The following is a 55,125-nucleotide window of genomic DNA, read 5'->3' on the forward strand; positions in this document are numbered from 1 at the left end:
GGGTTCGAGTCCCGTCCGTTCCGCCACTTATTAAGAGCCCTGAGCATTTGCTCAGGGCTTTTTTGTTTGATCTGTTCTCTATTATTGCTAATTCAGCAAAAATCCTCTGCATTAATCGCTCTTTTTCCCCTCCACACCATCAGCCATAATTTCATCCGTTAACCGAAATGAAGAAATAACGAGGAAAATCATGGCAATCCCTGCATTTGGTCTTGGCACCTTCCGTCTGAAAGATGATGTTGTTATCGCATCCGTAAAAACCGCGCTGGAGCTGGGCTATCGTGCTATCGACACCGCGCAAATCTATGACAACGAAGCCGCGGTGGGTCAGGCTATCGCCGAAAGCGGCGTGCCGCGTGATGAGCTGTTCATCACTACCAAAATCTGGATCGAGAACCTGAGCAAAGACAAACTCATCGCCAGCCTGCAAGAAAGTCTGCAGAAGCTGCGCACGGACTATGTTGACCTGACGCTCATCCACTGGCCGGCACCGAACGATGCGGTTGCCGTTGAAGAGTTTATGGCAGCCTTGATGGAAGCGAAGAAGCTGGGTCTGACCCGTCAGATTGGTATCTCCAACTTCACTATTCCACTGATGGAGCGCGCGATTGCCGCCGTTGGCGCTGAAAACATTGCGACCAACCAGATTGAACTCTCGCCGTATCTGCAAAACCGTAAAGTCGTCGACTGGGCACGTGAGCACGGCATCCGCATCACCTCTTACATGACGCTGGCTTATGGTAAGGCGCTGAAAGATGAAGTGATTGCCCGTATCGCGGCGAAACATAATGCGACTCCGGCGCAGGTTATCCTGGCATGGGCGATGGGCGAGGGGTACGCGGTGATCCCGTCCTCGACGAAGCGTGATAACCTGGCCAGCAACCTGAAGGCGCTGGATCTGCAGTTGGATGATGAAGATCGACAGGCGATCGCTGCGCTGGATTGCAACGATCGGCTGGTGAGCCCGGAAGGTCTGGCGCCGCAGTGGGATTAATCACTCGCTACCGGTATGCCGTTCACCCTGCCGCCCGAGAAGGTATTACGACAGCTCCTTCGGGAGCTGTTTTACGTGGTCGCTCAGAAAATCAATAAATGCCCTGATGCGAGTGCTGACCGCCCGGTCGCTGTAATAGACGGCACTGAAAGGCATTTCCACCGGTAAGCGCTTATCGGCCAGTAGCTCGACAAACTCTCCGCTGGCAATCTCTTTATCCACCATGTAATCCGACAGGCAGGCAATACCGTTGCCGGTCAGGCACAGCTGCTTGAGCGTTTCGCCGCTATTGGATGACACCGCCGCTTCGATCTCTAACAGCTGGCCATCGCAACAGGAGACCGGCCAGGTATTCAGCGATACCGGCTCGGTGAAGCCGAGGCAGTGATGCTGTTTCAGATCGGATGGATGCTGCGGCATACCGTAGCGCGCGACATAGTCGGGCGAGGCGACGATCTTACGATAGCTGGTAAACAGCGGTCGGGCGCGCAGGCTGGAATCCGTTAAGGTCCCGGCCCGAATGGCCACATCCACTTTCCGTTCAATCAGATTGATAAACGTCTCAGACGAGACGAGCGACAGCGTCATTTCCGGGTAGCGCTCGCGAAATGGCTTCACCAGCGGCATGAGAAAATGCAGCATCACCGGCGTCGCGGCATCTACACGCAGCAGGCCCCGCGGCGTCGTGCGCGTCTCCAGCAGATCGTTCTCTGCCGCCGCCATTTCCTGCAAGACCACCTGCATCCGGCGAAAGTAGCGCTCGCCTTCTTCTGTCAGGCTGAGCTGGCGGGTGGTCCGATTGAGCAGGCTTACGCCTAGCTTTGATTCCAGCTTTTTGACCGCCCGGCTGACGGCGGAGTTGGCCTGTCCGAGCTGCTCGGCCGCCCGGCTGAAACTCCCGCTTTCCACCACCGCCACAAAGATGGCGATCTCCTCTGATGTGGCTCTCATTATTGCACCTATAGCAAAATTCTATTGATACTTTGATAGTTTTTGTTATTTATACAACCCTTCATACTACGTGTCATCTTAATCCTGATGCTACGGAGTAAATTATGCCACTGGCGCTATTTGCCTTAACTATCGGTGCCTTCGCAATTGGCACCACTGAATTTGTGATTGTCGGCCTGGTCCCGACCATCGCCCAGCAACTCTCTATCTCTTTGCCTTCTGCAGGACTGCTGGTTTCTATCTACGCGCTGGGCGTAGCTATCGGCGCTCCGGTGCTGACGGCGTTAACCGGGCGTATGCCGCGTAAACAGCTGCTGCTGGCGTTGATGGTCCTGTTTACGGCGGGTAATGTGCTGGCCTGGCAGGCCCCGGGCTATGAAACGCTGATCCTGGCGCGACTGCTGACCGGCCTGGCACACGGCGTGTTCTTCTCTATTGGCTCGACAATTGCCACCAGCCTGGTGGCAAAAGAGAAAGCGGCCTCGGCCATTGCCATTATGTTCGGCGGCCTGACGGTCGCGCTGGTAACCGGGGTACCGTTCGGGACTTTCATCGGCCAGCATTTTGGCTGGCGGGAAACCTTCCTCGCGGTATCGATTCTGGGCGTCATTGCCCTTATCAGCAGCCTGATTCTGGTACCGAATAATATTCCGGGCCGCGCCAGCGCCAGCCTGCGCGATCAGATGAAAGTATTAACCCATCCTCGCCTGCTGATGATCTACGCCATTACCGCGCTGGGCTACGGCGGCGTGTTTACCGCCTTTACCTTCCTTGCGCCGATGATGCAGGAGCTGGCCGGTTTCAGTCCGTCAGCGGTGAGCTGGATCCTGCTGGGCTATGGTGTCTCGGTCGCTATCGGTAATGTGTGGGGGGGCAAACTGGCCGATAAGCATGGCGCCGTCTCCGCGCTGAAGTTTATCTTCGCCGCGCTGGTGGTGCTGCTGCTGGTCTTCCAGTTGACCGCCAGCGTTCACTATGCCGCGCTGGCAACGGTACTGGTGATGGGCATCTTCGCCTTCGGCAACGTGCCGGGTTTGCAGGTGTATGTGGTGCAAAAAGCAGAGCAGTATACCCCGGGGGCTGTCGACGTCGCTTCCGGCCTGAATATTGCCGCCTTTAACGTCGGCATTGCTCTGGGGTCCATCGTCGGCGGACAGACGGTCGAGCGGTACGGTCTGGCGCAGACGCCGTGGATTGGCGCGATGATTGTGCTGGTCGCTTTGCTGTTGGTGGTCCTGAGCGGACGTTTAGATAAATTGCCACGCCGTTCGGCAGCGCTTTCTCCCGAAGGCTAAGGGTTTCTCGCAATTTGCATTGAAAGTGTATGGGAAAATCCCTATAACAGAATAACCAGTCGTCGTCGGGCTGGTTTCTGTTATCGAGGATTAATGCCCAAATTGCGAAAGAACACCTACGCCATGCGCTATGTCGCCGGACAACCTGCGGAGAGAATATTGCCTCCGGGGGCGTTTGCGGGCGTGAGTCCGGTTTATCCCGCCGGTACGCCATTAAGCAGCGATGAGAAGATCCGCGTGCTGGTATGGAATATCTTCAAGCAGCAGCGCGCAGAGTGGCAGTCGGTCCTCAAAAATTTCGGCAAAGATGCGCATTTGGTCCTGTTGCAGGAGGCGCAAACTACCCCAGAACTGGTCCGGTTCGCGACTTCAAACTATCTGGCCGCCGATCAGGTGCCGGCGCTGGTATTGCCGCAGCATCCTTCCGGCGTAATGACGCTGGCCTCCGCGCACCCCATCTATTGCTGTCCGCTGCGCGAGCGCGAGCCTATTTTGCGATTGCCGAAATCGGCGTTAGTGACCGTTTATCCGCTGCCGGATGCGCGGTTGTTGATGGTAGTCAATATCCATGCCGTCAACTTTAGCCTTGGCGTCGACGTCTACAGCAAACAGCTGCTGCCAATTGGCGATCAGATCGCCCATCACAGCGGGCCGGTGATCATGGCCGGCGACTTCAATGCCTGGAGCCGGCCGCGGATGAATGCGCTGTACCGCTTTGCGCGTGAGATGTCGTTACGCGAAGTTCGTTTCTCAGACGATCAGCGCCGCCGCGCGTTTGGTCGTCCCCTCGATTTTGTGTTCTACCGTGGGTTAAGCGTGCACGATGCTTCCGTGCTGGTGACCCGCGCCTCCGACCACAACCCGCTACTAGTCGAATTCAGTCCCGGCAAGCCTGATTAATTTAAGGTTGGTCAGGCCTGCCATGGGGCAGGCCTGCGCATGCATGGTGCTGCCTTTTATTACTCAAAAAAAACCGTAAGGACAAGACAACATGACAACACGCTCTCACCATGACAACGTCGAAAAGCAGTTCGGCTCCCAGGCCAGCGCCTATCTGACCAGCGCCGTACACGCCTCTGGTCGCGATCTGCAGCGGCTGGCGGAACGGCTGGCTGATTTTCCTCAGGCGAAAGTGCTGGATATGGGCTGCGGGGCAGGGCACGCCAGCTTTACCGCGGCGGGACAGGTTGCCGAGGTGACCGCCTATGATTTATCGAGCCAGATGCTGGAGGTCGTTGCCGCCGCGGCAAAGGAGAAAGGTTTTAGCAATATCGTGACCCAGCAGGGGTACGCCGAAACGCTGCCGTTCGCTGATGCCAGCTTTGATGTGGTGATTAGCCGCTACTCCGCTCACCACTGGCATGACGTTGGCCAGGCGCTGCGTGAGGTGAAACGTGTTCTCAAGCCGGGCGGGGTGATTATCGTGATGGACGTGATGTCGCCGGGTCATCCGGTACGTGATGTCTGGCTGCAGACGGTGGAAGCCCTGCGCGACACCTCGCATGTGCGTAATTATTCCAGCGGCGAGTGGTTGACGCTGGCGACTGAAGCGGGGCTGGTGGTTAACCAGTTGTTGACCGATCGCCTGCCGCTGGAGTTCAGTTCATGGGTGGCGCGGATGCGTACTCCTGAGCCGCTGGTGGAGGCGATTCGCTTATATCAGCAGAGCGCTTCGGCGGAGGTCAAAGCGTACTTCGAGTTACAGGAGGACGGATCGTTTACCAGCGATACCATTCTGTTCGAAGCGCATAAAGCGGTTTAATTTAGGCAACAAAAAAGGCACCGGGGAAGTCGGTGCCTTTTTGTCGAACCAGAGGTATCAGGACTCTGGTCGATCGCTGTTTTTCACAAACAACGTTAGCTGATCGCCTGGGCGCAGGTTGTCGGTATCGCTGTTCCAGCGCATCACGTCGCGAATATTAACGCCGTGACGTTTGGCGATGCTCGACAGCGAATCGCCTTTACGAACGCGATAGGTGATGCTATCGCTGTTGTTCGCCAGACGCTGGGCGCTGCTGCCAGCGCCAATAACCAGATTCTGCCCAACCTTTAATCCAGAGCCGCGCAGGTTATTCCACTGCTGCAGATCGCGGGTCGTCACACCAAGACGGGAAGCTATCCCGGAAATGGTGTCGCCGGAACGCACCTTATAGCTACGGCTGGTCAGCGGCGTATTGTCCGCGAGCTGCGTCGGCTGCACGGCGGCAATGTCGCCAGAGGCCAGCGATTCACGCAGCTGTGCGGCGTGCTTCTGCGGCACCATGACGTACTTTGGCCCGCTCGCGCCCAGCGTTGACCCTTTTACGCCCGCATTGAACGTCTTCAGCTTGCTGACCGGCATACCGGCCATGTCCGCGAGCTGAGAAATATCAACCGGACTGTCGAGGCGAACGCGCGCCAGCGCACGGCTTTCATCAGCCGTAGGCAGCTTTACGCCGTAACGTTTGCTGTTTTTGAGAATGTCGCTCAATGCCAGCATTTTCGGGACGTAGATTTTCGTTTCATGCGGCAGAGACAGCGACCAGAAATCGGTGGGTTTGCCACGCGAACGGTTCGCTTTTACTGCCTTCATGACCCGGCCTTCGCCGCTGTTATAGGCTGCGACCGTTAACAACCAGTCGCCGTCGAACATTTTGTTCAGACGTTGCATCATGTCCAGCGCCGCGGTAGTAGATGCGACGACATCACGACGCGCATCGTAACTGCGGGTCTGTTTTAAACCATAATTGCGCCCTGTGCTCGGAATGATCTGCCAAATGCCTGCGGCATTGGCGCCAGACGTCGCGTGTGGGTCAAAAGCGCTCTCCACTATGGGTAGTAATACCAGTTCCATTGGCATGTTACGTTTCTTAACCTGCCCGGCTATCCAGTACATATACGGCTCTGCCCGTAAAGTTACATCGTGGAGATAGCTCTTATTTCTTAAGTACTTCTGTTTCTGTTCGCGAATCCGGGGATTATCCGGTATTCCCATCTTTAGCTCGTCGCCTATGGAAGTCCACAGATCCTGGTCTTGCGCGTAGAAGGTTCCATCATCTAACCAGCGCGCTTGACTTGTGAACTTGCCTGCTTCCCCTTGACCAGCCGCAGAAAGGCTCTGTGCTCGCTGTTCGACGGTGCCATCGTGCTTAGACGCCTGGCACCCCACCAGCAGGACAGAGGCGAGTAATATCGCTCGTGCCTTCATGTGTGTGTCAATAGTTGCTTAAAAGACGACCAAGGATAACGGCGAAGTTGGCCGATGACAAGAATTAAATATCAGAAGTCATCTTTCTTTGACCTTAACCATGCAAATCGCGCCACAGAGTGTTGCAAATTTGTTTCTTTGTTAATTTTGTCAATTAAATCAATATCATTTACGCGTAAAAATAAATTTATACGCCGCTCATTTTTCAGAGTTACGGGTAGTGTTTTTTGTTTTTTTGCACGTAACTCATTAACTTTATGATAGTAATCGTTTATGTCCCTATCATCTGGCAGGATACTCAATGCAAACTTCATATTCGCTAACGTATATTCATGTGCGCAACATATGAGGGTTTCTTCAGGAAGGGCGTTAATTTTCATAAATGATTGATACATCTGCTCTGCTGTACCTTCGAACAGCCTTCCGCAGCCGCCGGAAAACATCGTATCGCCACAGAACAGATAAGGTTCGCTGTAGTAACAGATATGTCCTAATGTGTGACCTGGCGTAGAGAAAATGGAAAAATCGTGCCCGAGAATTGACAGCCGATCGCCATCGCCTACCACCTGAGTGACGCCTTTATCCTGGGTTTCCGCCGGCCCGTAAACCACTATAGAAGGGAATTTTTCACGTAATTGTTTTACGCCGCCGACGTGATCCTGATGATGATGGGTCAATAAAATAGCCTCGGGCTGCCACTGGTTTTCCTCGATGGCCGCCAGAACCGGCGCGGCTTCGCCTGGATCTACGATGATGCAGCGGCCGTTATTCTCACTGAGAACCCAGATGTAGTTGTCCTGAAACGCGGGAATACTGATAAGATTCATAAATTACCTCTAAAGCGTAGCGGAAGGTGGCAATGAAGCCGGCAAGGATACCTCACACAGTGACAGCGCCTGAGCATTGGTCCAGTATGCCGTGGGGCGAATACTATCGCGAAACGCTGGAGCAGCAGATGAAACCGTGGCTGGCTAAATTATATGGCTTTCATCTGCTTAAGATTGGCAATCTGAGCGCGGAAATCAATACCGAAGCTTGCGCCATCTCGCACCAGGTGAATGTCTCGCTGGCGGGAAATCCAATGCAGGTCCGGGCTGACCCGCTGCATTTACCCTTTGCCGAAAAGTCCGTTGACGCCTGCCTGCTGGCGCACACCCTGCCGTGGTGTAGCGATCCGCATCGTCTGCTGCGGGAAGCCGATCGTGTACTGATCGATGATGGCTGGATGATCCTGACCGGGTTTAATCCGGTCAGCCTGATGGGGTTGCGTAAGCTGGTGCCGGTCCTGCGCAAAGGAACGCCTTATAATAGCCGTATGTTTACGCTGATGCGCCAGCTGGACTGGCTGGCGCTGCTCAACTTTGAAGTGCTGCACTATGGACGTTACCAGGTTTTGCCCTGGTCGCGCCATGGCGGCAAATTGTTGAGCACCCATCTGCCGGCGCTGGGCTGTTTGCAATTGATTGTCGCCCGCAAACGGACCATTCCGCTGACGCTCAATCCGATGAAATCCGGCAAAGCGAAAACTCAGCTGCGGCCGGCGGTGGGCGCCACCCGGCAGTGGCGCAAAGGGCAGAATTAACTCTCAGGCAGGTAGCCGACATCGTCCAGTGTGGGGTGGGAGGCCGCCGCGCGCGCCAGCTCGTCGCAGCGTTCATTTTCAGGATGGCCGGCGTGGCCCTTTACCCATTCCCATTTAATTTTATGCTGGCCAAGCGCGGCGTCCAGCCGCTGCCAGAGGTCGACATTTTTCACCGGCTTTTTCTCTGCCGTTTTCCAGCCGCGCTTTTTCCAGTTGTGGATCCACTGGGTGATCCCCTGACGAACATACTGGCTGTCAGTGCTGAGCACCACTTCGCAATGCTCTTTTAACGCTTCCAGGGCAACAATTGCCGCCATCAGTTCCATGCGGTTATTGGTGGTCAGACGGTAGCCAGCGCTGAAGGTTTTTTCGTGCTGGCGGTAGCGCATGATGGCGCCGTAGCCGCCAGGTCCTGGATTACCCAGGCAAGAGCCGTCGGTGAAAATTTCTACCTGTTTGAGCATCTCTGGTAGACTTCCTGTAATTGAAATCGATTTGTAAACGATAAGTCTGACATAAATGACCGCTATGAGCACTGCAATTACGCGCCAGATTGTTCTCGATACCGAAACCACCGGTATGAACCAGATCGGGGCACACTACGAAGGACACAAGATCATTGAGATCGGCGCCGTGGAGGTGATCAACCGCCGCCTGACCGGTAACAATTTTCACGTCTATCTGAAGCCCGATCGGCTGGTGGATCCTGAAGCATTCGGCGTACACGGGATCGCCGATGAGTTCCTGCTGGATAAACCTACCTTTGCCGACGTGGCTGATGAGTTTATGGATTACATCCGCGGCGCGGAGCTGGTGATCCATAACGCCTCGTTCGATATCGGCTTTATGGATTATGAATTCAGTAAGCTAAACCGCGGCATCGGAAAAACCGAGACCTTTTGTAAAATCACCGACAGTTTGGCGCTGGCGCGGAAAATGTTTCCAGGCAAGCGCAACAGCCTCGATGCGCTATGTTCGCGTTACGAAATAGACAACAGCAAGCGTACGCTGCACGGGGCGTTGCTCGATGCCCAGATCCTTGCCGATGTCTATTTGATGATGACCGGCGGCCAGACTTCGATGGCGTTCTCTATGGAAGGCGAAAGCCAGCAGCAGGCGGGAGAGATGGGAATTCAGCGCGTCGTCCGCGCCGGCAGTCAGTTACGCGTGGTTTATGCCTCAGATGAAGAACTGGCGAACCATGAATCCCGCCTCGACCTGGTACAAAAGAAAGGCGGAAGCTGCCTGTGGCGTGCCTGATAGCCACTAAAATGAATTAAAAGTAGGCGGTTGGGTGATTTTTGCAGCAAACGATTCAAAATGGTAGAAAAAGCGTTGACGGGGTAGAGGGGAATCCGTAATATTCGCCTCGTTCCCAACGGAACAACAACGCGGAGCGGTAGTTCAGTCGGTTAGAATACCTGCCTGTCACGCAGGGGGTCGCGGGTTCGAGTCCCGTCCGTTCCGCCACTATTCAGAAAGCCTGAATCAGCAATGATTCAGGCTTTCGTCGTTTTCGTCGCCGAATTTCAGCGCGCCTCTTGTTCCTCCTGCATGCACTGCATAAATACCCGCATCGCCGGACTGATAGCCTTCCCGGCATGGTGGGCGCAGAGCGCATGGATCGTCAACGGCGTCTCGCTGAATGGCAGCTCAACCAGCGTCCCGCGCTTGAGCTCGTCCTCCACCGCAAAGCGTGGCAGAAAACTCACTCCCAGATTTCCCGCCACGCACTGCTTGATACTCTCAATACTCCACAGCTCAATGGTGTTCTCCAGAGTAATTTCGCGTTGGCGCAGGGTGCTTTCAAAAATCTGCCGGAACACGCACTGGGGTTCGTTGATGATAAAGCTCAGCGGGATATGCTGCCGCGGGCGCATGAAGTCTACCGGCGCCTGCTCGACCGATGCGACCAGCGTCAGCGACTGCTGGCCAAGCTCCATTATCGTGAGCGCGTCATCGTTACCCACCCGGTAAAACACCCCCAAATCGACCTCGTCGGCAAGCAGCGCATCGCGGATGCTGTAGCAGTTGAGCGACTGCAGCGACAGGCGCACTTTCGGAGCGCGTTGCTTAAAACGCTGCAGCACCCGCGGCATTTTATACGCCAGCAGCGTTTCGCCAGTGGCGACGCGAAGTTCGCCGCCGGGCTCATCGTCCTGGCGTGCCGCCTGACGTATCGAGGCCATCACTTTAGTCAGGTCGTAGACATGCGGCAGGAGCTTCTTACCGGCGGCGGTGAGACACATCCGCCGGCCGATTTTCTCAAACAGCGGGATGGCAAGCTCCTGCTCCAGCTGCTGGATATGAAAAGTCACGGTGGACTGAGTGCAGCATAGTTTCTGCGCCGCGCGCAGAAAGGAGCCTTCTTCGACAACAGTTTTGAAGGTGATGAAGCGTCGCAGATCCATATTTCCTCTTTGTATCGATATTATCGAAGCGAGAATGAAAAAATATTCATTTTTTTAAATTATCAGCTTCGGGTAGTGTCTGCCAGACAAGAGGAGAAAACCCGTGACACCTACCCTGATTAGCGCCTTTTTAACTTACACTTTGATCACCGCCCTGACACCCGGGCCCAACAATATCCTGGCGCTGAGCAGCGTCACCTCCCATGGTCTACGCCGCAGCCTGCGGGTGCTGGCCGGGATGAGCGTCGGGTTTATTATCACTATGTTGATTTGCGCGGCTTTAACCTTTTCGCTGGTTGAACTCGACTCACGCTTTACCCTGGTATTGGGATGGATTGGCGCGGCGTACATCCTGTGGCTGGCCTGGCAGATTGCCAAAAGCAAACCGGCGACAGGGACGCCGAGTGTAGAACCGGTAGGCTTTTGGGCGAGTCTGGGGCTACAGTTCGTCAACGTTAAAATTATTCTGTATGGCATCACCGCGCTTTCTACCTTTGTTCTGCCCGTTACTCGCGAGCCTGTTTGGCTTATCAGCGTGAGTCTGCTGCTGGCGGCGATTGGCGCGCTGGGAAATCTGTGCTGGGCGCTGGCGGGGCATCTGTTTCAGCGCCTGTTTTTGCTGTACGGGCGGCAACTGAACTGGATGCTGGCAGCGTTATTGGTCTACTGTGCTGTGCGGATCGTGGTGGAATAAAAAGGGAGCGCAGCGGCTCCCGAAGGGTGATTAGCCGATCGTGAAAGGATCGGCATCGCGCCAGGCGGGGAATTTTTCACGATATTCCTGAAGGGCGCTCAGCGACAGCTCGGCATCAAGACGAGTGGCCTGATGCGGATCGGCGGTGGCGATAATCTCCCCCTGGGGATTGATAATCCGACTATCGCCGCGGTAATGATGGCCGTTGCCGTCAGTGCCAACCCGGTTACAGCCGGCGACATAGGCCTGGTTTTCAATCGCACGGGCGATCAGCAGCGACTGCCAGTGCAGCGAGCGCGGCGCCGGCCAGTTGGCGACATACAGCGCCAAATCATAGTCGTTCTGATTACGCGACCATACCGGAAAGCGCAGGTCGTAACAGACCAGCGGCAGGATCCGCCATCCACGCCATTCAAAGACCACGCGCTGGTTTCCGGCCTCATAGTGATGATGTTCATCGGCCATACGGAACAGGTGCCGTTTATCATAATGGTGCACCGTACCGTCAGGCTCGACCAGCAGGAAGCGGTTAACAGCGCCGTGTTCAGTTTGCAGCGCAGCGCTGCCGGCAATCAGCGCCTGGGATTGCGCAGCCCGGGCATGCATCCACTCCACCACGTCGGCCTCGGGTAAAGACTGTTTTGCCGCTTCCATGGCAAAGCCGGTGGTAAACATCTCTGGTAAAACAATCACATCGCGCCCGGTGATTCCTTCCAGTTGGCGATCAAAATGGCGCAGGTTGGCAGGGCCGTCCATCCAGACCAGCGGTTGTTGCAACAGCGAAATTTTCAGGCCAGGCACAATGGTCAACTCCATTCTCATGAGGGGGTTAGGTTAACTGTAACACCATATCAGCCGCGCGGCGGTCCGCGGAATATTTTGTTAAAAAAATGCTACTGATGGAAACGAAAGGGGAGGAGAGGGCGAAAAAAAGGCGGGGAAAGTTCCCCGCCCGGCGTGTGATGTGGTAGTGGTTTTATTATGCAGCTTCAACTTTACGAACTTTTTCCGGCAGCTTTACCGGCTTTGTCGCCAGCTCCTCTGGCGCAAAGTCGTCGACGTTAATGCTGCGCAGACGGCTATGCTCTGCACGGGTAAGAATGGCGGCCTCATCCTGACTGATTAATCCTTTGGCCAGCGCGTTGTGGGCCAGCTCATCCAGACGGGTGAACGGCAGATTTTTACCCAACTCTTTGCAGATCCGCTGGTGGATAGGATCGGCCGCCATCACTTCCAGCAGGGCCTCTTCCAGCAGGCCTACCGGGTTATGCTCGCTCGGCGTCAGATACTGACCGCGACCGATGCGGGAGCGCGTGGCGCTGGGCACCTGCAGAATTTTGGCGACCTGGTGGTCCAGCCTATCCGACGGCGCATGATGATGACGGCCGGTCGGGAAGATGACCAGGCGCATTACGCCTGCCACCAGACGGTTCGGGAAATTGTCCAACAGATCGTCAATGGCTTGCTCGGCCTGGTGCAGCGCGTCCTGTACCCCCCAGTGAACCAGCGGCAGATCGGCTTCATTGCGTCCTTCATCGTCATAGCGTTTCAGCACCGCCGAGGCCAGGTACAGCTGGCTTAACACATCTCCCAGACGGGCGGAGATACGTTCGCGTCGCTTGAGGCTGCCGCCGAGCACCGCCATTGAGACGTCTGACAGCAGTGCCAGGTTGGCGCTCAGACGATTCATTTGCTGATAGTAGCGACGGGTGGCGTCACGAGTCGGCGCGCTGCTGGTGCGCCCGCCGGTCAGGCCCAGCCAGAAACTCCGCACTTTATTACTGCCGACATGGCCGATGTGTTTGAACAGCAGCTTGTCATAGGCGTTCAGGTCATTATTCTGCGCGGCGGCCATCTCCTCCAGTACGTACGGATGGCAGCGAATCGCCCCCTGACCGAAGATCATCATGCTGCGGGTCAAAATGTTTGCGCCTTCCACGGTGATGGCGATAGGCGCGCCCTGATAGGCCCGGGCGAGGAAGTTGCCTTCGCCCAGCATAATGCCTTTCCCGCCGGTAATATCCATCGCGTCGATAATGGAGCGCTGGCCGCGGTGGGTGCAGTGATATTTCACGATAGCGGACAGCACTGCAGGTTTCTCGCCGAGCATGATGCCGTAGGTGATCAGCGACGCCGCAGCGTCCATCACATAGGCGTTACCGGCGATACGCGCCAGCGCCTCTTCAATCCCTTCCATTTTGCCGATGGAGATTTTGAACTGGCGGCGAATATGGGCGTAAGCGCCAGTCGCCATGGCAACGGATTTCAGACCACCGGTGGCGTTGGACGGCAGAGTAATACCGCGGCCGACCGATAGACATTCAACCAACATGCGCCAGCCCTGACCGGCCATGCTTGGGCCGCCGATGATGTAATCGATAGGCACGAAGATATCTTTGCCGCGGGTTGGACCGTTCTGGAACGGCACGTTCAGCGGGAAGTGGCGACGGCCGATTTCCACGCCCGGGGTGGAGGTGGGGATCAGCGCGCAGGTGATACCCAGCTCTTCTTCTCCGCCCAGCAAACGATCCGGGTCAGAGAGTTTGAAAGCCAGCCCCAGCACGGTGGCGATAGGCGCCAGCGTGATATAACGTTTGTTCCAGGTCAGGCGCATCCCCAGCACCTGTTGACCCTGCCAGTCGCCCATGCACACCACGCCGGTATCCGGGATGGCGCCGGCGTCAGAGCCCGCTTCCGGGCTGGTGAGAGCGAAGCAAGGGATTTCCAGGCCGCGTGCCAGACGCGGCAGATAATGATTCTTCTGTTCTTCGGTACCGTAATGCTGCAGCAGTTCGCCCGGGCCCAGCGAGTTCGGGACGCCGACGGTGATCGCCAGGATGCCGGAGACGCCAGAGAGTTTCTGCAGTACTCGTGCCTGAGCGTAAGCGGAGAACTCAAGTCCGCCATACTCTTTCTTAATGATCATCGCGAAGAAGCGGTGCTCTTTCAGATAGGCCCACAGCTCCGGCGGCAGATCGGCCATTTCGTGGGTGATGGCGAAGTCGTTAGCCATCCGGCAGGCTTCTTCAACTGGGCCGTCGAGGAAAGCTTGCTCTTCGGCGGTCAGCCGCGGCTGCGGATAGTTATGTAACTTTTGCCAGTCAGGATTGCCGCGAAACAGATCGCCTTCCCACCAGGTGGTGCCGGCGTCGATGGCTTCTTTTTCCGTGCGCGACATCGGCGGCATCACCTTGCGGAATGTGCGAAACGCCGGTGCGGAAATCATGGATTTACGCATAGGCGCAAAGTTAAACGGCAACAGTATGATCGCCAGCGGCAGCAGCAGCCAGATATTCCACACTCCGGCCGCGCCGAGCGCCGCGGTCCAGGCGAGCAAAATCACGCTGCTGAGCAGCAGGCTGACCCGGTGATAGAAGAGCGCGCCGAGTAAAACGACGGTTGCAACAATACTCAAAATCATCATAGAGAAATGCTCCCTGAGCTTGTAGGAGGTCTGACCACTTGTGATGTATTGGTTGTAGTGCATGCGTTTTTATTTAGCAATGTGTTTACAAAATAATTACAACCTTGCTCACATTGTTGTATGCAAAAGCGGCACATAAAATCAAAAGAGCGAGGGATAACGCTGCCTGCTGCTTCTCGCTTCGACGGCTATCCGGTACACTGCCGGGGTTATTCCACTCATACTGAAGGATTATCCTCATGTACCAGGATCTTATTCGTAACGAACTGAACGAAGCCGCGGAAACGCTGGCTAACTTTCTGCAGGACGAAGCCAATATCCATGCTATCCAGCGTGCCGCTGTCCTGCTGGCGGATAGCTTTAAGGCGGGTGGGAAAGTGCTGTCCTGCGGTAACGGCGGTTCCCATTGCGATGCGATGCATTTTGCGGAAGAGCTGACCGGACGTTATCGCGAAAACCGCCCGGGTTACCCGGCCATCGCGATCTCCGACGTCAGCCACCTCTCCTGCGTGAGCAATGATTTTGGCTATGAGTATGTGTTCTCCCGCTACGTTGAATCCGTTGGCCGCGCAGGCGATGTGCTGCTCGGTATCTCCACGTCTGGCAACTCCGGCAACGTGATTAAGGCCATTGAGGCCGCGCGGGCGCAGGGGATGAAAGTGATCACCCTGACCGGTAAAGACGGCGGTAAAATGGCCGGTAGCGCTGATGTTGAAATTCGCGTGCCGCACTTTGGCTACGCCGACCGCATCCAGGAGATCCATATTAAAGTGATCCACATCCTGATTATGCTGATCGAAAAAGAGATGGCGAAAGGCTAACAGGCAGGTGAGTGTGTACTGTTGACGGTAGCCTCGCTCCGGCGCCGTCGTGATTTGTGAGGGTGAGGTGATCTATGTGCGAACTGCTCGGGATGAGCGCCAATGTGCCAACCGATATCTGTTTTAGCTTTACCGGGCTGGTGCAGCGCGGCGGCGGGACGGGGCCGCATAAAGACGGCTGGGGCATTACCTTCTATGAAGGTAAAGGCTGTCGCACATTCAAGGATCCCCAGCCGAGCTTTCAGTCGCCGATCGCGAAACTGGTTCAGGATTACCCCATTAAGTCCTGTTCCGTCGTCGCCCATATTCGTCAGGCCAACCGCGGGAGGGTGGCCCTGGAGAACACCCATCCCTTCACCCGCGAACTGTGGGGGCGCAACTGGACCTATGCGCACAATGGGCAGCTAAAAGGCTATAAGTCGCTGAAAACCGGTAATTTTCATCCGGTAGGTGAAACCGACAGTGAAAAAGCGTTTTGCTGGCTGCTGCACCGTTTAACCGAGCGCTATCCGCGCACGCCGGGCAATATGCTGGGCGTTTTCAAGTATATCGCCACCCTCGCGGGTGAACTACGTGAGAAAGGGGTGTTCAACATGCTGCTGTCGGACGGGCGCTACGTAATGGCGTTCTGCTCGACCAATCTGCACTGGATCACCCGGCGAGCGCCGTTCGGCGTGGCAAAACTGCTGGACCAGGATGTGGAGATCGACTTTCAACGCGAGACCACACCCAACGATGTGGTCACGGTTATCGCCACGCAGCCGCTGACGGCCAATGAAACCTGGCATAAGATCATGCCAGGCGAGTGGGCGTTATTTTGTCTCGGGGAGCGTGTAGTTTGAGGCCAGCTGCGGCTGGACAACCTCGTGGCTGAGCGGCTTGCTCACCACATAGCGGCCGTCGGTCACTGATACGACCGGCGGTTTGTGGGTCTGCTGGAAATAGTCATAGCCAGGCTTGAGCTGTTTCCAGAAATCCGCGTAGTAGGAGTATTTGTGGCGTTCCATGTTGGCGTTGGTCATGCGGAACGGATAGATACTCACCTGCACGCTTGGCTGGCCGAAGACTAAAGCGCCGGTCACGAACTGGAAGATCTCATCGATACCGCTGTCGGTCATGGCGTAGCAGCCGACTGAGACGCAGTCGCCGTGGATCATCAGGTATTTCCCTTCATAACCATGGGCGCGATCGTAGGCGTTCGGGAAGCCGATGTTAATCGCTTTATAGAAGCGGCTGTCGGGTTTGAGCTGGCTGCGGGTGACGTTATAGAACCCTTCCGGACTCTTGAAATCGCCCTGGCGCTGTTTCGGACCGAGGCCACCGGAGTAGTTGCAGATCCGGTAGCTGTCGAGGAGCTGGTAGGTCTCACCCATTTTGACGTAAAGGTCGAGCATGCGCTCTTCTTTAAAGATCTCAATGTAAACCGGTGAACCCATTAATTGCTGCTTATATTCTTTGCTTACCGGCGTTGTCGGGCTGTTGCTGCTGAGCAGCCCGGCAAATGACACGCACGGCAACAGAAGCATCGCAATAAATAATGCGATTTTGCGCATACTGCTTGTTCCTTGATAAAACAAAATAGCCACATTGCCAGGACGGCAAGAGAGACCCGAAATCAGAGTTTTCTGGATTTAGAGCGCTCACATTAGCATCACGGCATTTTTTCGCAAGGGCGACGTGGCGGCGTTTACAAATCAGCCTCACTTTATACCCTGCCAGCGACGAAAACACAGTGAGAACTTTGCGCAATAGCTCGCATTTTAGAAGCACTTATCGCCCCTTGCGCTACAGCCGCCGCTCACGAAATGTTACACTTGCGCCGGTTCATCATCAGAGTAAGAAAGGATGCTTCTCTTCCGTCCTGAGCGCTACTGGCGCCGTTTCGCCCTTTCTTCTCTGCCATTCTGTCAATAAGCTGGCCCTGACCTGCGTCGGGGTTGAGGTTACGGATACCTGCTAACGATATGATTAAAATCACGAAAGGGCTGGATTTGCCCATAGCTGGCATGCCATTACAGCAGATTTCTCCCGCGCCAGCGGTGAAGCGCGTCGCGCTACTCGGCGAAGAGTACGTTGGCATGCGCCCCGCGATGGCGGTTAAAGAAGGCGATCGGGTCAAAAAAGGTCAGATCCTGTTCGAAGATAAAAAGATCCCTGGCGTCTGCTTTACCGCCCCGGCGAGCGGGATCGTCAGCGCGATCCACCGCGGCGAACGGCGCGTGTTGCAGTCGGTGGTGATTGATATCGAGGGCAATGACGCGGTGGCGTTTACCCGTTACGCCGCGGACGCGCTGGCCGAACTGCCGCGCGACACCGTACAGCAGCAGCTGCTGGCGTCGGGCCAATGGACGGCGCTGCGTACCCGACCGTTCAGCAAAACGCCGCTCCCGGGGAGCACGCCCGCCGCTATCTTTGTTAACGCCATGGACACCAATCCGCTGGCGGCGGAGCCGCAGCCGATTATTCTGGCCGAACGTGCCGCCTTCGACGCCGGTCTTACCGTGCTCACGCGCTTGACCGACGGGAAAGTGCACGTCTGCCAGCCCAGCGGCGGCAAGCTGGGCGGTCATCCTCTCGGCCAGGTCTGTTTTAATCAGTTCAGCGGGCCGCACCCGGCGGGGCTGCCGGGAACGCATATTCACTTTCTGGAGCCGGTGAGCCTGAATAAGCAGGTCTGGCACCTCAATTATCAGGACGCGATCGCCATTGGTAAGCTTTTCCTCGACGGGGAGCTCTACTGCGAACGGATAATTGCGCTCGGCGGCCCGCAGGTAACATCTCCGCGGCTGGTCAAAACGACGCTCGGCGCCAGCCTGGAGGATCTGCTGGCAGGTGAGTTGCAGGAGGGGGAAAACAGGGTCATTTCCGGCTCGGTGCTTAGCGGCGCCCGCGCCCATGGCCCTCACGCCTTCCTGGGGCGCTTCCATCTGCAGGTGAGCGTGGTCAAAGAAGGGCGGGAAAAAGAGCTCTTCGGCTGGGTGATGCCGGGCAAAGAGAAATTCTCGATTACCCGCACCACGCTGGGCCATTTCTTCAAGCGCAAGCGCTTTCATTTTTCCACCGATACCAACGGCGGCGAGCGGGCGATGGTGCCGATCGGCAACTACGAGCGGGTGATGCCTCTGGATATCCTGCCGACCATACTGCTGCGCGATCTGCTGGCCGGAGACACCGACAGCGCTCAGGCGCTGGGCTGTCTGGAGCTGGATGAAGAAGATCTGGCGCTGTGCACCTATGTTTGCCCTGGAAAGTATGAATATGGCCCGGCGCTGCGCAGCGTGTTAACCCGGATTGAGCAGGAAGGATAAGAGATGGGCTTAAAGCACCTGATTGAGAAACTTGAGCCGCATTTCACGCATGGCGGCAAGCTGGAAAAATATTACCCGCTGTATGAGGCGGCGGCGACCATCTTCTACACGCCGGGCCAGGTAACCCGCGGCGCGGCGCACGTGCGCGACGCCATCGACCTGAAGCGGATGATGATCCTCGTGTGGTTTGCCGTATTCCCGGCGATGTTCTGGGGCATGTACAACGTTGGGCTGCAGACCATTCCGGCGCTGCACAAGCTATACGGCGCCGAACAGCTGCAGCAGGCGATCGCCAACAACTGGCACTACAGCGTCGCCCAGTGGTTAGGGGTGAGCTTCAGTGCCGACGCCGGCTGGCTGAGCATGATGACCCTGGGCGCGGTCTTCTTCCTGCCGATCTATATAACCGTTTTTATCGTCGGCGGCTTCTGGGAGGTGCTGTTCGCGATTGTGCGCAAGCATGAGATTAACGAAGGTTTTTTCGTTACCTCTATTCTCTTCGCGCTGATTGTGCCGCCCACGCTGCCGCTGTGGCAGGCGGCGCTGGGAATCTCCTTCGGCGTGGTGATCGCCAAAGAGATTTTCGGCGGCACCGGGCGCAACTTCCTCAACCCGGCGCTGGCGGGGCGCGCGTTCCTCTTCTTCGCCTATCCGGCGCAGATTTCCGGCGATCTCGTATGGACCGCGGCGGACGGTTTCTCCGGCGCCACGCCGCTCTCCCAGTGGGCCAGCGGCGGCGGTGAAGCGCTGGTGAACGTGGCGACTGGCGTGCCGGTGAGCTGGATGGACGCCTTCCTCGGCAATATTCCCGGCTCAATTGGCGAAGTGTCAACGCTGATGATCTTCATCGGCGGGGCGATCATCCTCTTTGGCCGCGTCGCGTCCTGGCGCATCGTCGCCGGGGTAATGATCGGCATGATCGCCACCGCCACCCTGTTTAACGTTATCGGCTCCGACACCAACCCGATGTTCGCTATGCCATGGTACTGGCATCTGGTGCTCGGCGGTTTCGCCTTCGGGATGATGTTTATGGCGACGGACCCGGTATCCGCCTCGTTTACCGATAAAGGGAAATGGAGTTACGGCGTGCTGATCGGCGTGATGTGCGTGCTGATCCGCGTGGTGAACCCGGCTTATCCGGAAGGGATGATGCTGGCGATCCTCTTCGCCAACCTCTTCGCACCGCTGTTCGATTATCTGGTGGTGCAGGCCAATATTAAGCGGAGGAAGTCGCGTGGCTGAGAAGAAAAGTAACGATAGCATCGGCAAAACGCTGCTGGTGGTGCTGGTGCTTTGTCTGGTCTGCTCCATCGTGGTGGCGGGCTCGGCCGTGGGGCTGAAATCCCGCCAGCAGGCGCAGCGGGCGTTGGATAAGCAGCGCAATATCCTGGCAGTGTCAGGGCTGATGCACCCCGGTATGGATGCGGATGCGGTAGCGGACACCTTCGCGGCGCGCATTACCCCGCGACTGGTGAATCTGGCCACCGGCGAACTGCTGGAGAAAGACCCGGGTAAATTTAATCAGGCTCAGGCGCTGAAGGATCCGCAGCAGAGTATGGCCCTGGATGCCAGTCAGGATCCGGCTGGTATAAAGCGACGCAGTAATCTGGCGGAAATTTACCTGGTGCGCGACGCGCAGCAGAAGATTGAGCAGGTGGTGCTGCCCATTTATGGCAACGGCCTGTGGTCGATGATGTATGCCTTCGTGGCGCTGGACGTCGATGGCCGCACGGTAAAAGGCATTACTTACTACGATCAGGGCGAAACGCCGGGGCTGGGCGGCGAGGTGGAAAACCCCAACTGGCGCCAGCAGTTTGTCGGCAAGCAGGTGCTGGATGACAACGGCATGCCGGCGCTGAAGGTGGTGAAAGGCGGCGCGCGCGCAGGCGATCTCCACGCGGTTGACGGTTTATCCGGCGCCACGCTGACGTCCAATGGCGTGCAGCATAGCTTTGATTTCTGGATGGGCGAACTGGGCTTTGGTCCGTTCCTGAAAAAGGTTCGTGAGGGAGAGCTGAATAATGGCTGAACAGAGCGATATGAAAGAGGTGAAGCGCGTGCTGGTGGGGCCGCTCATCGCCAATAACCCCATCGCCCTGCAGGTGCTGGGCGTCTGCTCCGCACTGGCGGTAACCACCAAACTGGAAACCGCCTTCGTGATGACCATTGCGGTGACCCTGGTGACGGCGTTCTCCAGCATGTTTATCTCGATGATCCGCCACCATATTCCCAATAGCGTGCGCATCATCGTGCAGATGGCGATCATCGCCTCGCTGGTCATCGTAGTGGATCAGCTGCTGCGGGCTTTCGCCTATGAGACCTCCAAACAGCTGTCGGTATTCGTCGGGCTTATCATCACCAACTGCATCGTGATGGGCCGCGCCGAAGCCTACGCCATGAAGTCGCCGCCGCTGGCGAGCTTTATGGATGGTATTGGCAACGGTCTCGGCTATGGCGCGATCCTGATTATCGTCGGCTTCCTGCGCGAGCTTATCGGTAGCGGCAAGCTGTTCGGTATCACGGTGCTGGAAACGGTGCAGAACGGCGGCTGGTATCAGCCGAACGGCCTGTTCCTGCTGGCGCCGAGCGCGTTCTTCATTATCGGTTTGCTGATCTGGGCCCTGCGTAGCTGGAAGCCTGAGCAGCAGGAAAAGGAGTAATCGGTGATGGCTCATTACATCAGCCTGTTTGTCCGCGCGGTGTTCGTTGAGAACATGGCGCTGGCCTTCTTCCTCGGGATGTGCACCTTTCTTGCGGTGTCGAAAAAGGTCTCCACCGCCTTCGGCCTCGGCGTCGCGGTGACGGTAGTGCTGGGGCTTGCCGTGCCAATCAATAACCTGGTCTATAACCTGGTGCTGCGCGACGGCGCGCTGGTTGAGGGGGTGGATCTCAGCTTTCTTAACTTCATCACCTTTATCGGAGTGATCGCCGCGCTGGTGCAGATCCTCGAGATGATCCTCGATAAGTATTTTCCGGCACTGTACAACGCGCTGGGCATCTTCCTGCCGCTGATTGCGGTTAACTGTGCGATTTTCGGCGGCGTGTCGTTCATGGTGCAGCGCGATTACAACTTCCCGGAGTCCATCGTCTACGGCTTCGGCTCCGGCATTGGCTGGATGCTGGCGATCGTGGCGATGGCGGGGATCCGCGAAAAAATGAAGTACGCCAACGTGCCTGCCGGTTTGCGCGGGTTAGGGATCACCTTTATCACCACCGGACTAATGGCGCTGGGCTTTATGTCCTTCTCCGGCGTGCAGCTATAAGGGCGAATAAGTATGGAAATTATTCTTGGCGTCGTGATGTTCACGCTGATTGTGCTGGTGCTGTCGGGGCTTATCCTGGCAGCGCGCTCAAAGCTGGTGAACGCGGGCGACGTGGTTATTGAGATCAATAACGAAGCGGATAAACAGATCCGCACCCCGGCGGGTGACAAACTGCTGAACACGCTGTCCAGCAACGGGATCTTCGTCTCCTCCGCCTGCGGCGGCGGCGGCTCCTGCGGCCAGTGTCGGGTAACTGTTAAAGAGGGCGGCGGGGATATCCTGCCGACCGAGCTTTCGCATATTACCAAGCGGGATGCCAAAGCCGGTTGCCGTCTGGCCTGTCAGGTGGCGGTGAAGCAGAACATGAAGATTGAACTGCCGGAAGAGATTTTCGGCGTCAAAAAATGGGAGTGTGAAGTTATCTCTAACGATAACAAAGCCACTTTCATTAAAGAGCTCAAGCTGCGGATCCCGGAGGGGGAGGTGGTGCCGTTTCGCGCCGGGGGCTATATTCAGATTGAATGCCCGCCGCATAAAGTGGCCTATGCAGATTTTGATGTTCCCGATGAATACCGTTCAGACTGGGATAAGTTCAACCTGTTTCGCTATGTCTCTGAGGTGAAAGAGCCGACCCTGCGCGCCTACTCAATGGCTAACTATCCGGAAGAGAAGGGCATCATTATGCTCAACGTGCGCATCGCGACGCCGCCGCCGAAGGTCCCGGATGCGCCGCCGGGGATCATGTCATCCTATATCTGGTCGCTGAAGCCGGGCGATAAGGTGACGATTTCCGGGCCGTTTGGCGAGTTCTTTGCTAAAGAAACCGACGCCGAGATGGTGTTTATCGGCGGCGGCGCCGGGATGGCGCCGATGCGTTCGCATATTTTCGACCAGCTCAAGCGCCTGCACAGCACGCGCAAAATCAGCTTCTGGTACGGCGCCCGTTCGCTGCGCGAAATGTTCTACGATGAGGAGTTTGAACAGCTGGCGCGCGACAATCCAAACTTTACCTTCCACGTCGCGCTCTCCGATCCGCTGCCGGAAGATAACTGGACCGGGCATACCGGCTTTATCCATAACGTTCTGTACGAGAACTATCTACGCGATCACCCGGCGCCGGAAGACTGCGAGTTCTACATGTGTGGGCCGCCGGTAATGAACGCCGCGGTAATTAAGATGCTCAAAGATCTGGGCGTCGAGGACGAGAATATTCTCCTCGACGACTTTGGAGGCTGACGATGCTGACGGTATTTATCGCGACCTTTGTGATTTTTGCGCTGGTGATCCTCGGCATGTCGCTGGGCTACCTGGTGAAGCGCAAGAGCATCCAGGGCAGCTGCGGTGGGATCTCCGCGCTGGGGCTGGAGAAAGTCTGCGATTGTCCGGAACCGTGCGACGCGCGTAAAAAGCGCCTCGCCCGCGAGGCGCAGCGTCAGCAGCGGCGTATTTTGTAATGCCCGGCGGCGCTGCGCATGCCGGACCTGCTGCTTCAGTTTTGTAGGCCGGGTAAGGCGCCAACCGCCACCCGGCAACAACATGCCAGCAATGTGAGGCCGCTTTCGCGGCTTTTTTAGCCGTTGACTCCCTTACTGCCAGCTTTTCGCCTGCGCCGGAGAATCCACCATCACCCCGTCGGCGCCCAGTTCTATCGCCGTGCGGTAGTCTTCCGCACTGTTGATGCCGAAGAAGATAATGTGCGCTTTATCCTGCGAGCGGAAGCAATCCATTGCCTCTTTATCCCAGGTGAGCGTCGCCGGGGAGATCCCTTCGCCAAGGGTGAATTTCTCCACCACCTCGACTTTGCGCTTCAGCTCCAGTCCATACCACTGCTCACCATCGCGTTGACTCGCTGGCTGGCACTGATGGCTGAGCGAAATATTGGCAAGCCTGGTGCGGGTTTCACTGCGAGTGACAAAGCGAGGGATGGCTGGCGGCAGGGCGGCGATATAGCGGTCTTCGGTGGAATAGACCCGCACGCGATCGAGGCTATCGGTGGTTTTTAACACTTCAAGCAGGCGCTGGCCCATCACGGTGGGATCGGCATCCGGAGATTTGATATCGATATAGAAAAAAGTGTGTGGCCATTGCTGTAAAACGCTTTGCAAGGTCGGAATGGTGGCCTGCTTACCGCGCCACGGGTGGTTGTCACCCCCCCATTTCCAGCCGGCGTCGACTTTCGCCAGCTCGGCGGCGGTCAAACCGGAAACTTTGCCCTCGCTATTGGTCAATGCGGAAAGATCGCTTGACCGGTAGAGCACCGGTACGCCGTCGCGGCTTAACTGCACCGTGACCCAGATGGCTTCGGCGTTATTCTCCAGCGCCAGCTTAATGGCCGGCAGGGTATTTTCCGGCGCATCGCCGGTGCCGCCGCGGTGGGCTATCAGCTGTGGAGCGGCCCAGGCGCCGGCTGTGGCCAGCAGGCAAAGCGCGGTAAGTATTTTCTTCATGATTATATCTTCCTGATTTATCTTTTAACTCAATGAAAATAAACATGATTTATTGCAGATTTATGTTTTAACCGCTTTTTTAGCCGATGAAATAAAAAAAGCATAAAATTCGCATCTGATTTTGCTATGCTGTATGGGTATACAGTGTTGAGTCTGACGATGCGTAAAATTATCCATGTCGATATGGACTGTTTCTTTGCGGCGGTGGAGATGCGCGACAACCCAGCGTTGCGCGATATCCCCCTCGCGATAGGCGGCAGTCGGGTACAGCGTGGCGTGATTAGTACCGCGAACTATCCTGCGCGTAAGTTTGGCGTGCGCAGCGCCATGCCGACGGCGACGGCGCTCAAGCTGTGCCCGCATCTCACGCTGCTTCCCGGCCGCTTTGATGCCTACAAAGAAGCCTCGAACCATATCCGCGAAATTTTCTCCCGCTATACCTCGCGCATTGAGCCGCTGTCGCTGGATGAAGCCTATCTTGACGTCAGCGACAGCGAGCATTGTCACGGGTCAGCCACCCTGATAGCCCAGGAGATCCGCCAGACCATCGAACGGGAGCTGCGCCTCACCGCCTCGGCGGGGGTGGCGCCGGTGAAGTTTCTCGCTAAAATCGCTTCAGATATGAATAAACCCAACGGCCAGTTCGTTATCGCCCCCCATCAGGTGGCAGAGTTTGTGCGGGCGCTGCCGCTGGCGAAAATACCCGGCGTCGGGAAGGTATCGGCAGCGAAGCTGGAAAATATGGGCCTGCGAACCTGTGGCGATGTGCAGAACAGCGATCTGGCCATGCTGCTTAAGCGCTTCGGTAAATTCGGGCGTATTCTGTGGGAGCGCAGCCACGGGATTGATGAGCGGGAAATTCATAACGATCGGCAGCGTAAATCGGTGGGCGTGGAGCGCACCTTAGCGGAAGATATCCATGAATGGCCGGAGTGCGAAGCGATTATCGAAAACCTCTATCCCGAGCTGGAGAGGCGACTGGCGAAGGTCAAACCTGATCTGCTGATCGCCCGCCAGGGCATTAAACTGAAATTCAATGATTTCCAGCTGACCACCCAGGAGCACGTCTGGCCGCGGCTGAACAAAGAGGATCTGATCGCCACCGCGCACAAAGCCTGGGATGAGCGCCGCGGCGGACGGGGCGTGCGCCTGGTTGGGCTCCACGTGACGTTGCTCGATCCGCAGCTGGAAAGGCAGCTTTTATTAGGGATTTAGCCATGCATATTCGTGCTTACCGCGACAGTGATTTGCCACTGCTCTGCCAGATCTTTCTGCGCGCGGTGCGGGAAACCGCCAGTCGGGACTATACCCCGGGGCAGATCGCGGCCTGGGCGCAGGTGGATGAGACGCGCTGGCGACAAAAGCTGGCCGACTCAATCGGCCTGGTGGCCGTGGTCAACAGCCAGCCGGTTGGCTTTATCACCGCCATCGGGACGCATATCGATTTGCTGTTCGTCTCGCCGGATCGTGCCCGCCAGGGTATCGGCGGCGCGCTTATCGAGGCGCTCTGCGTTCAGTATCCAGCGCAAATCCTGACGGTGGACGCCAGCATTACCGCAAAGCCCTGTTTTACGGCTCATGGTTTTAAGGTGGTGGCTGAGCAACGGGTGGCGGCGCGCGGGGAGTGGTTTATTAATTACCGGATGGAAAAACGCGTGGCGCTAAGGTGATGCGGGGTAAAACCGGCGGCGGGCCGCCGCCGGTTGTGGGGCTTATTTAGCCGGAATGGCTTTCAGCAGCTCGGTCAGCAGCGTCCAGTACTGACCGACGCTCTCGATATGGACTTGCTCATCCGGGGAGTGCGGACCGGTAATGGTTGGCCCGATGGAGACCATGTCCATCTCCGGATACGGTTTTTTGAACAGACCGCATTCCAGACCGGCGTGAATGATCTGGATGTTCGGCGTCTTGTTGAACAGACGCTGGTAAGTCTCGCGCACCAGGTGCATCACCGGCGAATTGGCGTCCGGTTGCCAGCCAGGGTAAGCGCCTTTGGCTTCGGTTTTCGCCCCCGCCAGCTTACCCAGAGAATCCAGCATGCTGACCACGTAGTCTTTGCCGCTGTCGATCAGCGAGCGGATCAGGCAGTGGATCTGTACGTTGTCATCGGTCATGGTGACGACGCCGACGTTCAGCGAAGTTTCCACTACGCCTTTCGCCACGTCAGAGTTGCGGATAACCCCGTTCGGCGTGGCGTTCAGCAGACGGATGAAAGTGTCGCGGGAAGCCTGAGTCAGCGCCGCTTTGTCGTTATCGACCGCTTCCACGAGCACCACCAGGTTCTTCTCTTTGGCCTCCAGCTCGTTTTTCAGCAGCGCCTGGTAAGTATTCACCAGCGCTTTCAGCGCATCGGCTTTATCCGCGGCGACGGCGACAGTAGCGTAAGCTTCACGCGGGATGGCGTTGCGCAACGTGCCGCCGTTGAAATCGACCAGACGCAGATCCAGCTCATCGGCGTGGCCGGCGAGGAAGCGCGACAGCAGCTTGTTGGCGTTACCCAGACCAAGGTGAATATCACCGCCGGAGTGGCCGCCTTTCAGCCCTTTTAAGGTGACTTTAAAGCTCTGGAACCCGGCGGGAATCGCTTCGCGGGTCAGCGCCAGGTTAGAGGTGAAATCGATCCCGCCGGCGCAACCCATGTAGATTTCGCCTTCTTCTTCGGAGTCGGTGTTGATCAGGATATCGGCCTGTAGCCAGTTGGCCTGCAGACCGAACGCGCCGTCCATGCCGGCTTCTTCGGTCATGGTCAGCAGCACTTCCAGCGGGCCGTGAGCGACGCTATCATCGGCCAGTACCGCCAGTGCGGACGCCATTCCGATACCGTTGTCCGCGCCCAGCGTGGTGCCGCGCGCTTTCACCCATTCGCCGTCAATGTACGGCTGGATCGGATCTTTAACGAAGTCGTGGACGGTGTCGTTATTTTTCTGCGGCACCATATCGAGGTGCGCCTGCAGCGCTACCGGCTTACGGTTTTCCATACCGGCAGTCGCGCCTTTACGAATCAGAATGTTGCCAACCTGGTCGCGTTCCGCATGTAAGCCTTTTTCTTTTGCCCAACCCATAATGTGCTCGGCGAGCTGTTCTTCGTGATAGGACGGGTGCGGGATGGAGCAAATCTTGGCAAAAATATCCCAAAGCGGCTGCGGGGATAGTTGAGACAGTTCAGACACGGTAAGTCTCCTTACAGACTCCTGCATACAGCGGTTGCAGGACGAGGGTTAGCGTTAAAATACACAACAAGCCCGGGCTTGCGCGATGGGGTTGAGAATACCACTTTCCACCGCCGCAGGTAGTGTAAACAACGCAAAAAGCGTTGCGCAAACCGCTTAACACTGGTTTTTAGTGCGTCAGATCTCTATAATCTCGCGCAACCATTTTCCCCCTCGAACATTATTTAAGCCGTATTACACAGGCTGGGACACTTCACATGAGCGAAAAATACGTCGTCACCTGGGACATGTTGCAGATTCACGCCCGCAAACTGGCCAGCCGTCTGCTGCCGGTTGAGCAATGGAAAGGCATTATTGCCGTTAGCCGCGGCGGACTGGTACCGGGAGCCTTACTGGCGCGTGAACTGGGCATTCGTCATGTTGATACCGTATGCATCTCCAGCTACGACCATGATAACCAGCGCGAGCTGAAAGTGCTGAAACGTGCGGAAGGCGATGGCGAAGGCTTTATCGTCATCGACGATCTGGTGGATACCGGCGGTACCGCCGTGGCGATCCGCGAAATGTATCCCAAAGCGCACTTTGTCACCATTTTCGCCAAGCCGGCAGGCCGCCCGCTGGTGGACGATTACGTTGTGGATATTCCGCAGGATACCTGGATTGAACAGCCGTGGGATATGGGCGTGGTGTTTGTACCGCCTATCGCAGGTCGTTAATTCTTCAGGACAGTGCTATTTACCACGCCCGGCTTGCCGGGCGTGGTTTTTTTTATCCTTTAGCAGGTTACAATATCCGGAGTGGCACTACGACGGAGACTGCACATGTCACAGGCTAACCTCAGCGAAACGCTGTTTAAACCTCGCTTCAAACATCCCGAAACTTCTACGCTGGTGCGTCGGTTTTCTGCCGGAAAACCCCAGGCGATGCAGTCGGCGCTGAGCGGCAATCACGTCGATCACTGGTACCGTCTGATCAACCGTTTGATGTGGATCTGGCGCGGCGTAACTCCGCAGGAGATCCTCGATGTGCAAGCGCGCATTGTGATGAGCGAGGCCGAACGAACCGATCCTGAGCTGTTCGATACCGTCATCGGCTATCGCGGCGGCAACTGGATCTTCGAGTGGGCGAAAGAAGCCATGCAGTGGCAGCAAAAGGCCGGGCAGGAAGCCGATCCTTTGCTGAGCGGCCGCCACTGGCTGCATGCCTCGAACCTGTATAGCATTGCCGCTTATCCGCATATTAAAGGCGATGAGCTGGCGGAACAGGCGCAGGCTTTAGCCAACCGGGCGTATGAAGAAGCCGCCCAGCGGCTGCCGGGCTCGCTGCGCGAGCTGGAGTTCACCATCCCTGGCGGCTCGCCGATAACCGGCTTTTTGCATATGCCGAAAGGCGAGGGGCCGTTTCCGACGGTGCTGATGTGCGGGGGGCTGGACTCGCTGCAGACCGATTATTACAACCTGTATGAGAACTACTTCTCACCGCTCGGCATTGCCATGCTGACCATTGATATGCCCTCCATCGGCTTCTCGTCAAAATGGACGCTAAATCAGGACACCAGCCTGCTGCATCAGCACGCGCTGCGCCATCTGGAAAATGTGCCGTGGATTGACCATACCCGGGTCGCCGCTTTCGGCTTCCGCTTTGGCGCCAATATCGCGGTGCGTCTGGGCTATCTGGAGCCGCAGCGGCTGAAGGCTGTAGCCTGTCTGGGCCCGGTCGTTCATGGTCTGCTGGTGGATCCCCTGCATCAGGGGCGCGTGCCGGAGATGTATCTTGACGTGCTGGCTTCGCGGCTGGGCATGCATGACGCGTCCGATGAAGCGCTACGCGTGGAGCTCAACCGCTATTCGTTAAAAACCCAGGGACTGCTGGGGCGCCGTTGCCCGACGCCGATGCTCTCCGGCTTCTGGAAGGACGATCCGTTCAGCCCCGAAGAGGAGTCGCGGTTAATCACCTCGTCATCTGCCGATGGCAAAATGCTGGAGATCCCGTTTAACCCGGTGTATCGCAATTTTGATCACGCATTGCGACAGATCGCCCGCTGGATCAATCATAGATTTGGTTAATTTATTGCTAAATTCTATTGGTTTGGTAAAACAGTTGCATCACTAAAGGAGATCGCAATGACGTTACCGAGTGGACACCTGAAAAGTAAGTTGATCAAGAAATTCACGGCGCTGGGGCCTTACATTCGCGAAGAGCAGTGCCATGACAACCGTTTCTTTTTCGATTGCCTGGCAGTTTGCGTCAATGTTAAGCCTGCACCGGAGAAGCGTGAATTCTGGGGCTGGTGGATGGAAATGGAAGCACAAGAGTCACGTTTCACCTATAGCTACCAGTTTGGCCTGTTCAATAAGGAAGGATCATGGCAGGCGGTCGACATTGACGACCCGGAAGTGAGCGACAGGCTGGAAAAAACGCTGCGCGAGTTTCACGAGCGCGCGGCAGCGCTGCTGACCACCTTTAATCTGAAGCTGGAACCGGCCGACGATTTCAGCGAACCGGTTCGCCTGCGAGCCTGATTGATCTACGGATACGATTTCTCCACGCCCGTGCGGCGTGGAGATGCGTGCCGCCATACCCGTAATTTCCACCCCTCCATCTGACTCACCCTGCCTGCGGCGACAGCTTGCCAGCCATCGCCTGTTGAATAATCGGGATCGGAGTCAGTAAGTGCTCACGCATCAGCGCGCTGGCCTGTTCGGCGTCGCGCGCCAGAATAGCGTCCACCAGGGTCTGATGCTGGACATGCTTATCTTCCAGCATCTCCACCGACAGCACGGTGGTGCGCAGCCAGATGAAGCGGTAGCGCGCCGCCAGATCGAACAGCCGTTCGCGCATCTGCAGCAGATACTGCGAACCGCAGCCGGCGACGATGGCGGTGTGAAACGCCTGATGGCGCTGGTCCCATTCATCGAGTAGGTGCTCACTCGCTTCGCACGACTCCAGCTTGTTGAGCAGATGGGTGCGGGCCAGCAGCTCGGCTTCCCACTCGTCGCCGCCGCGTTCAATGGCGAGACGCACCAGCATGGCCTCCATGTTGGCGCGCGCGTCGAAGATATCGAGAAGCTCCTGTTCCGACATGGGCGCCACCCGATAGCCTTTCTGATTGACCACCGTTACCAGCCGCTCGGCCACCAGTTGCGAAAGCGCCTCGCGCAGCGGACCGACCCCCAGGCCATAGCGTGACGTCAGCAGGCTCATCCGCAGCTTCTCATCGGGGTGGTAAACCCCGCGGATGATGTCGTTTTTTAACCAACGGTACCCGTCAATGGCCGTCGCCTGGGGAATGGCGGTCATGTTCTTACTCCTGAATACTCTTCCCGGCGGGCGCCGGGAACAGAGTTAACGCGTATTTTGCAGCGGCAGTTTTTGCCACAATACCAGCTTTTTCCAGCGTGACATAATCGGTACCGTACAAATAATTCCCAGTGCTAACAGGCCGGTAGAGATCACCTCCAGCTGCTGCGCCGGACGAAACAGCATCACCACCAGCACGAAGGTGATAAAGGCGATCACCAGCCAGGTCAGGTACGGATAGAGCCACATTCTGAGACGGATCTCGCCGCCTTGCGCCTGAAGGATTTTGCGCATCCGCAGTTGTGAAACGGCGATCACCAGATAGACCAGCAGGGCGATGGCGCCAGAGCTGTCGATGAGAAATTTAAACACCTTGGCGGGGGCATAGTAGTTCACCACTACGGTGAGGAACGCCGCGCCGGTAGAGAGCAGCACCGCCACGTATGGCGTTTTGCTGCGGTTGGTCCGGCCCATAATGGCCGGCGCATCGCCGCGACGGCTCAGGGAGTAGAGCATCCGCGAGGCGGTATACAGTGCCGAGTTCAGACAGCTGGTGACCGACAGGAGGATCACGCCGTCCATAATCAGCTTGGCATAGGGAATATGCAGCAGCTCGAGCACCGAGCGGTAGGAGCCGATGCTCTTCAGCCCCGGCATATTCCATGGGATGAGGGCGACGACGATAAAGATCGAGCACAAATAAAAAATAGAGATACGCCAGATCACCGAGTTGGTGGCGCGCACGATATGTTTATCCGGGGTATCCGATTCGGCGGCGGCGATGGTGACGATCTCCGCGCCCATAAACGAGAACATGGTGATCAGCATCGCGCTCAGCACCGCGCCGAAGCCATTCGGCATAAAGCCGCCGTGGTCCCACAGCCGCGAAATGCCGCTCACTTCGGCATAGGGATAAAAGCCGGTAATGGCGACCGCGCCCAGTACGATAAACGCCAGAATAGCGATCACTTTGCACAGCGCCAGCCAGAACTCGAATTCGCCGTAGTTCTTGACGCTCAGCAGGTTACTGCCGGTGAGGGCGAGAGTGATGACCAGGGAGAACAACCACACCGGGACGCCCGGCACCCACGAATGCAGAATAATCGCCGCGATATTGGCTTCCAGCGGAATAACCAGGACCCAGAACCACCAGTATAGCCAGCCGATGGTATACCCCGCCCAGCGGCCGATGGCTTTATCGGCGTAGGTGGAAAAGGAGCCGGTATCCGGCGTGGCGACCGCCATTTCGGCCAGCATACGCATAATCATCACCACCAGCAGCCCGGCAAACAGATAGGCCAGCAGCACCGCCGGGCCTGCCTCGGCAATGGCGACGCTGGATCCGACAAATAAACTCGCGCCGATCACCCCGGCGATAGATAACATCGTGACGTGGCGCGACTTCAGCCCCGCCCCTAAATCCTGTGATTGCGACAGTTGCCCCATCATTTACCCTCTCGAAGTGTGTCACCTGGGAGAGCGCCCCGACGTTCCCGCGCCGGGGCACGCGTATTATTGTTGTTTTGCAGGTCTCGTCTTCATTCCCTTACGAACGTACTTCGCTTCCGCATGTGTTCTGTTCTATGCCTGTTTCTCTATGCCTGTTTCGCCTCGCTAAAGCAGTCGGCGATGATCTTGAGCCCCTGCTCGATCTGCGCCTCTTCGATGGTCAGCGGCACCAGGATGCGCAGCACGTTGTAGTACGGCCCGCAGGAGAGCAGGATCAGGCCTTTGTCGCGGGCGCGGGCGACGATATCCGCCGTCAGCCTGGCGTTCGGCCTGCTGCGGTCGCCCTCTTCAAACAGCTCAATGGCGATCATCGCCCCCAGACCGCGCACGTCGCCGATCTCCGGATGATCTTCAGCGATCGCCAGCAGGCCCTGGCGCAGGGTGTCGCCGAGCTGGTTGGCTTTTTCCAGCAGATTCTCCTGCTCGAAAATCTGTAATACCGCCAGGGCGGCGGCGCAGGCGATGGGGTTGCCGGCGTAGGTGCCGCCCAGTCCGCCGGGGGCGATGGCGTCCATCACCTCCGCGCGGCCGGTGACACCCGCCAGAGGGAAACCGCCGGCGATGGATTTGGCGAAGGTGGTGATATCCGCCGCGACGCCCATCTGCTCCATAGCGAACAGGGTACCGGTGCGGCCCGCGCCGCTCTGGACCTCATCGGCGATGAGCATAATGCCGTGCTCGTCGCACAGGGCGCGCAGGCGCTGCATAAAGACCGGGGAGGCGGCATAGAACCCGCCTTCACCCTGCACTGGCTCAATAATGATGGCGGCGATATCTTCCGGCGCGGCATCGTTTTTGAAGATGCGATGGATGCTGGCGATCGCCTCATCATCACTGACGCCGTGCAGCGCGCACGGGTAGAGGGCGCGATAGACATGGCCCGGCATTAAGCCCATACCGGCGGAGTAAGGATTCACTTTGCCGGTCAGCGACAGGGTGTAATGGGTGCGGCCGTGATAGGCGCCGGTGAAGGCGATAGCGCCGCTGCGCCCGGTTGCCGCGCGGGCGATCTTCACCGCGTTCTCCACCGCTTCCGACCCGGTGGTGACCAGCAGGGTTTTCTTGGCGAAATCACCGGGCACCTTCTGGTTCATCTTTTCGCACAGCGCCAGATAAGGCTCATAGGCCAGCACCTGGAAGCAGGTATGCGACAGCTTTTTCAGCTGGTCTTCGACGGCGGCGACAACCTGCGGATGCAGGTGGCCGGTATTGAGCACCGCGATACCGCCGGCAAAATCGAGATATTCCCGGCCTTCCACGTCCCACACCCGGCAGTTCTCCGCGCGTTCGGCGAAGATAGGATGGATCTGGCCGACGCCGCGCGGGACCGCGTCGCTGCGACGCGCCATCATTGCTTTATTGCTGTTCATCCGTCGCTCCTGTTAAAGGCCAATGCACATATATTTGATTTCTAAGTAATCTTCGATGCCGTACTTCGACCCTTCGCGGCCGAGGCCGGAGGCCTTAACGCCGCCGAACGGCGCGACTTCGGTGGAGATAATGCCGGTATTGATGCCGATTATGCCGTACTCCAGCGCTTCGCCGACGCGGAAGACGCGGCTCAGATCGCGGGCGTAGAAATAGGCGGCGAGACCGAACTCGGTATCGTTGGCCTGGGCAATGACGTCGGCTTCATCTTTAAAGCGGAACAACGGGGCCAGCGGGCCGAAGGTCTCCTCTTTCGCCACTTTGGCGCTGTCGGGAACGTTGACCAGGATGGTCGGCTGGAAGAAGTTGCCGCCCAGGGCGTGCGGTTTGCCGCCGGTGACCACCTTCGCGCCTTTGGCGATGGCATCGGCAATGTGTTCTTCAACTTTGGCCACGGCTTTCTCGTCGATCAGCGGGCCGGTGGTGACGCCGTCCTGCAGGCCGTCGCCAATGCGCAGTTTTTCCACCGCCTGCTGCAGCTTCTCGGCGAAACGGTCATACACCCCGTCCTGGACGTACAGGCGGTTGGCGCAGACGCAGGTCTGCCCGGCGTTGCGGAACTTCGACGCCAGCGCCCCCTCGACGGCTTTATCGAGGTCGGCATCGTCAAAGACGATAAACGGCGCGTTGCCGCCCAGCTCCAGGGAGACTTTTTTGATGTCTTTCGCGCACTGCTCCATCAGCTGGCGGCCAATCTCGGTAGAGCCGGTAAAGGAGAGCTTGCGCACCAGCGGGTTGCTGGTCAGTTCGCCGCCGACCGCGCCGGCGGAGCCGGTGACCACGTTGAACACTCCGGCGGGGATCCCGGCGCGATTCGCCAGTTCGGCCAGCGCCAGCGCGGAAAACGGCGTCTGGCTGGCCGGTTTCAGGACCATGGTGCAGCCGGCGGCCAGCGCCGGGCCCGCTTTGCGGGTGATCATCGCCGCCGGGAAGTTCCACGGGGTGATGGCGGCGGTAACGCCGATGGGCTGCTTAATCACCAGCAGGCGCTTGTCGGCCTGGTGGCCCGGAATGGTGTCGCCGTAGATGCGCTTACCTTCTTCGGCGAACCACTCAATAAAGGAGGCGGCGTAGCTGATTTCGCCTTTGGCTTCCGCCAGCGGTTTTCCCTGCTCGAGGGTCATCAGGCGAGCGAGATCGTCCTGGTTCTCCATCATAAGATCGAACCAGCGGCGCAGAATGTTCGCCCGCTCTTTGGCGGTCAGGGCGCGCCAGGCGGGTAGGGCGCGGTTAGCGGCCTCGATCGCTTGTCGGGTTTCGTCGGCGCCCATTTTCGGCACGCTGCCGAGCTGCTCGCCGTTGGCCGGGTTGGTGACCGCAATCACGTCGCCGTTGGGCGCATCGCGCCACTGACCATCAATCAGCGCCTGCTGGCGAAACAGAGTCATATCGTTGAGTTGCATAATTGCTTCCTGTCTTCAGGGGGGGTTAACGGGTAAAAGCGGCGTGTAGTGTCTCCACGCTACGTGCCGCACGCAGCGTGCGTCCGGGATTGCTCTGGCTGGCCAGCAGGCTCTGCACCTTGCTGACGATATGCGCGCCGATCGGGATAGCGGAGGTGGCCGCTGGCGATGGCGCATTGCAGGTATGTATCGAACGCGCGGTGGTAACGAAGAGAAAATCGTCGATCAGCTTGCCCTGCGGGGACACGGCCTGCGCCCGCACGCCGGCCGGCCACGGGCGTAAATCGCTCAGCGTCAGGCTCGGGCAGTATTTTTGCACCAGCCGCAGATAGCCGCTTCTGCACAGCGAATTCTTCATTTCGCCCAGTCCGGAGCGCAGGTTGTTTTGCAGTACCCGGCGGATGCCGGGCGAGGTGAGGATCTCCAGGGTATCGGCCAGCGAGATATCGCGCTTGCGGTAGCCTTCGCGCTTCAGAGCCAGCACGGCGTTGGGGCCGACGGTGACGCTGCCGTCGATCATGCGGGTCAGGTGGACGCCGAGGAACGGCATCGCCGGATCGGGGATCGGATAGATCAAATGGTTGACGATCTGGTTGTGCTGCGGTGCCAGCTGGAAATACTCGCCGCGGAACGGACAAATGATAAACCCGGGGTCGACGCCGAGCATTTTTACCAGCCGATCGGCCATCAAGCCCGAACAGGCGATCAGCGTCGAGGCCTCATATTCTCCGCCCTGGCGGGTGCGGATCACCACGCCGCTGGCATGTTCTTTCAGGGCGCTGACTTCGGCGTTGTAGACGATCGTTCCGCCTTTCGCTTCGAAGTTCTTCGCCATTGCCACCGCCACTTCGCGGTAGCTGACGATGCCGCTGGAAGGAACGAAGATCCCACCGAGCCCGGTAATGTTCGGTTCGCGCTCGCGTAGCTCCCCGGCGCTTAGCCACTCGCGCTGCAGGCCGTTGGCGGCGGTGCGATCCCACAGGGCGCGCATCCGCTCCATCTCCAGCGGTGAGGTGGCGACCAGCATTTTGCCGCAGACGTCATAGCGGATGCCGTTCTGCTCGCAAAAGGCCTTGGTGGCGCGGTTGCCGGCGAGGCAAAACTGCGCCTTGAGGCTGCCGGGCGTGTAATACACCCCGGCGTGGATCACGCCGCTGTTGTGGCCAGTCTGATGGCAGGCCGGCCCGGCCTCTTTTTCCAGCAGCGCAATGCGGGCGTCCGGGTAAATCTCAATTAACTGCATGGCGGTCGACATGCCGATGATGCCGCCGCCGATAATAACGAAATCATACATCCGCTCAATTCCTTCGCCTGAAAACCCTTATTGATGAGTCTGGTAATGATTCGTGGAATACGCAAAGTAGCCGCGCTGGCGCATCAGCTCGCGGCGCAGGTCCGGGTGCGGCGTAAAGCGGTCGCGGCCGTGCAGCCAGAACAGGTTGTTAATGAGCAGAAATTTGCCCACCGGCACCGGTATGGAAAGGATGTTTTTGCTGGTCTCCAGCGCGTCGGAGAGGCGGCTCAGCCAGGTGCCTTCTTCGAAATCTTTCGGCTGGACGAACTGGTCGATATAGCGCATTACCGGGCGGCCCAGCGAATCGACGTCGAACACCGGGTGGAAAACATCCTTGCTGACGTTTTTGCTCGGCGGCGCGGCCCAGCGCATCGGACGGCGAGCCAGCGGGTCGCGGAAGAATTCGTCGAGATGCTCCCAGTCGTCGAGATGCAGCAGCAGGGAATTGCCGCCCTGCATGTTCTGCTCGTCGATCTTCATCATTAATACGTAGTCGGTTTGCTCTTCGACGTAGGTGCCGTCGTTGTGCAGCTCCATCACCCGGTGCGGCTGGCGCAGGTAGCTGTCTGAGTTATCGACATTTTTCACCACGAAGCGGGCGTAATACTGACCGCTCATGGCGTCGAAGTTGGAACGACCAATCAGGTGGGCGACGGCGGTGGCCAGCTTGACCATCTCCTCGGCCTGGCTGACGTGATCGATCCCTTCGCCGTTGATAAGCAGCGCGCCTTCCGCGCGATCGAGCAATGTTTTGATCAGCAACGGCTGCAGCTGATTGCCACACAGATCGTCGAGGATCTTGCCGACCTGGAAGCGTAAGAAAGATTTGTACTCCAGCGCCTGCACCGGCCACTGCGCGACCTGCTGCAGGAACTGCGTGGTCGTTTCGGCGGAAAAGGTGAGCTCCAGCAGGCGCGGCGACTGGGCGGAAGGGGTGAAAGAAAAGCCAGGGTATTGCTGGGCTACCGGCGCGGGTGTCGGTTTTACTGCGGTCAGGGCGTTCATCAGGATCGTTCCTCGCTGTAAGGTCAGGGTGATGTTCATTTCGTAGCCATAAATTAAAAATATCTACATTTTTATAAAATGCGTACGAAATGGCCTTTTTGTTTCCATTTTGTGATCTGACAACAATTATTTAACAATGCGGAAGGGGGATAAGGTGGTGGTGAAAGTTGCGGAACAGAGCGGGTGGCGGATAGCGCAAAATGGGGATAGGGCCGAGGGAAATCGTAATACCGGTCACAGTTTTTAATCTGCACAATATCCTTACCAGATGAAGGTGTTAATATTCAGCTGGTAAATACCTTTCAATGCTCACTGAGGCTTCGATGCTGGAGAATGTCATTATCAGATAATCAGTTTCCCGACCTGCCCAGGCCGGACTGATTATCGCTGCGCTTAAACCTTACGCACACACCTGCGGGTGTAGGCATGTTTTCGCACATGATAATGAACAGGTTTCAGTATGAATTTGTCCCGTCAGGAACAACGGACCTTACACGTTCTCGCCAAAGGTGGCCGTATTGCGCACGTCCGCGATACCTCCGGCCGCATTACCGCCGTTGAATGCTACACCCGCGAAGGGCTGTTGCTGAGCGACTGCACCCTTGCGGTCTTCAAAAAGCTCAAAACCAAAAAGCTGATTAAGTCGGTGAACGGCCAGCCGTACCGGATCAACACGACCGGTTTGAATAACGTTCGCGCGCAAGCGGACAACCGCTGAAATAGCGACCCGGGCAGGGTCGCTGCCCGGGCGTATGGCTCTCAAGGAGAAAACCTCATGATCGATATCCCTCGCATTTTTACCATCAGTGAAAGCGAGCACCGTATCCTTAACCCTTTTACCCCGGAAAAGTACGCCACGCTGGGACGGGCGCTGCGAATGGCGCCGGGCACCACCATTCTCGACCTCGGCAGCGGCTCCGGCGAGATGCTCTGTAGCTGGGCGCGCGATCATCAGATCGTCGGCACCGGCGTAGACATGAGCCTGCTGTTCAGTCAGCAGGCGGCCGCCCGGGCAGAGGAGCTCGGGGTAAGCGACCGGGTAACCTTTGTGCACCAGGATGCCAGCGGATATGTCGCCAGCCAGCCGTGCGATATTGCCGCCTGCGTGGGGGCCACGTGGATCGGCGGCGGAGTGGCAGGCACAATCGAGCTGCTGAAGCAGAGCCTTACCCCAGGCGGCATGTTGCTTATCGGCGAGCCATGGTGGCGCAAACGTCCGGCCACGGCAGAAGAGACGGTTGCCTGCGGCGCGCAGTCACCCGATGACTTCCTGACGCTACCGGCGCTGGTCGCCCACTTTGGCGAACTGGGCTATGACGTGGTGGAGATGGTGCTGGCCGACCAGGAGGGCTGGGATCGTTATGAAGCGGCGAAATGGCTGACAATGCGCCGCTGGCTGGAGGCCAATCCGCACGATGACTTCGCACCGGAGGTTCGCCAGCAGTTGACCACCGCACCGCTGCACCATGTCACCTGGACCCGGGAATATCTCGGCTGGGGCGTGTTTGTCCTGATGGCGCGTTAACCGGTATGTCGGTAGCGTCAGGAGGCGCTACCGACCACCTTCAGACCTTCAGTTCGTCGTAGCTGACCATGACGTGCTGGCGAAAGGCGGGCCGTGAGGTTAGCCGTGCATAATACGCCGCAAGGTGGGGGAGGGGACGACGGGGGATATCGATGGCAAAGTAGCGGTACAGCACATGACCAAACTGGATGTCGGCCAGGGTGAACGTATCGCCCACCAGATAGCGACTCCCGGCGAGACGTGCCTCGGCAATCGCCAGCTTTTGCTCCAGGGCCGTCACCGCCGCGGCGATGGCCTGCGGATCCCGCTCGGCGGCAGGCGTGCGCACCACGCGCCAGAACACCGGCGTCGTAAAGCCGAGGGCGATATTCTGCTTTGACCACTCGGCCCAGCGATCAACCTCAGTACGAGCCAGCAGTTCGCCCGGCCAGAAGGCGTCGTCGGCGTAGCGACTGGCTAAATAGCGAAGGATCGCGCCGGTTTCCCACAGCGGCGGATTTTCGTCATCCTGCAGCACTGGTACCGTACGATTGGGATTGAGCTGATAAAACGCCTCGCTGTCGGTACCACCATAGCGATGCCCCACGTCGAACCGGAGATAGTCCAACCCAAGCTCGCCAACACACCACATCAGCGCCTGCACGTTAGAGGAGGTTTTTCGGCCCCAGATGGTCAGCATCGGGATCTCCAGAGAACAGGGAAAGAAGGAGCATAGCAGGTTGGGTTGAAAACGGGAGGGGGTACAAAAGAAATGAGCCACCTCGCCGCGCAGGGGGCGGACGCGCTGGTCAGATGTTCAAACCAGGGGCGTAGCTGAGCCAGCTATTCAGCGCACAGAATAAGAGGAAGAAACAGAGGGCAACAGTTTGCCCTCTGTTTACTTGAGTGGCCTTGTACTAAGGTGTGGCGCTAAAAAACTCGCCAAATTTGACGGCCAGCCAGCCGACAGGCGTCGTGGCGCCGCCGACGATATTGGTGATCTCGGCCATCCCTTCCGGCACCGGAATATGCGAGTTCACCGCCGCCTGAGTGTATTCTTGCGAAATGTCCGTCCCGACATACAGGATGCAGGTCACGATCAGGGTTCCGGTTATGAACATGCGGAACATATTTCGTTTACAGAACGGCGTGACCATTGCCAGCAGGAACATTAATGAAGCCAGATCGACAAAGGGCAGTACGCGGTTGCCGGGCAGAATGATAGACAGCACCACAGCCATAGGGATTAACAGCAGACCGGTCGCCAGTACCGAAGGTTCACCGATCAGTAACGCCGTATCCATCCCGATGTAAAAATCGCGCCCCGGGAATTTAGCCTTCAGTTTTGCTTCAGCGGCATCACGGACAATCAACAATCCCTGCACCAGAATTTCAATCATTTTAGGCAGCAGCAGCATGGCGGCTGAAACCTTAATGGCCAGTGAAACGGCCGCGGAAACGTCATATCCCGCCAGGAAGGCCAACAGCAGTCCCAGCACAAACCCCAGGGTAAGAGGCTCGCCAAAAACGCCGAATTTTTTATTAATACTTTCCGGGTCGAAATTGATTTTATTGATAAGCGGGATCTTATCAATGATGTAATTACAGGCAATGCCAAACGGCACGTAAGCTATACAGGTAAGATGGGGGAATGATATCCCTTTAAGATTATAGTTTTTTTGTAAATACGGCGCCGTTAAATCTGCCGCCAATAGCGTCAACACAAAAATAGCGAATGTAATACCGACCGAAAGCCAGTAATTTCCCGTTCCGGCATAGACCACAGACCCCATGATCAGGAAAATCCAGTAGTTAAAAATATCGATATTCACCGTTTTGGTTAATTTCAACAGAAGCATGGCCAGGTTGATGACGATAAAGCCCACCACGACGGGCAGCATCAGCGGCGAACCCCAGCCAATGGTCGATGCGGTAGGCCAACCGGTATCAACGACCGTTAACTGCAGGCCGATACGCTCAACCATCGCCTGCGATGCCGGGCCCAGGTTTGTCAGCAGCAGGCCAATCACCAGCCCCACCCCTTCAAAACCAATGCCTACCAGCATCCCTGCTTTAAATGCCGTACCGATTTTAACGCCAAAGCAAAGCGCGATAATAAAGAATATTACTGGCATCATTACTGATGCCCCCAGACTAATAATGCTGTTGATAATATCCATAATGATTCCTTAAAAGGCGGGCGAATTGGGCACGAGTAAACCCGTGCCCATTGGGCCCTGTTAATACCTTTAATGGTTCTTTTAATATTTAACTGAGTTTCTTTAAAAGGATCTCAGCGAAGAGTTTGGGCGAATTACTGAATGCGTCAATGGTACTCCCGGCAATATGCGGCGTAATGGTCACGTTATTCAGAGTATAGAATGCACTGTCGTCTGGAAGCGGCTCGTCATCAAAGGTATCAAGCGCGGCGCCCATGATTTGCCCGGATCTGAGCGCATCAATCATCTCTTTTTCATTGATTAACCCGGAGCGTGCCGTGTTAACAATGATGGCACTGCGCTTCATCAGCGCGAAATGGTGTGCGTTAATCAGATTTTCGGTTTCCGGCGTCAGGCGAGCATGTAACGAGATAACGTCGGCGCGTTGTACCAGTTCGTCCAGAGAATCGACTTTCTCATAACGTTCATGGCCTGCAACGTACTTATCGTAAAAGATAATCTCCGTGCCAAAGCCGCTGAGAAATCCCGCGACCAGTTGGGCAATATGACCGAGGCCAACCAGCCCCACGACTTTTCCGCCAAGCTCCGGGATCGCCTGATGGTTCGGACTGTCTTTACGCCAGTATTTGTCACGCAGGGCATCGTGTGAACGGGCGATATTGCGCATTTCCGCCAGGATCATGCCGACCGTGAATTCGGCGACGCTGCGAGCGTTACGCCCCGGGGTGTTCATCACCTCAACGCCCCGGGCGTTCGCCACCTGAAGATTCACGTTTTCCACGCCACCGCGGAGCACGCCTACATATTTCAGCTTTGGTAGTTTATCGAACACCGCAGTATTGACCGGGGCAAACTGAGTGATCAGGATGTCAATATCATCCGTTCCCTGAAGCAGCGCTTCCGGTAAGGCCACGGCTTCTGCTCCTTCCTGTTCAACTCGCAGATTATCTTCCTGAAGTTTCTCAACGGAGCCATGTGACCACTCGCGTACTTCTACTTCAATCCCGTTATCCCTGAGCGCTTTCAGTCCTGATTCCATCATCGCTGCATTGATAAACAGATCGGCAATTGCCAGACATTTCATAATGATTCTCCCTAGATTAACGCATCAACATACCGCCGGTAACGTCCAGAGTTGCTCCCGTCATATAGCTGGTCTTAGGAGAAACCATGAAGACACCGATGTCGGCAATTTCTTGCGGCTGGGCCACGCGGCCCACCGGAATACGACTGACGTAATAGTCAGGGTTTTGCTCAATGTTCTTACGGATCATCGCAGTATCCATGATCCCGACGGCGATATTGTTCACATTGATTTTTTGTTTGGCGACTTCCCGCGCCAGAGAGATAGCAAAGGCGACCAGGCCGGCCTTACTTGCCGCGTAGTGCGCATGTCCCGTCGTGGAGCCGTGGAACGCGGCCTGCGAGGTAATATTCAGAATGCTGCCCATCTGGTCATGCTGCAGGCAGTGATTTACAAACAGCTGGCTGAGATGGAAGATGGCTTTCAGATTGACATTCATCACCAGATCCCAGTCCTGCGGGCTGATCTCGGTGACGTAGCCGCTCAGCCAGATCCCGGCGTTATTCACCAGAATGTCGGCTTTACCCAGTCTGTCGATACAGGTGGCAAACAGATTTTCCCGGCTCTGTTCGTCAGAGAGATCGGTTTTGACCGCGATGATCTCTACGTTCGCGCTGGCCTTCACCGTTTCGATCAGCCGTTCGGGATACTCTTCCTCACGCATATAGGTAAAGCAGATATTGACGCCTTCTTTGGCGAGAGAAAGAACAAACTCTCTCCCCAGGCCGGTTGCGCCGCCTGTCACGATGGCCGTACGATTCGTTAAATTCAGATCCATTTTTTCCTCACTTAGTGCGCGATGTAGTTGCTGCAGCTTTTCCACGGCGACTGCATTTCTGATAACAGGTTTTTATAAAGCTGGTATTTGGTCTGGTAGACCCGGTGGTTTTCCGGATTAGGGGAGACGGTGCGTGAGACATGGACCATGTCGTTTGAGGCAGCAAATACCTCCGCAAACCAGCCCACCATAACGGCGGCGGTCATCGCGGTACCCAGGGTCCCGTGCTCTTTGACGTCAACGATTTCCAGCGTGGCCTGGAAGATATCGGCGAATATCTGCAGCCAGACCGGGGAGTTCGTGACGCCGCCAGCAATACGAATAGTGCGGCTTAGCTTCGGGTTAATATTGCGTAAGCGCTCGGTGTGGTAGAGATGGCTGAAGGCCACGCCCTCATAAATCGCCCGCAGAAAATGGGCTTTTTTATGGAAGCTGTTGACACCGATAAAGCCGGCCGAGGCGTCGGGAATGGTGTTAGAGCCAAACACGAACGGAAAGAACAACAGGTGGCTTTCATCCGGCGTCGTTGACGAAACCAGCTTATTACACAGGTCATAGACCGACGATCCTTGTTCGGCGGAGGTTTTCCGATCGCTCTCCATAAAGTTGTTAATAAACCACTCCAGGTTGCTCGCGGAGGTGGGGCTGGCCTCGGTGATGAGCCATTTACCCTCAATGGGATAAATGGAGGTCATAAACAGATCTTTATCAATAACCGGGTGGTCGGTAACGTATTCGTTTATGCTCCAGGTGCCGGTGACGATCGCCATCTTATCGAGACTGTTAATCCCCGAGGCAATGGAAGAGGCCGAGATATCAAACACCCCGCCAGAAACCGGCGTACCTGCGCATAAACCGGTCAGACGGGCCACGTCGTCAGTGATTTTTCCGCAGCATTCTGTTGAGCGTTTGATGGGGGGCAATTTATCCCGCAGTTCATCAAGTCCCCACCATGCCAGTAGTTCATCGTCATACTTGCAGTCACGTACGTTGATCAGGTTGGTCCCTGAGATATCGGTCAGCTCAAGAAAAGCCTCTCCGGTCAGGTAAAAACGGATCAGGTCCTTGACCATAAAAATATAACGCGCTTTTTGCAGCGTCTCGGGCTCGAAATTCTTCAGCCATGCCAGCAGGGCGACAGGTTGTCCGGCCCAGATGGACTGCATCGTTTTTGGCAAAATGTCGGTAAGGAATTCTGGTGAGCGTTGCCATCTCTCAACGTACTCTTTTGCCCGGCTATCGGTGGATATAATGCCGTTACGCACCGGGTGACCTTCTTCGTCGACCAGATACAGACCGTTACCATGACCGGTGACGGCCACTCCTTTTATCTGGCTGGCGTCGATACCTGATTGCTCAATCGCTTTTTTAATCACTTCGACATTCGCGGCCCACAGCTCATCGATACTGCGCTCTGTGTGGAATTCCCGGGGTGTCAGCATCTGCGTGGATTTTGAGGCGATGGCGAGCACCTGTCCTTTACGGTCATAGATGGCTGCCTTGGTGACGGTTCCACCATTGTCGATGCCCATGACGTATTCATCTTTCATTCGCGTGGACTCCTTATTGGTTACCATAAGCCGGGCTCGCTGGTGGTTATCCCTTTAAATCCGGCATGGAATATTTTATCTACAAGGTATTTGCGCTTAACAAAGCCTCCGGCGATGAATACCACATCAAAGCCTTTCAAATTTCGGCTAATCAACTCCAGACACTGGCAGGCATATTCAGCAGGTAAGATTTCAATTGCGTCCGGTGGACTGTGTTTAACAATATCGAGCGACTGATCAAGCGATCGCGAATCGATAAGTAAAACCCGATATACGGTCAGCAATCCCTCTTTTTTGGCGTAGCGTAGCGCGGAGAGATTGGAAGAAATAACACCATCAACCTTGTAATAATTTTTCAGCAGATTGATCCCCGCCTGATCCGGTTTAAAGCCGCCCAGTAATTCAAGGTGAACGAGGACCTTCTTACCGCTTTGATGGCATTTGCCAATCAGCGACTGCAGATTGCCGATATTCGCTTCGGATAGCAGCACATATTCTGACTGGCAGGATAATGCTTTCTCAAAGTATTTATACTTCCTGATGGAAGGGATGATGGTGTTATTTGAAATCATATTAATTTCCGATGTTATTTAGCCATGTAGAGGCTGTATGCATCTTCCGCTGTTGCGTTTTCATGGATGATGGCATTCAGACCTGCTACCACTTTCGCCGGCTGCGGATCCTGGGTAATGTTTCGTCCCACAGCCACGCCTTTCGCACCCATCTGCATACAGTGCTGAACAAATTTGAAGTAACCGTCGATGCCGGTTTTTGGACCTCCTAAGGCAAGCACCGGCACGCCAGCAGCTTCAACGATCAGTCGGTCCTCTGGTGAACCGGTAAAACGCGTTTTGATGACGTCCGCGCCCAGCTCCACCGCTGCGCGGGCCGATGCAGCGATGATGGCCGGATTGTTAGAGTCATCGCTGGTGACGGGATAACCATACGGGAGCGATTCGACAATCAGCGGTACATTCCAGCGATCCGCTGCCTGTGCGAGTTGCATCGCCATAATGTGGGTTTTTTCTTCATTGAAGGCGCCGGGGAAGGTCATGCAGACCACGCCCTCGGCAGCGACTTTAAGCGCATCTTCGACGGAAAAAACGGGGGTAGTATCGGGAACGGTATTGTCAAAGATACTGACCGTGCTGTCGACGCGTAACACAACGGGAACGCTGTTCAATGCTTCCCGATAATTCTTCAACATGCCGTACGTGACGAGCGCGCAATCCAGGCCGTGTTCCACCAGAGCAGGGAGCTGATTTATCGTATTATCAATACCATTTGTTTTCGTGGAAAAATAGTAGCCATCCAGCGCTAAGGTCACGGATTTACCGTCTTTTGCGAATATTCTTGAGAGACGACGTTCTTTAGACATTTATTTACTCCTGAGATAAAAAAACAAAAAAAAAGCCCTCAGAGACTCGCGTCTCTGAGGGCTTTCTGTTCACATACCCTTTTGATAATGGTTCAGGGATCCAAAGCATTATCAATGCAATTTTTTAGCAAAGTGAGAAAGGTTTAACTTTTGTTTAAATTAAATCTGTTCTCTTGCGTGATTAAATAACTAACACACGCGATAACTTATTGTCCAGTTGGTATCGTTGAAATGAGAGATTCATCACATCAATATGTTGTATTACCTGAGAAGTTCTGGGTTAAATACAGAAACCGACCCCTTAAAAACCAGGCAATAACGCATCCGGACAAGGGGAGAACGCCAGGCGTTTATTTCATCCGCATGAAGAACGCATCCATGCATGCTCCAGCCTGCAGGTCGTCATCCCCAAACGCGTATTTATTCCTGTCCGGATGGCGTACAAAAACGCTATAGCAATGTTGTCGGCATGGCGGTCTGTCCCCGGGATGATTTCCTCCTGCCGCCCGGGCAAATTACTCGTCCGCTTTGTGCGCCCAGGCAGGCATCGCCGTCAGGTAACGTTTTGCCCGTTTCCGTGATTCCGCTACGCCCACCTTTTGCCAGGCGTCGAGAAAAGCCGCCAGACCGGATACGGCCTCTTCCCAGGATTTCAGATTACCGTCGCTGTCGCTGCAATACGCGCAATATTTATCGCTGGCCCCTTGCGCATCGGGTGCGGACATCGGCATTCCGCAGGCCTGGCAAAACCTTTCGTGCTGTGTCATAGAGCGCTCCTCCTGTCGTTTGGTTGTCTACTAAACATACAGAATTTACGCATGGCGCTTAGCGTTTCAGATCAATAGATCCTGTCGTAACCGTTGTTGGGGATCTTCTGCCGGGGAGTGCGGGAGGGATAACGGGAACTTACTCCGTATCGCACAGCTATCGCCTCCCTTATTTTTTATTGATGCAACGGTTGGTCGCAGGCCGCGAGGATTGATTCATGCATCGCTTCGGAAAGTGTCGGATGCGCAAAGATCATCGACAGGAGACTTTCGTCTGTGGCCTCCAGGTGACGGGCGATGCCAAAGCCCTGGATCTGTTCCGTGACCTGTGCGCCAACCATATGCGCGCCCAGCAACTCGCCGGTTTCAGCATCGAAAATCGTCTTCACAAAACCCTCTGTCTCGCCGCTGGCCAGCGCCTTACCATTGCTCTGATAAGAGAACTTACCGATCCTGACGGGCCGTCCCCTGGCCAGGGCCGTCGATTCCGTCAGGCCCAGACTGGCAACCTGGGGCCGGGCATAAGTGCAACCAGGCACATAGTCGCGATCGAGAGGGTGGGCGCCTTCGACACCGGCCAGTGTCTCAACGCAGATCACGCCTTCGTGGCTGGCCTTGTGCGCCAGGCACGGCGGGCCGGCTACATCGCCGATGGCATAAAGCCCGAATACGTTAGTGCGACAAGCCGCGTCCGTCTTGATAAAACCGCGGTCTAACTCGACGCCCAGTGCTTCCAGCCCCAGATCTTCAATATTCGGCTGTACGCCAACCGCCAGCAGCACACGTTCGACATCCTGAGAATATTCGCCGCCGGTGTTGTTTAGTGTGCAGCGCACCCCGGTATCGGTGAGCTGTACTTGCGTCACCAGGGTCTGGGTATGGATCTGAATACCGCGTTTTTCGAATGACTTACGCACTGCTGCAGACACCTCGGCATCTTCCACTGGCAAAATCTGCGACGCTAGCTCGACCAGCGTCACTTTACAGCCCAGATCGTTATAAAGGCTGGCGAACTCGACGCCAATCGCCCCTGAACCGATGATTAAGAGCGACTTGGGTAAAAGCTTAGGCCGCAGCGCCTCGAAATAGGTCCAGATATGTTCGCCATCTGGCGCTATGCCTGGCAATGCGCGTGGTCGGGCGCCGGTTGCCAGGATCACGTGATCGGCCCGGTAATCGCGCGCCTCCCCTCGGGCATCCTCGACCGTGATTTGCCCCTTGCCGCGCAGCCGCGCGGTGCCATCAATCACCCTCACGCCATTTTTCTTCAACAGGTACGCAACCCCAGCGGTGAGCTGTTGCGATACGGCACGGCTAAACTGCACCAGTTTCTGCAGATCGACGTTCACCTCACCCACGCCGATGCCCAGCTGACTGGCATGGGTGATAGTGTGCGCAACCTCAGCGCCATGCAGCAGCGCCTTGGTTGGAATGCATCCCCAGTTCAGGCAGATGCCGCCCAGATGTTGTTTTTCCACTAATACGGTACGAAGCCCTAGCTGGCCGGCACGGATGGCGGCAACGTATCCCCCAGGACCCCCGCCGATGATCAGCACATCGTATTTATCGTGCATAGCTCGTCTCCTGGATAAACATCAAGGTCGGGGTTTCAATCAGTCGCTTGAGTTCCCGGAGAAAAGCCGCACCTGCCGCGCCATCGATGACCCGGTGATCGCAGGATAGCGATACCGTCATTTGCTGGCGCGCGACGATTTGCCCGTCGCGTACTACCGCCCGGACCTCGCCGGCGCCAATGGCGAGGATTGCGCTTTGCGGTGGATTGATGATGGCGTCAAACTGCCGGACGCCGAGCATCCCCAGATTTGACAGGCTAAAGGTCCCGCCCTGGAACTCTTCCGGCTTCAGCGTGCCCGCTTTGGCTCTGGTCACCAGCGAGTGAATTTCGTTCGATATGTCGCTGATCGATTTCCGGTTCGCCGAGCGAACAATAGGGGTAATTAGCCCGGCAGGCAGCGCAACGGCCACCGAAATGTCGGCATCCGTAAAGCGGCGGATACTTTGTGCCGCTTCATCAAACTGGATATTGACGTCAGGCACGGCCACCAGCGCCAGGGCGCAGGCCTTCACCAGCAGGTCATTCACCGAAATCTTGACGCCGGGTACTTCGCGGTTAATGTCCTGACGTAACGCTAACAGTCGCTCCAGATCGAGATCGACGCTCAAACGGAAATGGGGAGACTGTTGCTTGGACGTTTGCAGGCGAGAAGCGATAGCCCGCCGCATACCGGACATCGGAATGCTCTCAAAGGGGGCCGGGGCACTCTCCTGCACAGGACTGGTCTGCGGGTGCTCGTCGAGTAACAACGCCGCGGCCAGCACATCATCGCGACTTACCCGACCGCGTGAACCGCTGCTTCGGCAGTCATGCAAGTTGATACCCAGTTTGCCGGCCAGGCGGCGCGCCAGCGGGGTGGCCGATACCTGGCTGTCATCGGCATGCGAGCGGGGCGCTTTGCTGCGACGAACGGGGGGCGTCGGAGAGGCCAGGCGACCGCCGGCGGCAACGATCGCGCTTTCCAGATCAGAAACAGAGATACGATCCCCGCGCCCGCTGCCGCGGACTTTTTTCAGGTCGACACCCCAGCGGGCAGACAGTCGTAACGCATGGGGCGTGGCATTAACCTGAGTCACATCGGTCACACCTTGCAGACTGACGGGGATGACGGTCTGCCCAACAGGGGGCTCGGGGCTGTTGGATGGCGGCGAAACAACGGAAGCTGGCTTAGCGCCTGCCTGTGCCGCTACGTCCGGCGCGGCAGCCTCCGGGCCTGGGGCTGCGGGTTTCGCCGTCGCCAGGCTGGCAACAAATTCGTCCAGTTCAGCATCGCTGACCGACGCGTCAGCCGCCAGAGCCAGCACAGCGCCAACCTGAAGCGTCTCACCCTCTCGGGCGATTATCCGGCGTAATGTACCGGCAAAAGGTGCCTCCAGCACATTGACGATTTTACTGGTTTCAATCTCACAGATTTCCTGCCCTCTGATGAAATCGTCACCCTCCTGGATTGCCCATCGAGCGAGCAAGCCTTCCTCCATGGAAAGCCCCCACTTTGGCATTTCAAGCGTCTTGATTTCGCTCATAGGTTAATCCTCCAGCACTTGACGGACGGCGGCTTCGATACGTTCAACGCCAGGGATCCAGAGTTTTTCGAGAGCAGGGGAGAACGGGACCGGCGTGTGTGGCGGCGTCACCAGCAGAACGGGCGCTTTGAGGAAATGGAATGCCTGGGACGCAATCAGCGCCGCGACATCATGAGCAAAACCGAAGCGTGCCGCGGATTCGTCGACAATCACGACCCGCCCTGTGGAAGCCACCGATTCCAGAATCCCTTCCTCATCCAGCGGCGAAATGGTTCGCGGGTCGACTACCTCGACCGAGATCCCCTCTTTGGCCAGCTTGTCCGCCACCTGGTTGGCTTTATGCACCATTGCCGACAGCGCAATGATGGTGACGTCCTCTCCTTCGCGGGTATAGTTGGCTACACCTAGCGGGATGGTATAGCTCTCGTCCGGTACCTCGCCCTTGAGGTCGTACAGCATTTTATGCTCGCAGAATACCACCGGGTCGTCGTCGCGAATGGACTGGATTAACAGACCCTTGACGTCATAAGGCGTCGAGGGCACCACCACCTTCAGCCCTGGGGTGGTGGCAAAGATATTATAGGGTGACTGTGAATGCTGGGCCGCGGCGGAAAACCCCGCGCCGATCATACCTCGCATCACCAGCGGGGCCCTGGCTTTGCCACCAAACATGTAGCGGAACTTAGCCGCCTGGTTGTACAGCGCATCGTGACTCACGCCAAAAAAATCCATGAACATCAATTCCGCGACCGGCCGCAAACCCGTCGCTGCGGCGCCGGCCGCCATACCGATGATGGCCGACTCGGTAATGGGCGTGTCGATCACCCGATCGGAGCCGAACTGCGTCCACAGCCCTTTAGTGACACCCAGCACACCGCCAAAGGCTTCTATTTTCGCCTCTTCGGGCGCATTTCCGCCATGACCGCCACGCAAGTCTTCACCGATGAGCACCACGCGTTCATCGCGTTCCATTTCCTGAGCCAGGGCTTCCTTGACCGCTTCACGATAGGTTTTTATTGTCATGGTTATCACCCTCAGTATGAGACGTACACGTCTGTCAGCAGGTCTTCCGGAGCCGGGTAGGCAGCGGCGCGGGCCTTCAATACGGCATCGTTGACCAGGGCTTCTACTTCCTCGTCAATCGCCGTTAGTTCTTCCTGGGTGATTTGTCGCTTGACCTTAGCGGTAAAAATCTTCAGCGGATCATGTTGTTCACGCAGGCGTTGCACTTCACCTTCCGCGCGGTATAGCGCGGGATCGCCCTCAAAATGACCATGCCAGCGGAAGGCTTTGGCCTCAATGACGCTTGGGCCACCGCTTTCTCGCGCACGCTTGACCGCCTCTGAGGTTGCCTCATAAACGGCAAAGAAATCGGTGCCATCGACGGTCACTGCCGGCAGGCCGAAGCCAGCGGCGCGCCGGGCGATATCACGCCCACCCACGGCGTAGTCATGGCCGGTCCCTTCGCCGTAACCGTTATTCTCGAAAATAAAGACGGCTGGAAGCTGGAGCACGACGGCCATATTGATGGCTTCAAAGACCAGGCCCTGATTAGAACCACCATCGCCCGTAAAAGAGACACCGACGTTGCCGGTTTTTAGCGTCTTTGCCGTTAGCGCGGCGCCGATGGCCAGGGGAGGGGCTCCCCCAACGATAGCGTTCGCCCCCAGCATTCCTTTCGACAGATCGGCAATGTGCATCGACCCGCCCTTACCGCGACATAACCCGCTGTCCTTACCGAATATTTCGGCCATCATGCCGTGAATGTCGCAACCTTTAGCAATACAGTGGCCATGTCCACGGTGTGTTGAACCAATAAAATCTGCGTTCGTTAAATTTTCGCAGACCCCCACCGCGATGGCCTCCTCACCGGTGTAAAGGTGAATGAAGCCCGGAATATCACCGCTGGTATTTTCCTGATGCAACCGCTCTTCAAATGTTCTGATCTCCCGCATCTTGCGGTAAGCCTGCAATAACGCCTGTTTGCTGAGCATCGTTTAATTCTCCTCAATAAAGGTCACCCAGGCGGGGCCAACAGACAGGGCGGATAACCCTGGCCACACCCATGCAATGAATCTACGAGCGGTTAAAGGGAGTGCGAAGCCACCTTCATGGGGGGGTAGGTGGGGGTTTTCATGCTTGAGGTCAAACTTTCTAAATTTTGTGTAGCAATAAAGTTTGGCTGCCCCATGTCATCCCGGGGGCTGGCTTACAATTGAAAAAAACAAAGTGAGTAGACACCACGGATGAAGCCATTGGATTTAGAAGGTCGCCAATCACCCTCACTGGTCTCCGGGCCATTGCGGCTGACGCGAGGCTTGCCGCTAATCCTGACCAAATTCGTCCCGCCTCGCTCCTCAATACAATTGCTGGAGCGCCCCCGGCTGCTTCAGCTTCTCAGTCCCGTTCAGCAGTGCCGGCTGGGCGTCGTCTGCGCCGGCGCTGGATTTGGCAAAACCACGCTGTTGGCGCAATGGCATCAGCAGATGGTCGCCCAGGGCGAACGTATCGCCTGGCTGAGCCTCGATGAGGATGATGATGACGTATGGCAGTTTATTCCTTATCTGCTGCAAGCATTGCGTCCACTCTATGCTGACTGGGACGCCGATTTCTGGCGTGACATGGAAGAGCAGAAGCTCTCCAGCTCCGAGCAACTGCTGGCCGGGCTCATTAACCAGCTACACTACTGCCCGCATGACGTGTACCTGATTATCGACGACTTCCACGTGATTAACGATCGTGGGGTCTATGAAGCGCTGGGGTATTTAATCAAGCATGCGCCTGCCGCCTTGCATCTGATCATTGGCAGCCGTTTCCACCCGAATCTTGCGCTGAGCCAGCTGCAGGCCCAGGACCAACTGGTGGAGATCTATGATCGAGACCTGCAATTCACGCTCGAAGAAACAAAACACTATTTTAGCCGCACGGTTGCGCTACCCCTCAGCAACCATCATGCACAGCGGCTACAGTCCGTGACAGAGGGCTGGATCGCGGGCATGAAGATCGCTTCATTGTCGGCAGAATTACAGAATGATCCCGAGCATCTGTTGCGTAATATGCATGGAGGAACACGATCCATTGCCCGCTATCTGAAAGAGGTGGTACTGGATCCGCTGCCGGAAGAGGTTCTCGATTTCCTGGTGAAAACGTCCTTCCTCAGTCGGTTAAATGCCGAACTATGCAATGCAGTGACTGGACGTGATGATAGTAAAGCGATGCTGGCATGGATTGAGCGACACAACCTTTTTTTGTCAGCCCTTGACGAACAAGGCTACTGGTTTCGCTACCATCCTCTGTTGCAGGAAAATCTTCGGACCATGCTGCAGCAGAACAACGATATTGACCGCAAACAGCTGCATGAATTAGCCAGTCATTGGTTCGTCGAACAGAAGCTGTGGTCTGAGGCGGTACGCCATGCGCTCAGCGCAGGCAAGCCGGTGCATAGCCCCGTGCAGGACGGCGCAAGCGCTCAGTCACTGGCGGAAGAAGGGGATATCGATACTCTGATCTCATGGATGCATCATTTACCGCCCAGCACCGATCCGTCGCGCATTGACCTGCAAATTAACCTGGCCTGGGCACTGGCGCATTATTTCCACTTTGATGAGTCGAGGCAGCTGCTTGATAACCTCGATCAGATGGTACTTCATCATCGTGAGGATTTAACCCGCAGCACCTGGTGTAAATTGCGCGTTGTGCGGGCAATTTGCGAAGCCTTTGCGGAAAACATCCCGGAGAGTCTGGCTATAGTTCAGCCGTTGCTGGCCGAAGTGCCCTGCGGCGACACCTGGGTTGATGGTCTGATATGCAATATTCTCAGCTATTGCCATGTTGTTAACCAGCGCTATCACGACGCGCTGGAGGTTCAACAGCATATGCCCTCTCCGGAAAGTCCTTTAGATAATCTGTTTGTTTCGGTTTATCGCGCGTTTATTATTGCCCAGTGCCATCTTTGTCAGGGCGATCTGGGAAAAGCCGGGTGGTATGCAGAGAAAACGTTGCGCCAGGCTGAATGTTATACCGGTACCCAGTCGACCAGTGGCGCGACGCTGGCGCCGCTGCTGGCGGAGATAGCCTATGAATGTCAGAGGGGTGACTCGCCCGAGCATCTGTTAGCCGACCGGCTCGAATTCATCGACCGATTCAGTCCACCCGACGCGCTGAGTCGTTGCTATACCTATCTCGCGCGTCAGGCCTTAGATAACGATATGCCCTATGAGGCCGAGCGATTGCTGGAGCATGCGCAGCGTCTTGCGGTGTCTCGCGGCTGGCAACGGCTCCAGGCCATGTTGTTAGCCGAGCAGGTGAGGGTGCGACTGCAGCGCGGCAATTTCACCGGCGCAGAGCAACTGCAGCGACAGCTTGAACAAATGGCCGCCAGCTTCAGAATGGATGCCGAACATCCCTGCCAACGCGCCATCGTTATGTCTGCATCCCTTAGCCGCAGCCGGCTTCTTCTCGCCAGAGGCCAGGCACCGCAAGCCTGCGTTTTACTGGCTGAGATGGTCTCCGATCAGGAAAGCCGGGGGGACAGGTTAACCGCAGCGCGTCTGCGTACGCTCTGGTCATTGGCCTTGTGGAACAGTGGCAAAACTGCCGCTGCGCGCACGACATTTCAGCCAGTCGTGCAGCTGGCTGAACAACAGCATCTCACGGGCCTCTTTCTTGACGCTGGCGATACCTTGCAACCTTTGCTTATCGGTATGAATGAATCCTCTTCGGCTTGGACAGAGAAAAGGGGAGTGCAGGGATCCTGGGCAGACAAGCGCGGGCCTGTAGACGGAACACCGTTTAATAGTGGAAGCCCCGATATTCCTGGCGAGCTCAGCGAGCGTGAGTTTCAGATATTACAGCTGATTGCTGAAGGTCAGATGAACAAAGAAATCGCTCGCTCCCTCGCTATTTCTGCCGAGACGGTCAAATGGCATATCAAAAACATCTACGCGAAGCTTAAAGTGAATAGCCGCACTCAAGCGATGAGCCGGGCGCTGGAGATGAAATTACTGGATTAACGGTTTGAAGAGGGAGGGCTGGATATAAAATATTATTAAGATGGCATTGCTCATTGCCGCTTACGTTACGGTGCTATGAGCCATGGATAATCGAGATACTTCTGAGCCCGCGGGAGCTTTTATCACTGACCGTGATGGTAGTTTTGATGCCTTGGCTCAGCGATAAGAGCATGGAATTTAAGTGCATCGGTCTCCGGGGAAAGCAACCCTGGTGTAAACCCCGAGAGGCTTTTAAAGAAGTGTTTTCTGTAACGTTTTGGTAATGACTCCAACTTACTGATAGTGTT

52 protein-coding genes and 1 tRNA gene are annotated in these 55,125 nt (G+C 56.6%); 25 read left to right on the plus strand and 28 right to left on the minus strand.

The window, feature by feature from the left end:
- The first annotated feature begins 190 nt into the window (after positions 1-190).
- On the plus strand, positions 191-994 hold the full coding sequence (gene dkgB, locus HMPREF3140_RS08540) for a 2,5-didehydrogluconate reductase DkgB (RefSeq protein ID WP_070552937.1): 804 nt from the start codon (positions 191-193) through the stop codon (positions 992-994).
- A gap of 45 nt (positions 995-1,039) precedes the next feature.
- Here dkgB and yafC read toward each other — a convergent pair whose 3' ends face one another.
- Complete coding sequence (gene yafC / locus HMPREF3140_RS08545) at positions 1,040-1,945, minus strand: DNA-binding transcriptional regulator YafC (protein ID WP_002889616.1); 906 nt, start codon at positions 1,943-1,945, stop codon at positions 1,040-1,042.
- Between the two features lie 104 nt (positions 1,946-2,049).
- Between yafC and HMPREF3140_RS08550 the strand changes: the two genes are divergently transcribed.
- From HMPREF3140_RS08550 to HMPREF3140_RS08560, 3 genes are all read left to right on the plus strand, one after another.
- The gene (locus tag HMPREF3140_RS08550) at positions 2,050-3,240 is read left to right on the plus strand and encodes an MFS transporter (RefSeq protein ID WP_004147174.1); all 1,191 of its coding nucleotides are present in this window, start codon (positions 2,050-2,052) and stop codon (positions 3,238-3,240) included.
- Between the two features lie 102 nt (positions 3,241-3,342).
- Positions 3,343-4,140, plus strand: a complete 798-nt coding sequence (locus HMPREF3140_RS08555; protein WP_002889629.1) for an endonuclease/exonuclease/phosphatase family protein — start codon at positions 3,343-3,345, stop codon at positions 4,138-4,140.
- Positions 4,141-4,231: 91 nt separating this feature from the next.
- Entirely contained in the window at positions 4,232-5,002 is a 771-nt protein-coding gene (locus HMPREF3140_RS08560) for a class I SAM-dependent methyltransferase (RefSeq protein ID WP_002889630.1), read from the plus strand.
- Positions 5,003-5,059: 57 nt separating this feature from the next.
- Here the strand turns inward: HMPREF3140_RS08560 and mltD are convergent, their stop codons facing one another.
- Positions 5,060-6,427: a murein transglycosylase D gene (gene mltD, locus HMPREF3140_RS08565; protein WP_002889632.1), complete on the minus strand. Its 1,368-nt coding sequence runs from the start codon at positions 6,425-6,427 to the stop codon at positions 5,060-5,062.
- Between the two features lie 71 nt (positions 6,428-6,498).
- On the minus strand, positions 6,499-7,254 hold the full coding sequence (gloB, locus tag HMPREF3140_RS08570; RefSeq protein WP_004145833.1) for a hydroxyacylglutathione hydrolase: 756 nt from the start codon (positions 7,252-7,254) through the stop codon (positions 6,499-6,501).
- Positions 7,255-7,286: 32 nt separating this feature from the next.
- On the opposite strand from gloB, the gene HMPREF3140_RS08575 reads away from it, so the two are divergent.
- A complete protein-coding gene (locus HMPREF3140_RS08575) occupies positions 7,287-8,009 on the plus strand; it encodes a class I SAM-dependent methyltransferase (RefSeq protein WP_002889685.1) in 723 nt (240 codons plus the stop codon).
- Here the strand turns inward: HMPREF3140_RS08575 and rnhA are convergent.
- The gene (gene rnhA / locus HMPREF3140_RS08580) at positions 8,006-8,473 is read right to left on the minus strand and encodes a ribonuclease HI (protein ID WP_002889686.1); all 468 of its coding nucleotides are present in this window, start codon (positions 8,471-8,473) and stop codon (positions 8,006-8,008) included. The two genes, HMPREF3140_RS08575 and rnhA, sit on opposite strands and share 4 nt — an antisense overlap.
- 64 nt (positions 8,474-8,537) lie before the next feature.
- On the opposite strand from rnhA, the gene dnaQ reads away from it, so the two are divergent.
- Positions 8,538-9,269: a DNA polymerase III subunit epsilon gene (gene dnaQ / locus HMPREF3140_RS08585; RefSeq protein ID WP_004152034.1), complete on the plus strand. Its 732-nt coding sequence runs from the start codon at positions 8,538-8,540 to the stop codon at positions 9,267-9,269.
- Between the two features lie 133 nt (positions 9,270-9,402).
- Positions 9,403-9,479, plus strand: a tRNA-Asp gene (locus HMPREF3140_RS08590).
- Positions 9,480-9,538: 59 nt separating this feature from the next.
- Here HMPREF3140_RS08590 and HMPREF3140_RS08595 read toward each other — a convergent pair.
- Positions 9,539-10,420: a LysR family transcriptional regulator gene (locus HMPREF3140_RS08595; RefSeq protein ID WP_021464596.1), complete on the minus strand. Its 882-nt coding sequence runs from the start codon at positions 10,418-10,420 to the stop codon at positions 9,539-9,541.
- 103 nt (positions 10,421-10,523) lie between these two features.
- On the opposite strand from HMPREF3140_RS08595, the gene eamB reads away from it, so the two are divergent.
- Complete coding sequence (eamB, locus tag HMPREF3140_RS08600) at positions 10,524-11,114, plus strand: cysteine/O-acetylserine transporter (RefSeq protein WP_004178672.1); 591 nt, start codon at positions 10,524-10,526, stop codon at positions 11,112-11,114.
- 30 nt (positions 11,115-11,144) lie between these two features.
- Here eamB and HMPREF3140_RS08605 read toward each other — a convergent pair whose 3' ends face one another.
- Entirely contained in the window at positions 11,145-11,915 is a 771-nt protein-coding gene (locus HMPREF3140_RS08605; RefSeq protein WP_002889689.1) for an amidohydrolase, read from the minus strand.
- Positions 11,916-12,093: 178 nt separating this feature from the next.
- On the minus strand, positions 12,094-14,538 hold the full coding sequence (gene fadE, locus HMPREF3140_RS08610) for an acyl-CoA dehydrogenase FadE (RefSeq protein ID WP_002889690.1): 2,445 nt from the start codon (positions 14,536-14,538) through the stop codon (positions 12,094-12,096).
- A 239-nt stretch (positions 14,539-14,777) separates the two neighbouring features.
- Between fadE and lpcA the strand changes: the two genes are divergently transcribed.
- Positions 14,778-15,359, plus strand: a complete 582-nt coding sequence (lpcA, locus tag HMPREF3140_RS08615; protein WP_004145825.1) for a D-sedoheptulose 7-phosphate isomerase — start codon at positions 14,778-14,780, stop codon at positions 15,357-15,359.
- Positions 15,360-15,433: 74 nt separating this feature from the next.
- On the plus strand, positions 15,434-16,201 hold the full coding sequence (locus HMPREF3140_RS08620; protein WP_002889696.1) for a class II glutamine amidotransferase: 768 nt from the start codon (positions 15,434-15,436) through the stop codon (positions 16,199-16,201).
- Here the strand turns inward: HMPREF3140_RS08620 and dpaA are convergent.
- Complete coding sequence (gene dpaA / locus HMPREF3140_RS08625; RefSeq protein ID WP_002889699.1) at positions 16,172-16,912, minus strand: peptidoglycan meso-diaminopimelic acid protein amidase; 741 nt, start codon at positions 16,910-16,912, stop codon at positions 16,172-16,174. The genes HMPREF3140_RS08620 and dpaA overlap by 30 nt on opposite strands.
- A 411-nt stretch (positions 16,913-17,323) precedes the next feature.
- Here dpaA and HMPREF3140_RS08635 point away from each other — a divergent pair, with 411 nt between their 5' ends.
- Genes HMPREF3140_RS08635 through nqrM form a run of 7 tightly spaced genes read left to right on the plus strand, consistent with a single transcriptional unit; the run spans position 17,324 to position 23,384 of the window.
- Positions 17,324-18,667 (plus strand): Na(+)-translocating NADH-quinone reductase subunit A, encoded by a 1,344-nt coding sequence (locus tag HMPREF3140_RS08635; RefSeq protein WP_002889702.1) that lies wholly within the window; start codon positions 17,324-17,326, stop codon positions 18,665-18,667.
- Positions 18,668-18,670: 3 nt separating this feature from the next.
- Complete coding sequence (locus HMPREF3140_RS08640; RefSeq protein WP_004147186.1) at positions 18,671-19,909, plus strand: NADH:ubiquinone reductase (Na(+)-transporting) subunit B; 1,239 nt, start codon at positions 18,671-18,673, stop codon at positions 19,907-19,909.
- Positions 19,902-20,696 carry a Na(+)-translocating NADH-quinone reductase subunit C gene (locus HMPREF3140_RS08645; protein ID WP_004177336.1) on the plus strand — a complete coding sequence of 265 codons (795 nt, stop codon included), beginning with the start codon at positions 19,902-19,904 and terminating at the stop codon, positions 20,694-20,696. The genes HMPREF3140_RS08640 and HMPREF3140_RS08645 overlap by 8 nt, the downstream gene beginning before the upstream one ends.
- Complete coding sequence (locus HMPREF3140_RS08650) at positions 20,689-21,327, plus strand: NADH:ubiquinone reductase (Na(+)-transporting) subunit D (RefSeq protein WP_002889716.1); 639 nt, start codon at positions 20,689-20,691, stop codon at positions 21,325-21,327. The genes HMPREF3140_RS08645 and HMPREF3140_RS08650 overlap by 8 nt, the downstream gene beginning before the upstream one ends.
- 6 nt (positions 21,328-21,333) lie before the next feature.
- Complete coding sequence (gene nqrE / locus HMPREF3140_RS08655; protein ID WP_004177335.1) at positions 21,334-21,930, plus strand: NADH:ubiquinone reductase (Na(+)-transporting) subunit E; 597 nt, start codon at positions 21,334-21,336, stop codon at positions 21,928-21,930.
- 12 nt (positions 21,931-21,942) lie between these two features.
- Entirely contained in the window at positions 21,943-23,166 is a 1,224-nt protein-coding gene (nqrF, locus tag HMPREF3140_RS08660) for an NADH:ubiquinone reductase (Na(+)-transporting) subunit F (RefSeq protein WP_002889720.1), read from the plus strand.
- Positions 23,167-23,168: 2 nt separating this feature from the next.
- The gene (gene nqrM / locus HMPREF3140_RS08665) at positions 23,169-23,384 is read left to right on the plus strand and encodes a (Na+)-NQR maturation NqrM (protein ID WP_002889722.1); all 216 of its coding nucleotides are present in this window, start codon (positions 23,169-23,171) and stop codon (positions 23,382-23,384) included.
- Between the two features lie 132 nt (positions 23,385-23,516).
- Here nqrM and HMPREF3140_RS08670 read toward each other — a convergent pair whose 3' ends face one another.
- A complete protein-coding gene (locus HMPREF3140_RS08670) occupies positions 23,517-24,377 on the minus strand; it encodes a glycerophosphodiester phosphodiesterase family protein (protein ID WP_032410852.1) in 861 nt (286 codons plus the stop codon).
- A 159-nt stretch (positions 24,378-24,536) separates the two neighbouring features.
- Between HMPREF3140_RS08670 and dinB the strand changes: the two genes are divergently transcribed.
- Entirely contained in the window at positions 24,537-25,592 is a 1,056-nt protein-coding gene (gene dinB / locus HMPREF3140_RS08675) for a DNA polymerase IV (protein WP_002889726.1), read from the plus strand.
- A gap of 2 nt (positions 25,593-25,594) precedes the next feature.
- On the plus strand, positions 25,595-26,047 hold the full coding sequence (locus HMPREF3140_RS08680) for a GNAT family N-acetyltransferase (protein WP_002889727.1): 453 nt from the start codon (positions 25,595-25,597) through the stop codon (positions 26,045-26,047).
- A gap of 42 nt (positions 26,048-26,089) precedes the next feature.
- Here the strand turns inward: HMPREF3140_RS08680 and pepD are convergent, their stop codons facing one another.
- A complete protein-coding gene (gene pepD, locus HMPREF3140_RS08685; RefSeq protein ID WP_004152033.1) occupies positions 26,090-27,547 on the minus strand; it encodes a cytosol nonspecific dipeptidase in 1,458 nt (485 codons plus the stop codon).
- 257 nt (positions 27,548-27,804) lie between these two features.
- Here pepD and gpt point away from each other — a divergent pair, with 257 nt between their 5' ends.
- The 3 genes from gpt to crl all read left to right on the plus strand — a co-directional run bounded on the left by gpt (position 27,805) and on the right by crl (position 30,069).
- A complete protein-coding gene (gpt, locus tag HMPREF3140_RS08690; RefSeq protein ID WP_002889733.1) occupies positions 27,805-28,263 on the plus strand; it encodes a xanthine phosphoribosyltransferase in 459 nt (152 codons plus the stop codon).
- A gap of 105 nt (positions 28,264-28,368) precedes the next feature.
- Complete coding sequence (gene frsA, locus HMPREF3140_RS08695) at positions 28,369-29,613, plus strand: esterase FrsA (protein WP_032410856.1); 1,245 nt, start codon at positions 28,369-28,371, stop codon at positions 29,611-29,613.
- Between the two features lie 57 nt (positions 29,614-29,670).
- On the plus strand, positions 29,671-30,069 hold the full coding sequence (gene crl, locus HMPREF3140_RS08700; protein ID WP_002889793.1) for a sigma factor-binding protein Crl: 399 nt from the start codon (positions 29,671-29,673) through the stop codon (positions 30,067-30,069).
- An 85-nt stretch (positions 30,070-30,154) separates the two neighbouring features.
- Here the strand turns inward: crl and csiR are convergent, their stop codons facing one another.
- The 6 genes from csiR to glaH form a co-directional block, all read right to left on the minus strand.
- A complete protein-coding gene (gene csiR / locus HMPREF3140_RS08705) occupies positions 30,155-30,847 on the minus strand; it encodes a DNA-binding transcriptional regulator CsiR (RefSeq protein ID WP_004177331.1) in 693 nt (230 codons plus the stop codon).
- A 45-nt stretch (positions 30,848-30,892) separates the two neighbouring features.
- Positions 30,893-32,293, minus strand: coding sequence for a GABA permease (gene gabP / locus HMPREF3140_RS08710; protein ID WP_002889795.1), 1,401 nt, complete (start codon positions 32,291-32,293; stop codon positions 30,893-30,895).
- Positions 32,294-32,442: 149 nt separating this feature from the next.
- Positions 32,443-33,726: a 4-aminobutyrate--2-oxoglutarate transaminase gene (gene gabT / locus HMPREF3140_RS08715; protein ID WP_032410859.1), complete on the minus strand. Its 1,284-nt coding sequence runs from the start codon at positions 33,724-33,726 to the stop codon at positions 32,443-32,445.
- 12 nt (positions 33,727-33,738) lie between these two features.
- Complete coding sequence (gabD, locus tag HMPREF3140_RS08720) at positions 33,739-35,187, minus strand: NADP-dependent succinate-semialdehyde dehydrogenase (RefSeq protein WP_004204664.1); 1,449 nt, start codon at positions 35,185-35,187, stop codon at positions 33,739-33,741.
- A gap of 25 nt (positions 35,188-35,212) precedes the next feature.
- Positions 35,213-36,481: an L-2-hydroxyglutarate oxidase gene (gene lhgO, locus HMPREF3140_RS08725; protein ID WP_032410862.1), complete on the minus strand. Its 1,269-nt coding sequence runs from the start codon at positions 36,479-36,481 to the stop codon at positions 35,213-35,215.
- A 27-nt stretch (positions 36,482-36,508) separates the two neighbouring features.
- A complete protein-coding gene (gene glaH, locus HMPREF3140_RS08730; RefSeq protein WP_002889847.1) occupies positions 36,509-37,486 on the minus strand; it encodes a glutarate dioxygenase GlaH in 978 nt (325 codons plus the stop codon).
- 460 nt (positions 37,487-37,946) lie between these two features.
- Between glaH and HMPREF3140_RS08735 the strand changes: the two genes are divergently transcribed.
- Both HMPREF3140_RS08735 and HMPREF3140_RS08740 read left to right on the plus strand, forming a co-directional pair.
- Positions 37,947-38,204: a YjhX family toxin gene (locus tag HMPREF3140_RS08735; RefSeq protein ID WP_002889848.1), complete on the plus strand. Its 258-nt coding sequence runs from the start codon at positions 37,947-37,949 to the stop codon at positions 38,202-38,204.
- A gap of 57 nt (positions 38,205-38,261) precedes the next feature.
- Positions 38,262-39,011: an SAM-dependent methyltransferase gene (locus tag HMPREF3140_RS08740; protein WP_032410864.1), complete on the plus strand. Its 750-nt coding sequence runs from the start codon at positions 38,262-38,264 to the stop codon at positions 39,009-39,011.
- Positions 39,012-39,051: 40 nt separating this feature from the next.
- Here the strand turns inward: HMPREF3140_RS08740 and HMPREF3140_RS08745 are convergent, their stop codons facing one another.
- The 12 genes from HMPREF3140_RS08745 to HMPREF3140_RS08800 form a co-directional block, all read right to left on the minus strand.
- Positions 39,052-39,690, minus strand: coding sequence for a glutathione S-transferase family protein (locus HMPREF3140_RS08745; protein WP_002889850.1), 639 nt, complete (start codon positions 39,688-39,690; stop codon positions 39,052-39,054).
- Positions 39,691-39,907: 217 nt separating this feature from the next.
- A complete protein-coding gene (locus tag HMPREF3140_RS08750; protein ID WP_004204671.1) occupies positions 39,908-41,170 on the minus strand; it encodes a PTS galactitol transporter subunit IIC in 1,263 nt (420 codons plus the stop codon).
- 88 nt (positions 41,171-41,258) lie between these two features.
- Complete coding sequence (locus tag HMPREF3140_RS08755) at positions 41,259-42,254, minus strand: 2-hydroxyacid dehydrogenase (protein WP_004177325.1); 996 nt, start codon at positions 42,252-42,254, stop codon at positions 41,259-41,261.
- Positions 42,255-42,270: 16 nt separating this feature from the next.
- Entirely contained in the window at positions 42,271-43,032 is a 762-nt protein-coding gene (locus HMPREF3140_RS08760; protein ID WP_032410865.1) for an SDR family NAD(P)-dependent oxidoreductase, read from the minus strand.
- 11 nt (positions 43,033-43,043) lie between these two features.
- Entirely contained in the window at positions 43,044-44,582 is a 1,539-nt protein-coding gene (locus HMPREF3140_RS08765; protein WP_014907999.1) for an FGGY-family carbohydrate kinase, read from the minus strand.
- 20 nt (positions 44,583-44,602) lie between these two features.
- Positions 44,603-45,154 carry a glycerol-3-phosphate responsive antiterminator gene (locus HMPREF3140_RS08770; protein WP_002889866.1) on the minus strand — a complete coding sequence of 184 codons (552 nt, stop codon included), beginning with the start codon at positions 45,152-45,154 and terminating at the stop codon, positions 44,603-44,605.
- Positions 45,155-45,168: 14 nt separating this feature from the next.
- Entirely contained in the window at positions 45,169-45,960 is a 792-nt protein-coding gene (locus tag HMPREF3140_RS08775; protein ID WP_002889868.1) for a class I fructose-bisphosphate aldolase, read from the minus strand.
- Between the two features lie 515 nt (positions 45,961-46,475).
- The gene (locus HMPREF3140_RS08780) at positions 46,476-46,727 is read right to left on the minus strand and encodes a zinc ribbon domain-containing protein (RefSeq protein WP_002889874.1); all 252 of its coding nucleotides are present in this window, start codon (positions 46,725-46,727) and stop codon (positions 46,476-46,478) included.
- Between the two features lie 176 nt (positions 46,728-46,903).
- Positions 46,904-48,301, minus strand: a complete 1,398-nt coding sequence (gene lpdA, locus HMPREF3140_RS08785; RefSeq protein ID WP_032410869.1) for a dihydrolipoyl dehydrogenase — start codon at positions 48,299-48,301, stop codon at positions 46,904-46,906.
- On the minus strand, positions 48,291-49,826 hold the full coding sequence (locus HMPREF3140_RS08790; RefSeq protein WP_032410870.1) for a 2-oxo acid dehydrogenase subunit E2: 1,536 nt from the start codon (positions 49,824-49,826) through the stop codon (positions 48,291-48,293). The genes lpdA and HMPREF3140_RS08790 overlap by 11 nt, the downstream gene beginning before the upstream one ends.
- Positions 49,827-49,829: 3 nt before the next feature.
- Positions 49,830-50,849 (minus strand): alpha-ketoacid dehydrogenase subunit beta, encoded by a 1,020-nt coding sequence (locus tag HMPREF3140_RS08795; protein ID WP_004178692.1) that lies wholly within the window; start codon positions 50,847-50,849, stop codon positions 49,830-49,832.
- Between the two features lie 11 nt (positions 50,850-50,860).
- A complete protein-coding gene (locus HMPREF3140_RS08800) occupies positions 50,861-51,820 on the minus strand; it encodes a thiamine pyrophosphate-dependent dehydrogenase E1 component subunit alpha (protein WP_070552938.1) in 960 nt (319 codons plus the stop codon).
- 252 nt (positions 51,821-52,072) lie between these two features.
- Here HMPREF3140_RS08800 and HMPREF3140_RS08805 point away from each other — a divergent pair, with 252 nt between their 5' ends.
- On the plus strand, positions 52,073-54,838 hold the full coding sequence (locus HMPREF3140_RS08805) for a LuxR C-terminal-related transcriptional regulator (protein ID WP_032410875.1): 2,766 nt from the start codon (positions 52,073-52,075) through the stop codon (positions 54,836-54,838).
- Positions 54,839-55,125 lie beyond the last annotated feature (287 nt).

Origin of the sequence: Klebsiella sp. HMSC16A12 (assembly GCF_001808265.1) — a bacterium.
GTDB lineage: Bacteria > Pseudomonadota > Gammaproteobacteria > Enterobacterales > Enterobacteriaceae > Klebsiella > Klebsiella pneumoniae.

What these genes read in the sequence shown, in the direction of transcription:
- yafC (WP_002889616.1), bottom strand. Translation starts at nt 1,945, where the DNA reads ATGAGAGCCACATCAGAGGAGATCGCCATCTTTGTGGCGGTGGTGGAA.
- HMPREF3140_RS08595 (WP_021464596.1), bottom strand. Translation starts at nt 10,420, where the DNA reads ATGGATCTGCGACGCTTCATCACCTTCAAAACTGTTGTCGAAGAAGGC.
- gloB (WP_004145833.1), bottom strand. Translation starts at nt 7,254, where the DNA reads ATGAATCTTATCAGTATTCCCGCGTTTCAGGACAACTACATCTGGGTT.
- HMPREF3140_RS08760 (WP_032410865.1), bottom strand. Translation starts at nt 43,032, where the DNA reads ATGGATCTGAATTTAACGAATCGTACGGCCATCGTGACAGGCGGCGCA.
- HMPREF3140_RS08550 (WP_004147174.1), top strand. Translation starts at nt 2,050, where the DNA reads ATGCCACTGGCGCTATTTGCCTTAACTATCGGTGCCTTCGCAATTGGC.
- HMPREF3140_RS08755 (WP_004177325.1), bottom strand. Translation starts at nt 42,254, where the DNA reads ATGAAATGTCTGGCAATTGCCGATCTGTTTATCAATGCAGCGATGATG.
- fadE (WP_002889690.1), bottom strand. Translation starts at nt 14,538, where the DNA reads ATGATGATTTTGAGTATTGTTGCAACCGTCGTTTTACTCGGCGCGCTC.
- HMPREF3140_RS08740 (WP_032410864.1), top strand. Translation starts at nt 38,262, where the DNA reads ATGATCGATATCCCTCGCATTTTTACCATCAGTGAAAGCGAGCACCGT.
- nqrM (WP_002889722.1), top strand. Translation starts at nt 23,169, where the DNA reads ATGCTGACGGTATTTATCGCGACCTTTGTGATTTTTGCGCTGGTGATC.
- HMPREF3140_RS08620 (WP_002889696.1), top strand. Translation starts at nt 15,434, where the DNA reads ATGTGCGAACTGCTCGGGATGAGCGCCAATGTGCCAACCGATATCTGT.
- HMPREF3140_RS08770 (WP_002889866.1), bottom strand. Translation starts at nt 45,154, where the DNA reads ATGATTTCAAATAACACCATCATCCCTTCCATCAGGAAGTATAAATAC.
- HMPREF3140_RS08765 (WP_014907999.1), bottom strand. Translation starts at nt 44,582, where the DNA reads ATGAAAGATGAATACGTCATGGGCATCGACAATGGTGGAACCGTCACC.
- dnaQ (WP_004152034.1), top strand. Translation starts at nt 8,538, where the DNA reads ATGAGCACTGCAATTACGCGCCAGATTGTTCTCGATACCGAAACCACC.
- lhgO (WP_032410862.1), bottom strand. Translation starts at nt 36,481, where the DNA reads ATGTATGATTTCGTTATTATCGGCGGCGGCATCATCGGCATGTCGACC.
- dinB (WP_002889726.1), top strand. Translation starts at nt 24,537, where the DNA reads ATGCGTAAAATTATCCATGTCGATATGGACTGTTTCTTTGCGGCGGTG.
- lpdA (WP_032410869.1), bottom strand. Translation starts at nt 48,301, where the DNA reads ATGCACGATAAATACGATGTGCTGATCATCGGCGGGGGTCCTGGGGGA.
- HMPREF3140_RS08805 (WP_032410875.1), top strand. Translation starts at nt 52,073, where the DNA reads ATGAAGCCATTGGATTTAGAAGGTCGCCAATCACCCTCACTGGTCTCC.
- HMPREF3140_RS08650 (WP_002889716.1), top strand. Translation starts at nt 20,689, where the DNA reads ATGGCTGAACAGAGCGATATGAAAGAGGTGAAGCGCGTGCTGGTGGGG.
- HMPREF3140_RS08640 (WP_004147186.1), top strand. Translation starts at nt 18,671, where the DNA reads ATGGGCTTAAAGCACCTGATTGAGAAACTTGAGCCGCATTTCACGCAT.
- nqrE (WP_004177335.1), top strand. Translation starts at nt 21,334, where the DNA reads ATGGCTCATTACATCAGCCTGTTTGTCCGCGCGGTGTTCGTTGAGAAC.
- HMPREF3140_RS08800 (WP_070552938.1), bottom strand. Translation starts at nt 51,820, where the DNA reads ATGCTCAGCAAACAGGCGTTATTGCAGGCTTACCGCAAGATGCGGGAG.
- crl (WP_002889793.1), top strand. Translation starts at nt 29,671, where the DNA reads ATGACGTTACCGAGTGGACACCTGAAAAGTAAGTTGATCAAGAAATTC.
- dkgB (WP_070552937.1), top strand. Translation starts at nt 191, where the DNA reads ATGGCAATCCCTGCATTTGGTCTTGGCACCTTCCGTCTGAAAGATGAT.
- gabD (WP_004204664.1), bottom strand. Translation starts at nt 35,187, where the DNA reads ATGCAACTCAACGATATGACTCTGTTTCGCCAGCAGGCGCTGATTGAT.
- HMPREF3140_RS08575 (WP_002889685.1), top strand. Translation starts at nt 7,287, where the DNA reads ATGAAGCCGGCAAGGATACCTCACACAGTGACAGCGCCTGAGCATTGG.
- HMPREF3140_RS08790 (WP_032410870.1), bottom strand. Translation starts at nt 49,826, where the DNA reads ATGAGCGAAATCAAGACGCTTGAAATGCCAAAGTGGGGGCTTTCCATG.
- HMPREF3140_RS08680 (WP_002889727.1), top strand. Translation starts at nt 25,595, where the DNA reads ATGCATATTCGTGCTTACCGCGACAGTGATTTGCCACTGCTCTGCCAG.
- glaH (WP_002889847.1), bottom strand. Translation starts at nt 37,486, where the DNA reads ATGAACGCCCTGACCGCAGTAAAACCGACACCCGCGCCGGTAGCCCAG.
- HMPREF3140_RS08795 (WP_004178692.1), bottom strand. Translation starts at nt 50,849, where the DNA reads ATGACAATAAAAACCTATCGTGAAGCGGTCAAGGAAGCCCTGGCTCAG.
- HMPREF3140_RS08635 (WP_002889702.1), top strand. Translation starts at nt 17,324, where the DNA reads ATGATTAAAATCACGAAAGGGCTGGATTTGCCCATAGCTGGCATGCCA.
- frsA (WP_032410856.1), top strand. Translation starts at nt 28,369, where the DNA reads ATGTCACAGGCTAACCTCAGCGAAACGCTGTTTAAACCTCGCTTCAAA.
- nqrF (WP_002889720.1), top strand. Translation starts at nt 21,943, where the DNA reads ATGGAAATTATTCTTGGCGTCGTGATGTTCACGCTGATTGTGCTGGTG.
- HMPREF3140_RS08775 (WP_002889868.1), bottom strand. Translation starts at nt 45,960, where the DNA reads ATGTCTAAAGAACGTCGTCTCTCAAGAATATTCGCAAAAGACGGTAAA.
- HMPREF3140_RS08735 (WP_002889848.1), top strand. Translation starts at nt 37,947, where the DNA reads ATGAATTTGTCCCGTCAGGAACAACGGACCTTACACGTTCTCGCCAAA.
- HMPREF3140_RS08745 (WP_002889850.1), bottom strand. Translation starts at nt 39,690, where the DNA reads ATGCTGACCATCTGGGGCCGAAAAACCTCCTCTAACGTGCAGGCGCTG.
- HMPREF3140_RS08670 (WP_032410852.1), bottom strand. Translation starts at nt 24,377, where the DNA reads ATGAAGAAAATACTTACCGCGCTTTGCCTGCTGGCCACAGCCGGCGCC.
- gabP (WP_002889795.1), bottom strand. Translation starts at nt 32,293, where the DNA reads ATGGGGCAACTGTCGCAATCACAGGATTTAGGGGCGGGGCTGAAGTCG.
- HMPREF3140_RS08560 (WP_002889630.1), top strand. Translation starts at nt 4,232, where the DNA reads ATGACAACACGCTCTCACCATGACAACGTCGAAAAGCAGTTCGGCTCC.
- HMPREF3140_RS08780 (WP_002889874.1), bottom strand. Translation starts at nt 46,727, where the DNA reads ATGACACAGCACGAAAGGTTTTGCCAGGCCTGCGGAATGCCGATGTCC.
- rnhA (WP_002889686.1), bottom strand. Translation starts at nt 8,473, where the DNA reads ATGCTCAAACAGGTAGAAATTTTCACCGACGGCTCTTGCCTGGGTAAT.
- dpaA (WP_002889699.1), bottom strand. Translation starts at nt 16,912, where the DNA reads ATGCGCAAAATCGCATTATTTATTGCGATGCTTCTGTTGCCGTGCGTG.
- lpcA (WP_004145825.1), top strand. Translation starts at nt 14,778, where the DNA reads ATGTACCAGGATCTTATTCGTAACGAACTGAACGAAGCCGCGGAAACG.
- csiR (WP_004177331.1), bottom strand. Translation starts at nt 30,847, where the DNA reads ATGACCGCCATTCCCCAGGCGACGGCCATTGACGGGTACCGTTGGTTA.
- HMPREF3140_RS08750 (WP_004204671.1), bottom strand. Translation starts at nt 41,170, where the DNA reads ATGGATATTATCAACAGCATTATTAGTCTGGGGGCATCAGTAATGATG.
- mltD (WP_002889632.1), bottom strand. Translation starts at nt 6,427, where the DNA reads ATGAAGGCACGAGCGATATTACTCGCCTCTGTCCTGCTGGTGGGGTGC.
- gabT (WP_032410859.1), bottom strand. Translation starts at nt 33,726, where the DNA reads ATGAACAGCAATAAAGCAATGATGGCGCGTCGCAGCGACGCGGTCCCG.
- gpt (WP_002889733.1), top strand. Translation starts at nt 27,805, where the DNA reads ATGAGCGAAAAATACGTCGTCACCTGGGACATGTTGCAGATTCACGCC.